Source organism: Cellulophaga algicola DSM 14237, from assembly GCF_000186265.1.
In the GTDB taxonomy this organism is placed as follows: domain Bacteria; phylum Bacteroidota; class Bacteroidia; order Flavobacteriales; family Flavobacteriaceae; genus Cellulophaga; species Cellulophaga algicola.
On sequence record NC_014934.1, the window covers coordinates 1787815 to 1845485 of the forward strand.

Here is a 57671-nt window from a genome sequence, read left to right on the forward strand (position 1 = left end):
CTATTGTTTTTGCAAGCGAAAAATTAACCACTTGGCTTTTCTTAAAAGGGAGATAGAGTAGTGGTTTTATATTCGTTACCGGCATTTTTTGAAGCATATAGCGAAAAACAAGATCTACAATTAAGTAGTAAATTATGAATTTGTTAATAACATCAAAAGGATCACCAATATTCATGTCTTCAATTACAAAATAAACCCCAACACCCATTCCAATAAAGATGGCAGTCATATAAACAGCGGCAAAAGCCATTAGAATTTTAATGGCGATACTACTTTTTAAGGAAGCTGCTCTAAAGAATGATTTCCATTGTAGTGTTATAAAATGTTTGAACATGATGGGTTATTTATGCTATGTAAGTATTAAAATGATTGTTAATGTTACAAGGTTAGTCTGATTTTAAATTCTAGGAATGTTATTTAGAAATATTTATCTCCTTAGAGGAATCACCAATACTACCACATGCTTAAGCACCATTCATTAATATTTTTTTAGGTTAAGCTAGTTTCATCTTTTTGATGTCCATGTGATTTTTAAACAAGTCATATATAATAAATGCAAATGATATTGAGAAGAGATGAATAAATAGCATAAAAATATTTGATGATTTATTTATTCCTATTTGATACACTTCGAAAAATAGAGGGTTCATTAGGAAATAAATAAAGATGTTAGGTAGCACTTGTCTACTGAATAAAAAACTATAAGATGTTTTATAGGAGCTTTTTCTAACAGTTCTATATAAAATAATTGCCATACATCCGATGGTTAAATATACGATTCCTATCATTGTATTTAGAACCGAGGAATATTTAGATAAGTCTAAGAAAGCATTTAACAGATAGATAATTAAAAAGGCGGATATTGTGTATTTTAAGGCTTTGAGGTAGCTTTTTTTACCAATTCTCACACATTTTTTCATCATGATTTTTGGCCCAACCCATGCAATCCCCAACCACCAACTTGAGTAATTTCCAAATTCTTTATTCCATGTTATTACTTCTTTATTAAAAGCTTCTTTAAAAGGGAGATTTTCAGAATTCATTGTGGTTTCTATACCATTCGCTATATGGTCTAAAACTTCATTTCTTAAATCAATTTGAGTTAGGTCTTTTTGATTCAAATAAGTTTCTATGGTTAAGAGTTGGTCTTTTGTTAGTGTATTCATACGATCGTATTTTTATATAGACTAGTGTATTCTTTATTGTATTTTAAAATTAGTTGAAGGAAAATTAAGGCCGTTGTAGCAATTATAGCAAAGAAGCCTGTCATAAGATTAATAGAGCTGTTTGACGTTATACTTTGTGTGAAGGGATTGTAAGAAATCTGTACAATTTGAAATAGTGTAATTAAAATAGTCCTAAACGCTCTAAACTAGAATATCTTACTTTTTTACCTTTAGTATAGCTAATTATGAAATAATAAATGCAGACTAAGAACAAAACGGTAATTGGAGCAAACCTTACGAATAATCCAATGTCGTGATAATTAGAAATAATTTTTACGAAGCAAAATGTTCCGATTAATATAAACAGATTAGAAGGCTTAATAAATAGGTAGCCTAACTGTTGCAGGGTTTTAACATCAGTGGCTTTTTTATATCTTTTATTAGCTTTTTGATGTTCTTTCTTATGTAACACCATATAATTCTTAAATGCATAATAGAATTCTGTGTGTTCCGTTTCCATTTTATGTTCAATATCAGAGGCTATATGATCTATCATTTCCATCCGAACATCTATAAATTCAATTTCGGAATTTTGGAGGTAGGTATCTATGAATTGTATTTGTTCCCGATTTAATTTCATCACAAAACAATTTAATTAATACTCCAATCAGGATTCACCAAATTTTGCATGCTGCGGATAAATTCTTCTAGCTCTGCAAGTCGGTTAACAGTTTCTTTTTCACCTTGCTCTGTAAGCTTATAATATTTACGTAGTCTATTGTCAACTTTTGCGACCTCTACATTTAATAGGCCCTCAGCTTCTAATTTATGCAATGCCGGATAAAGTGCTCCTTCTGTAATGTTTAACTCCCCTTTAGTAAGCGCTTTTACTTTTTGAGTTATTTCGTAGCCATACATCTTACCTTGCTCATCTAAAAGCTTTAATATGATGGTATTTAAACTCCCTTTGTATAATTTTGAATTACCCATTATATACTACTTCTTTTAAGTTTAAATATACATAATTTTCTTATGTATAAGAATCTTAGGTATATTATTTTACCCTTTTTCAGTTTTATATGCTTTCGCCTTTGCTTAATTTTACAGAAAATTAATAGCCATGAGCGATTTTCATTCTTTAAAAGTTTCTACGATACAGCAATTAACGTCTAGTTCAGTTGCCATTACTTTTGCTATTCCAGATGATTTAAAAGATACCTTTACGTTTAGTGCAGGGCAATACATTACCATTAGTAAAGAAATAAATGGAGTTGAGGTTAGAAGAGCCTATTCTATATCTTCAGTTCCCGCTTCGGGTAAAATTACGGTAGGTGTTAAAAAAATAACCGATGGTACATTCTCTGTATATGCCAATGATAATATTAAAGTGGGTGATGTTCTTGAAGTGATGCCACCAGAAGGACGTTTTGTTTTTCAGCCAAGCAATTCTGCTAAGCATGTTGCAGCATTTGTTGCCGGTAGCGGAATTACACCAATTATGAGTATTGCAGAAACTGTTTTAAAGAGTCACCTGAATAGTACTTTTGTTTTGGTTTATGGAAATCAGAATACAGAAGAGGTTATGTTTTCTAAAGAAATAGAGGCCCTACAAAAACAATATAATAATCGGTTTTTTGTACAGCATGTATTTAGTAGAATAAATCAAGAAGGAGCTCTTTTTGGTAGAATAGAGGGGTCTACGGTAAATTATATCGTAAAAAATAAATTTAAAGACACTGCATTTGATGCCTTTTACCTTTGCGGACCGGAAGAAATGATAGATTTGGTTTCCGAAAAATTACAAGCGGCAAACGTTGCTAAAGAAAAAATTCATTTTGAATTATTCACCTCATCAGAGACTGTAGATACTATGGCAGAGAATTTAGATGGTGCAACACAGGTTCAGGTTATTGTAGATGATGAAACATTTACATTTTCTATGGATAAAAAAATGTTAGTATTAGATGCTGTTTTAAAAGAAAATATAGACGCTCCGTATTCTTGCCAAGGCGGAGTATGCAGTAGTTGTATTGCTAGGGTCACCGAAGGAAAAGCTGAAATGGTTAAGAATCAAATTTTAACCGATGGAGAAATTGCAGAAGGATTGATCTTAACATGTCAAGCACATCCATTAACACCTACATTAAAGGTAGATTTTGATGATGTATAACCTCAAAATATAGAGATTAGTATGAAACAGGAATATAAATGCGTGCGTTTTATTCCTGTTTTTTTATGTTTTTGATAAAATTTCAAATTGCCTACAAGCATGTTCATAACCTATGGTATATGCTTTTTCAATAGCTTTGCGGTCTAACATGCCAATATGCTCTAAGTCTGGCGATTCAAATAGTAAATCACAAGATTTTAATTTAGTTTTAGAAGCAGCATAGATCATTAAGCCTGTAACTCTACCCGTTAATTGGTAAGTGTTTTTTAGATCTTTTTTGTCTAGTTTGCTTACAATAGAAACGTTACTACCAATAATGTATGTACATTTCTCATATAAAGGTTCAGCAGGAAAATTGTTCATGATTCCTCCATCAACGTATAATTGACCTTTTACTTCAATAGGACTAAATACTGGTGGTAATGCTGCAGATGCCAATAAAGGTCTAATTAGCTCTCCAGTAGAGAAAAATTCAGCATTTCCATCTTGAATATTGGTAGCAACTATATGTAATTCCTTTTGTAATGATTCAAAACTATCTTCTGGAAAATAGGCTTTAAAAAAGCGGATGTATTTATCAGTATCCATAAATCCTGCTTTCGCGATAGTCAAAAACTGATAATTAAATAAGGGAGTAGTTTTAAAGAAATGCAACATATCTTCAATAGAATTTCCATTAGCATATAAAGCCCCTACTAAAGCACCTACACTACTTCCTGTAACAGATTTTGCTTCAATCCCGAATTCCTGCATGGCTTTAATAAGTCCAATGTGTGCCATTCCTCTAACACCTCCACCTGATAATACTAGTCCGATTGATTTATTACTTGACAATTCTTTGGTCATATATAGGTGTATTTTGAAAGCACTCCGCTCAAATTTACCATAAAATAGCTGTTAAAGGCTTAATTTTTCTGACCCTTTAGTTGGTTTATTAATTTTAACGTGATTTCTGAGACTTAAGGTTGCAGTTCATCGATGAAATAATAGTACTAAGAGAAATTATGGGAAATCTTTCTTCTTTATAAAACACTAAAACCAACTGATAAGTTGGTTTTAGTGTTTCTGCAACTCCTATTGTTTTTACTTAGTTTAGAAGTGTTTTACGTGCTCCTTTTAATAATTCTACTCGTTTTTCTAAGCTTATTTCTAATGGTAATTGGGCCAATCCTATAATTCTTCTGATGATTTCTATGGCCACAAATTTTTCACACAATTCCTCATCTAGCGGGCATGAATTTTTATAATGTCGTAAGGCTTTTTTAATTGTTTCTTCTGGTTGTTCTGCCATTTTTAAATGTGCAATAGTTACTCCTATCTCAAATTCTGCAATACCGAAAAAGCAAAATTCAGGATCTATTATTCTTACTCCGGAACCTGTTTTTAACCAACTACCAGGAAAGTAATCTCCATGCAATAATGTAGTGCCATCTTCTAAATATAGCTTTCCGAGTTCTAGAACTTCTTTTTTTAGTTGTTCATCTTGTTTCAATATATTGGCATGTTGTTGTAAGCCAGGTAAAATTTCATCTAAATTAATTCCATTCTCTTCTACATAGGGGTACTTAAAAATATGCTCGTGATTAAGCTCTCGCATTTTTTTGTTAGTAATTTTTTTCTCTACGGTATTAGAGGTAATGGTATTATGAAGTTTCGAAATAAAAAATATAATGGTGAGTAGGTCTTCTTCAGAAATAACTTCGCCTTGTTGATAGAGGTATGAATAGTCTTTTCCTTTTCCTAAATCATCCATTAACATAACGCTATTTTCCTTATCTAACCCTATAAGATCTGGCATCATTAGTTTTAGCTGAGGTATATCATTTATCAACCTGTAAAACTCTGCTTCACGTAAAACACGTTCTAAAGGTGCAGCTACTTGAGGATATTTCTCTACATAGTCTCTACTCTGTTTAATGATGAAGGATCTCTTGTTAGTTACTATCCGAAGCGTGAAATTCATATTCCCTTCTCCGGGTTTTTCTACCGAAAGAATAGTTTCACCCTCATAAATCCATTTTTTTGATTGAAGATATGAGTTCAGTTCTGATATGGTATTGTTTAGTTTTATCACCTTACTTATTTTTTATAACTAGCTATTAATTTTTGATGGTAACCGGGTACTACATCAAAGCAATATTTTACAGGCGTGCCTTTAGTTTCATCACAAAGTAGGTACTGTTTAAATACCTGATTTTTATTTTCTTTGATGGTATCATCGAGATGCAGTTCTAAACGCGCTAATAGTGGTTCTGAAACAATATCTTCTGGTGCAATGATATAATGACTTGCTAGAGCATCAAAAGGATTAAAGCCAGTAGCTCCTTGTCCCGTCCATTGTTCTATCCATGGTTGAGAAGCTGTAGCTAACCATTTCATAGCAGGGTTGATGGTTTTTAAGGTATCTAAATCTTGTTGTTCTATCCAAACTTTACTAGATATTTCAAAAGGACATAATACAACGGGTACCTCATTATCTAAAAGAACTTGAAAAGCGGCATTATCTAAATCAAAATTCAAATCTTTGGCTATAACCCCTTTGGTTCCAATATTAAAATGGTCCTTAGCGGTTCTGCGACCAGCAACCAACACCACTTCAATTATTTGCGATTTCAGGTCAGGATATTTCAGTAGCAATACACCAATATTCGTTGCAGGGCCAATTGCTAAAATAGTTAAGCGCTCTTTTTTCAAAGCAGATGCTAAAGCTTCAACAGCATCACTGGTCATTACATTGTTGCTATCGATAGGTTTTCCTGCCCCTTTAAAGACCGGAATTTTCTGATCTATAAATTCAGTATTTATATAGTTACCAATAGTAAACGCATTTTCAATACTGTTATTTCCAAAGACGGTACTCATACCTATTATTTCAATATTGTCTGCATTTAATAATTGTAAAACAGCATAACCATCATCAACATCTGAATATCCTGGTCTATTGATGTTTTTCATGCCAACGGCTAGATCAGCATCAATCCATACCTTTTTTGTGCCCTCAACTTTTACTTCAATGGGTACTTCTTCTTTCTTTATTTCTGTTTGAATATTAGTTTTCTTATCCTTAGAATTACATGACGTAAACATTGCAATTGTTAATAAAATACCGAATAGTTTAATTTTTTGTATCATAATCATATTTTAATCTTTTTCCCACCAACCTTTACTATTGATATTATCTCCGCCAATTCTGGCAGATGCTTCCTGGTAATTGGCATTGTTTGAAGCTTGTTCTGACTCTGGATATAAATACCGAACGGGATATTTTCCTTCATTGAAATTATCAGGCCCTGCTTTTAAATTAGGAATTCCCGTTCTCCGGACGTTAAACCAAGCTTCGTGTCCTACAGAAATTAGACTAAGCCACTTCTGAGCTAGTATCTTAGTAATATCATTTTCACTTCCATCTAACGCTATTTCTGGCCTTGTCATATAATCTACAGGTAAAACAGTATTGTAATATTCAAAACTTGCTGCAATTGCGTTTTCATAATAGGTAGCTGCATTTCCAGAAATATAACCTTTTGCAACAGCTTCTGCTAAGGCAAATTGTGTTTCGGAATATTGCATGTATTGGGCATCAACACCATCTGGAGCATCTCGGAAAATACTTCCGAATAAAGAAATTTTATTTAAGTCAATACCACTACTAGATATTGTGTTTGTTGATTGACCGTTTAGTAAACCAGTATATTCTGGGGTGGCATTATTTTTTGTTGCTGCTGTAGGACTATAAAGTACAGCCATACGAGGGTCATTCCAAGATTTCAAAACCGAATCTACTGTTGCAGTCATTGAATGCTCTCTGTAGGTCCCAGAAGAGGCATTAAACAAAGGAAACTGGTTTGGCGCAGAACTTAAGTAGGGCACTACAGCATTATCCGCATTTGATTGCATTAAGTTGCCAGAATCAGCTAAGGTCTGTAACGCATTAAAATCTGGACTTCTTTTACTAATGCGCATGAGATAGCGTACCTGTAGGGAGTTGGCAAATTTTACCCATTTCGTTAAATCGCCATTAAACAACACATCACCCTCAATAGTTGCATTACTGTTCTCTAATAGGGTAACGGAGTTTCTTAATACCGCAATAATACCTGTTTCTGGATCTGTGTAGATACTTTCTTGAGTGTCATATTTAGGTAAAAAAGCACCTTCTAATGCGCCTAATGCTTCTGTATATGGAACATCATTCCATAAATCAGTAAGTTGAGAGAATAGATAGCTCTGCATAATAGCGCCAACCGCATTGTAGGCTTCATTAGAGGCTTTTGAAGCTTTTATAGATTGAATGTCTGATAGCAATCCAAAAATAGCATTCCAGTATTCACTATTAGAGCCCATTTCATAACGATCTATACGTTCAAATTCTATACTTGCCGAGAACTGCGCCAAATAATTAGACTGTCTAAAGCCTTGCTCATAGGCATTTAAATCTGAAGAAACGGAGATTACATTGGTCAACAAAAATTGCGGACTTACCGTTTCTGGATTGTTATTGTTTTCATTAATTTCATCAAAATCTTCTGTACATGCGGTAAAAAAAGTACCAGAAATGACTAGTGCTAAAAATAGCGGTATATGTTTTTTCATTTTCTTAAAATTCAGTTTTTAGACTAATTCCAAAGCTTCTTGTAGAGGGGTATGAAAAGTCTTCCACACCATAGGTGATACTTTGTTCTTGTAATGCATTTAATTCAGGATCAAAATGTGGGTTTTCGGTAAATAGTAATAAATTACTACCTACTAAACCAAGTTTAATTTTGTTGAACCCAATAGCGTTTACCAATTGATCAGGGAAATTAAAATAGATGCTAACCTGTCTTAATTTTACATAAGAAGCATCATATAAAGCACTAGCTTCATTACCACGATCAAAAAACGTGTTGTTGTAATCTTGGGCAGAAACTACGGTGGTATTTGCTGCATATTGCGGAGCGTCTGCAGTGCCAATATTAACGACCCCAGCACCAATAATTCCGTTTTCTCTACCTTCAAGCGTTTCTTTTAAAACGCCAGAAGTACTTCCTAATGCTTTTGTTCTAGAAACAATTGTTCCGCCCTGTCTCCAATCAAATAAGAAGGTGAAATCTAAATTTTTATAGGAGAATTTGTTGTTAAACCCTACTTGAAAATCTGCATTGTAGTTTCCTAATAAGCGAAGGTTAGGATCTTGAATTGGGAATCCGTTAGCATCATGAACTACTTGCCCATCTACTTGTACGAAACCGGTTCCATACATATCCCCAACACGACCATTTTCACGAGCAATATAGAATACCGTATTTGAGCCACCACCACCTGAAAAGATGTTGGCAGTACCCGTAACAAATTGAGTAACACCTTCGGGTAGTTCTGTTACAATACTTTTTGCAGTAGAGAAATTTACAGAGCTTTGCCATTGAAAATCTGCTTTTTCAATAATAGTCCCGCTAACCAAAGCTTCAAAACCTCTCGTACGCACTTTACCACCATTGACATTAAAATTACCAAAACCACTGGCTTCGGAAATAGGTCTAGATATAATTTGATCGACACTTGTATTTTGATAGCCTGCAATGTCTACTTGTAAACGTCCATCTAAAAACCAAGCCTCTAAACCTGCTTCAAAAGCATTTAATCGTTCTGGCTTTAGATTTGCATTTTTAAGAACATTTTCATTGGTTACCCTAAAATCAGCACCATAATTTTGGTTCAGTAAAAAGTTTTGATTGTTTTGATAAGGATCGGTATCATTACCAACACTAGCCGCACTAAACCTTAAGTTTAAAAAGGATATCCCTTCTGGCATTTGAAACATATTACTAACCACATAACTAAACCCGGCAGAATAATATCCAAAAGAATTGCTATTTTCTGGCAATGTGCTACTCCAATCATTTCTATAGGTAAAATCAAAATAAAGCGAATTTTTATAAGCCAAATTTCCTGTTGCATAAACACTGTTTATCCTTTTCGTAAATAAATTACTCTCAGCAACCAAAGCAGATTTAGAATTTGCTAAGGTATAAATATCCGGTATGGCTAATTGTGAGGCTTCGGTAAAACTATATTTAATGTCCTGATCAAAACGGTTTGCACCGCCTGCAAGGGTGTATTTCCAATCATCATTGATGATGTCTTTATATGAGATTAAAATATCTGTATTTAATTCTCTGAAATACACATTGTCCTCTCTAAAAGACCCTTCGGAGTTTGCATTGGTGCTTACAGCGCGCCTAAATTCTCGCTTGTCATTATAAGTATCAATACCTGCCCGCACGGTAACATCAAGCTTATTTGTTATGTTATATATAGCAGAAGCGTTTCCTAAAAATCTATTTTTATTGAAGCTATTGGTATTCTCAAAAACCGTTAAGTAGGGGTTTGTTAACCAATTGTAGTTTATGTCAAAATGTTGCACATTAGTTTGGCCTGCTTGCCAGTACTCTTTTAGCGATGCTACATTTGCTTGTCTACCGGTCCAATTAAAACCATAAAGCGGATTCTCATAGCCATAACCTAGGTTAGGACGGTTACCACTCCGAGTATTTATATAATTGACAAATGCATTTACATTGAGTTTATCGCTTAATATTTGATTTACGCTTAGTGAAATACCATCTCTATCTAAATCTGTATTTGGTATGATACCTTCGTTTCTTAAATTAGTATAGGATAAACGGCTACTGCCATTTTCCCCAGAAGAATTTATGGCGATATTATTTTGTTTGGTCACCCCAGTTTTAAAAAAATTACGCACATTATCGGGATTAGATACCCATGGTGTTGCGGTAATTGGGGTATAGGTACCATCGGCAAAAGTCCTTGAAATTACATCACCTGCACGTACGGTGTTGCCGTTAATATCTTCAGACGGGCTATCAAACTGATTAATTAAGAGACCTTCATTTAATTTGGGTCCATAACTACTTAATCCGCCATCATTAACCCCTGCACCAGCGCCATTTTGGAATGAATAAGCACCATTAGAACCACCACCATAAACGTTCTGATATTCCGGTAACGTCAATAAGGTTTCAACCGTTAATGAGCTACTTGTTGTAACTCCAAACCCTTTCTTGTTTTTTCCTCTTTTAGTGGTAATGACTACAACTCCGTTTGCTGCTCTTGCGCCATATAATGCTGCAGAACCAGCTCCTTTTAATATAGATATAGAAGCAATATCATCAGGACTAATCTCAGACCCACCATTACCAAAATCTACTTCTTGTAATGCACCATTATTTACGAGGTTACTGGTTATTTGTTCGTTACTAATAGGGACGCCATCTACTACAAATAGGGGCTGATTGCTGCCGCTTAAAGAGTTTTCGCCACGGATTACAATTCGAGATGAGGAACCTACACCAGAAGAACCATTAGTTATTTGTACGCCAGCAACTTGTCCTGCAAGGCTGTTTACAACATTCGTTAAAGTAACTTCGGTTAATTTTTCTGGACCCACTGTAGTCACGGCAGATACTAATGATTGTTTCTCTCTTTCTATGCCTAATGCTGTAACTACAATTTCATTTAATTGTTCGGTATCGGTTTCTAGGATTATTTTTTTAGGAAAATTACCATTCGTAATAGTGATTTTTTGACTTTTATACCCAATTGATGTAATGTTGATTATAAAATTGGTGGTAGTTGTAGCTAAACTAAAATTACCATCATCATCACTAGTGGTATAGTTATTTGTTGTTGTCTGATTTATGGTTACAAAAGGTATTGGTAGATTATCAGTATCGACCACAATTGCCTTATACGTATTGGTTTGTGCAAATACGGTTAGGGCAAATAACTGGAATACAGTTATTAGTGCTATTTTCATAGTAGTTTTTTTAAATAATAAATAAGATATTTACATAAAGTAAACTACCTAGTTGTTTTACTAGGTTGATTTTCTTAATGCTGGTTGTATATTTTGGAAAAACTATTGAGAAGGGGGTCCTCTTAAAAGAAAGCTATGAAGTAGTATGTTTGGTCTAAAATCTAATGTATTATTTTCATATTTCGTTTTAACAGATGTTAAGTGAAATAAGATATATACTGCAAATGTTGATTTCTGGTTGGTGTATGCAAATTCTAAGGCGTTTTTTTTAGAATCAATATCTTCCAAAGTTTCTAAGACTGAGAATGATAACTCTTCTTGAACGGCATAATCTTTTAATTCATTAGATAGCTTACTCGTTAACCAAGAGAAATTTCTAAATACTTTTTCATCAAAGGCCTTTTCTGTATAGCCTAAAAGGTATACCCCACCATCTTTTGAAGGGCCAAAAACTAGTTGTTGGTGCGAAAGTGTTTTAATCGCAGTTGTAATGTGATGGGAAGTAAGGTTAGGGGTATCGTTACCAATAGAGATAACATTTTCATACCCTTGGTCAAATAGAGATTGGTAGGCGTTAGCGTAGCGCTCATTAAAGGTTTTACCTTTCTGTTGTGTTTCGTCTATCCAAACAACATCAACCCCACTATTTTTTGCAATTTGAAGTGTTTTCTTATTTAAAAGCCGAAAAAATTCTTTGGAAACATTCTTTTTGCTGACCCCGAATAATGGTTTCCTTTCTGCCTCAATGGTAGCAGAAAGTGAAAAAACAAATAATACTGTTTTGTTGTTATTTGGTGTCATTGGTACATTTGGTCGGTAAAATATTGGTAACCTTATTTTTTTAGTAATTCATTTAATGTAAAAGTAGCTAACTTTTAAAACTTTCTGTCGATGTAACTACGATAAAACCGACTAATGGGTTTGGTAATTATACTAAAATAGCCATTTATCTATAATTTTTGGTAGTATAACGTAATATTTACTCCATCTACCTTCTTTTATAGAGATTATTGAGAGTACTTGATATCTTTGTAACAGACCCTACAGTCTGTTTACCCCAAAACCCAAATCGTATGGAAAAGAGTTTAAAGCGCATGGCTACCATGCATAAAATGCAAGTTACAGGACTAGAATTGTTCTATAAAAAAGGCTATTATAATACAAGTGTTGATGAAATCTTAAAAGAACTTAGTCTTTCTAAAGGAGCTTTTTATTACCATTTTAAATCAAAGGAAGATTTTTTTATTAGTATTCTACAACAATTAGTTGTCCGGAAGGTGTATAGCATGTTGATTGAGCCTATCGAAGGTCACGAAGATCCTTTAAATTTAATATCGACCTGTATTGATGAAGCTTTGCAAACAGCAGAACATAATGAAAATGATTATGGCTTTGTGTTAAGTAATTTCATTACAGAATTTAATGGTAAGAACCCCGAGATAATGAAGTATTTGAATGATACTTTAAAAATTTGGGAAGTTAACCTAGTCTCTGCATTGCAAAGAGGAAAGTTTAACGGTTTTGTAGATCGTCATATTGATTGTGAAGGTGCTGCTAGCTATATTATTTCTTCTTTCATAGGAATTAGAACTATGATGGTCGAGGGTAGCCCCACTGCTTTGAGGTATCGCTATATGCAACAATTGCGATTTTTCTTTAGAGCAATGGTGAACAAGCAAACAGCTTAATGTAAAATTTCTTCAATCTTTTTTAATACCATTTCTGGTTTAATGGTTTCCATAACTTTACCATAACCAATGGGAACTTTGTTGCCATAAATAGAGGTAGGTATTAAAGGGTATTTTTCTCTGTCAGGAAGCAATGCATTGTGCTCTTTCTGTCTAAAAGGGTAGAATCCTGCATACGGGTGTGTTACGCCCCACAGTGTTAATGTGGGTATTGCATACATTGCAGCTAAATGGGCATTACCACTGTCCATGGCTACCATGATGTCTAGCTGTGAAATTACGGCAAGTTCTTCGTCTAATGTAATTAGGCCCGCCATATTGAGCGTATTGCTATAGTTATTTTCCCATTTAGAAAGTATTTCTTTCTCTTTAACGCCGCCGCCAAAAAGAAGAATTTTATACCTGTTAGCATTATTTAGTTCTGATACCACTTTCTCCATATACGCTAGGGGATACATTTTCCCAGAAAAAGCAGCAAAGGGTGCTATTCCAATCCAGGTCTTTGTTCCTGCACTAACAAGTTTTTGTGTTTTTTCATTAATAGCTTCTTTTTTTAGAAGTTTAGATTCTTTTAAATCTAAAGGGAAACCTAATTTATCAAATACATCTGCATAACGTTGCTGAGTAGTCTTAAGCGCTATAAATTTTTTGTTCTTTTTTGCAATTAAAGCCTTTTTTTCGGCTCTTCCTTTATCAATTTGAATAAAAGGAATTTTACTGGTTTTAAAATATTGCTTAAGAATATTACTTCTTAGTACATTATGCAAATCTGCAACGGCATCTATCTGCAATGCTTTTAATTCTTTACTTAGGCGGTATAATCCAATCATGCCTTTATGTCTTCCTTTTATATCTGCTTCAATTATGGAAACATTCTGTAATTGAGAAAACATCGGCTTAAAAAAAGCTTTTGTAAGTAGGCTAATTTTAACTTCAGGATATTGCTCTTGAAAGGCTAATAAAACAGGGACAGTCATAGCAACATCTCCCATAGCAGATAATCTAATGACCAAAATATGGTTGATTGGATTCATATGAAAAGTAAAATTATTTCTTACCGCGAAGAACAGGGTTCATTTCATCGTCATTATACATTTTCATCTGTTTGTAGACTTTCATGTATTTTTCTCCGTTTTCAATGTCCGTTAACAATTGATCAATAGCTGTAAATAAATCTTTTCGCTGCTCTAAAAGAATGTTAAGCTTATCACTACATTTTTTTAAATGTTCAGAAGAAGCGTCTGTTCTATTAGCTTCTTCATTCATATGGTAAATTTTCAATGCTAGAATAGATAAACGATCAATAGCCCAGGCAGGACTTTCTGTATTAATTGTAGCAGTATCTTTAATTGAAACCGATTGGTATTTATTTAAGAAATAGCTGTCAATATATTCCACAAGGTCTGTTCTATCTTGGTTACTCGCATCTATCTTACGCTTAAGTATTAGCGCAGCATCTGGGTTTATATTTGGGTCACGAATAATATCTTCATAATGCCATTGCACCGTATCTATCCAATTTTTTCGATAGAGTAGGTGCGAGATATCATCTTTTGGATATGGGTTTTCAAAAGATTGATATACATCATCCTTTACATGATATTTGGCTATACTTTCTTCGAAGATTTTGAATGCAAATTCGCTAAACATAAATTACGCTTTCTTGCAAAGATACTATTTGACTTAAATAAACCGTATCATCAAGATGATAAAAGGGATAATAATACTCGCAATCAAGGCCATTTCTTTAATATTCGGTTTTTTAATAGTCTCAATATAATTAGACATAAAAACTGAAGCAGGAAAGAATGTCATCAATATTGGAGAAATTTCATGATTAGAATTAAGTAAAGTAATGGTAATTCCTATTAAGAAAAATATATTGATAAGACGTATAGTATTAATTCTTCCTTGACCAGAGTTGCTAAGTTTAATAAATGTAATTACAATTAACACAAGTACAGCAAAAACATAGGTTATTAAGCGAATGCTATGGCGCCATTCTAATAGATATTCTGATGTGGTACTCACCGTAAATTTATAATGATTTAAGATGTAATCTGGGTGTTGAGCTAAAATTAAAATAGCTGAAGAAATTAAAAAAACAGTAGCGACTCCAATTAAGGGTACAATCCAGTTTCTAATATTCTTTGGGTTGTATAGATATATCGTAATGTATACTAGAATTAAGAACAAAATTGCCCAATCATAAAATAGACTAGCTACAGCAATCCACATACTTGCATCAAAAATTTTTATTTTAATAGATTGGAGCGATTTGATACTTAAAAGCCTTCTTAAGGCTAAAAGCAGAAAAAAGGAACAGACAATACTATAGTTATCCAATAAAATTTCAGGAAAAACCAAAATTAACAATGTAAAAAATAAAATAGTATATGAATGATCTGATGTTATTTTATTCCGTTTTACAATGAAGTTGATAATAAAAACCATAAACAGAAGTACCCCTAAAACCCCTATTTGAGTAAAGATAGTAGTAGAATTATAGGGGATAGAATAAAGGATGAAAACGGTAAACCAATAGAATACAAACAGAAATGAAAGTATTAAGATATAATTTATTGGTTTTGTTTTTCCAAAAATGCTTGAAATCATCTTAGGTTTTTATATTTTTGCATGGTAAATATAATTAAGATGGAATCATTTTTTAGAGCGATTGAAGATTTATTTGTAAATGTATTGTTTATACCTCTTGATGCGTTGCGTTTTATGCATAGCTGGTGGGGTGCTAGTACCTTGAATTGGATTTTCATGATTATTGGCGCTGTAGCCTTTGTATATTGGATGTTACAATTGAAAAAATATAACGATTCTGGAGAAGAACGTAAAGATGTTTCTGGACATTCTTTCTTGTAAGAACTAAAAAAGCCCTTGTAAAAGGGCTTTTTTTATGTTATAATTGTTTTTGACTATAGATCAAAACCTAGATCTTTTCTATAATTCATCTTTTCAAACTTCAATTTTTCTATATTTTGGTACGCGATTTTTAAAGCTTCTTTAAAATCGGACCCAAAAGCAGTAACCGCTAATACGCGTCCACCTGAAGTAACCACTTTTCCATCTACTAAAGTTGTACCTGCATGAAACACAGTGGCATCTTTAATCAAATTAAAACCAGTAATTTCTTTACCTTTTTCGTAAGCCTCAGGATAGCCCCCAGAAACAGCCATAACTGTTGTCGCAGTACGTTCATCTACCTGTAAATCTATCTCATTTAATGTTTGATTGGCAACTGCTTGTAAAACGTCTACTAAATCATTTTTTAAACGAGGGATAACTACTTCAGTTTCTGGATCGCCTAAACGAACATTATATTCAATAACTTTAGGATTATCATCAACCTTAATCAGCCCAATAAATATAAATCCTTTATAAGGTAAATTATCCTTTTTAAGACCTTCTACGGTAGGGATAACAACTTGGGTGTGTATTTTATCCATGAAGGCATCACTCGCAAAAGGAACAGGCGAAATAGCGCCCATACCACCCGTATTAAGTCCAGTGTCTCCTTCTCCTATACGTTTATAATCTTTTGCGGTAGGTAATACTTTGTAGTTCTTACCATCCGTTAATACAAAAACGCTTAATTCTATACCGTCTAAGAACTCTTCTATAACAACAGTAGTACTGGCAGTACCAAATTTGGCGTCTACCAGCATGGCTTTAAGTTCATCTTTAGCTTCCTGTAAATCTTTTAATATTACAACACCTTTACCAGCGGCTAATCCGTCTGCTTTTAAAACATAAGGTGGTTTTAAACTTTCTAAAAAAGTATATCCTTTTTCAAGAGTTTCAGCCGTAAAACTTTCATAAGCAGCCGTAGGGATGTTATGACGCATCATAAACTCTTTAGCAAAATCTTTACTTCCTTCCAGTGTTGCCGCTGCTTTTTGCGGGCCTATAACGGGAATATTTTTTAAAGCATTGTCATTTAAAAAGAAATCATGAACCCCATTTACTAATGGATCTTCAGGGCCTACAATGACCATCTCTATCTTTTCGGTAAGAACAGCCGTTTTAATAGCTTCAAAATCATTGACGCCAATGTTGAGGTTTGTAGCAATAGCTGCAGTACCTGCATTACCAGGTGCTACAAAAAGATTAGATAATTTTGGACTTTGTTTTAATTTCCATGCAAGGGTATGTTCACGACCGCCTGCTCCAAGAATAAGAATGTTCATACTACTAGAAGGTTTGGGCAAAAATACCTATTGGAGTTGAATAATACCAGTTATTTTAAATGATAAATACTACGGGCTACGCTTTACTTGTGAAATTCCTATGTTCTTTTTTCTGAAGTTCTTCAGGAGATAATGATTTAAAATAATCGTAAACTATTTTCAGGCCTTCCGTACGGTCTATCTTAGGCTCCCATCCTAGAATTTCTTTTGCTTTAGTGATATCTGGTTGTCTCTGTAAAGGATCATCTTGCGGTAATGGTTCAAAAATAATTTTTTGCTGCGTACCGGTAAGCTTAATGATTTCTTGTGCGAACTCTAAAATAGTCGTTTCATGCGGATTTCCAATATTGATAGGATTGCTATAATCACTCATTAGCAGCCGATAAATACCTTCTACTTGATCATCTATATAGCAGAAGGAACGTGTTTGAGAACCATCTCCGAATACGGTGATATCTTCACCACGAAGTGCTTGCCCCATAAAAGCAGGAACTACACGGCCATCATTTAGTCGCATTCTAGGGCCGTAAGTATTAAAAATACGCACAATTCGGGTGTCTACGCCATGATACCTGTGATAGGCCATGGTAAGGGACTCCATAAAGCGTTTTGCTTCATCATATACGCCACGTGGACCAATGGAGCTAACATTGCCATAATACTCTTCATTTTGAGGGTGTACTAGCGGGTCGCCATATATTTCAGAGGTAGAGGCGACTAATATTCTTGCATTTTTCTTTTTAGCCAACCCCAGAAGATTAAGGGTTCCTACAGAACTTACTTTAAGTGTCTGAATAGGAATCTTTAAATAATCAATAGGGCTTGCAGGAGATGCAAAATGTAATATATAGTCTAGTTCACCGCTAACATGTACAAAGTTGCACACATCATGATGATGGAATTCAAATTGTTTTAAGTGAAACAGGTGTTCTATATTTTTTAAGTCACCAGTAATTAGATTATCCATGCCAATAACATAATAACCGTCTTTTATAAAGCGATCACATAAATGAGATCCTAAAAATCCTGCTGCTCCTGTAATTAGTACTCTTTTCATGGATTTGGATTTTCTTTTTTCTTTTTAGAGTTCTCTATCTTAGTTTTGAGGTGACTTACTTTTTTCTTAATTTTTATTTTCTGCTTTAACGTAGAAAAGTTATAGTTGTATCTAAAAAATACATAGCCTAAAATTAAGACTACGCTAACTAGCATTAACACCATGCCTATATTTTTAGCAGTACTTCCTAAAACAATAAAAAGCATTACAAAAATTAAATTGAAACAACCAATAAGAAAACTAGCTTGTTTATGACTTAAATTCCAATAATCTATTAGAACATGATGCGTATGATTCCTGTCTGGAGAAAAAGGTCCTCTTTTATTCGCTAATCGAATGGCAAACACTCTCGCCGTATCAAAAAGCGGTACTATTAATATGGAGATTGCGATCAATGGTGCATTTTCTAGAAGAAATGGTAACTCTGTATAATCTTGAGGAGTAAGAGAAAGAAATTTTAAAGTTAAAACACTTATAATAAATCCAACGATAAGGGAGCCTGTATCTCCCATGAAAATTTTCCGGTCTCCAGATATGTTATACCCAAAGAAGGCCATTAAGCATGCATTTAGGGTTAAGCCAATTAAAGCGTAATAATGTTCACCTGATAAATAGAAAATGGTAGTATAAATTACTAGTATAACAATGCCAACGATAGAGGCTAAACCATCAATACCGTCAATAAGGTTATATGAGTTGATGATGGTTATCATCATAAAACCACCAATTATTAAATATAAGAAATATGGGATTTCATTTATGTTTAGAAAACCATTTAAAGAGTGTATGATAAAGCCTTCGTTAGCCAATACAAAAGAGACGGCAAGTCCTTGAGCTATTAATTTCGAAAGTGGTCCTAACACCACCAGATCATCTTTTAGACCAACAATAAAGAGAATGGTGAGTCCAGGAATAATAAACATTCCTTCGTCATAGTCATTCCAATTTTTTATGAAGAATAAAGCAAAAATTAGAGTGTAGAAAAACGCAACACCACCCAATGTTGGAGTTCTACCTTTGTGAGAACTTCTATGGTTAGGATCGTCCATTAATCTTTTATACTCAACAACTGCAATAATTTTTGGAATTGTTAAGTAAGTAAGAAGAAAAGCTCCTATAAATAATACAATGGCTGATTCTAAGAAGTACAAATTAATTTATTTATAATTCAAATGTAAAGCTTTATAGTGAAAATATTCTTACTCAATATAAAACTAAAACAATTTTGAATACTCATTCGCAATTTTACTCCATGTATAATTAGATTCTGCAAAAGTTTTCAAGTCAATTCCTATAAGTTTCAATTTTTCTTTTTCTAACTTATTTAAGATCTTCAAAAGATCATCTTCATTTGAAAAGTAATAACTTAAATTATTCATTGTAAACTTATTATAATTAACATTAAATGCTATTATTGGAAGACCCAAATACATTGCTTCTACCAAAGATGGGTTAGTTCCTCCAGCACTATGTCCGTGAATATAAATAGTGCAATTACTTCTAATTTGATTTAATATTTTCTGATCATATATTGGATCTAGAATCCATATATTATCAAATGGAGAATATTTCAATTTCAGTTTTTCTCCATATCTACTAGAATTCCAGTTACCTATAATCACTATATTCTTATTACACTTTGAAAATGTTGCTAATATTAATTCAATGTTATTTTCAGGTTCAATTCGGCAAACTTTAAAAGCATATTCTTTAGGAAGTTCATATTTTATAATAGTTTCGGGCATCAATATTTCAAAAAAAGCATGATTTGAGCCATATGTAATTAATGTGCTTTTTTTATTATAGTTCAATTTAACGTGCTCTCTAATTCCTTGATTATCTACGATAACATTATGGCTGTATTTGACAGCTATACTTTCTTGCCATTTCAGATATTTTTTTGCTAGTCGTCCCCATTTGTTTCTTTTCCATTCTAAACCATCAATATTTGTTATGATTTTTTTATTAGAGAATATTCTAACAAAAGGTATCATAAATGCTCCACTAACTCCTAGAATTAGTAATGTATCAGAATAAAATAATGAGTGAAGTATTGATATGGCGTCGTAAACGATACTAGACTTTCCGTTAGCATTTAAAGGGAGATATATAAGTTTTGCGTTATTATAACTCTTCACTTTATTATCATAATTGTACTTACTGCAATAGACAGTAAAATTGAATCTAGTATGTAATTCATCAACAAGATAATTTGCCAAAGTTTCAAACCCCCCATATTTAGCAGGTATTCCGACAGTACCTATAATTGCTACTCTTTCTTTAGAACTCATGATTTTGTAAAAATTAGATTGAAATTTTCTTAGGTGTATTTGAAAAATAAAAAAGCGAATTAAACAATACAAAATAAACCAAGCCTCGGTGAACTTGTAAGTTAGATTCGGTAAGTGATAGGGATGAAAATGAAAATAAAAATATTAAATATAAAAAATTCCTGTCTTCAATCGCTTTTTTAAAAGATACAAATAATATAACACTGTAAAGAGAGATTCCAACAATTCCAAACCTGAGAAAATATTCTAAAAATTGATTATGCATATTATATCCAAGGTATCCTGCTCCATCCATTTTATATTTTTTGTAGGTGTTGTCTATAAAATTTTGGCTGTCACCTGAGCCAATTCCAAGTATATAATCCTCATGATTCATACTAGATATAACTAGCTTCCATGTAATTAACCTCAATGTTACTCCTGTAAATTCATCATCATAAGAATAAGTGTTTTTAGAAAGAAGTTCCCATTTAGAGAAAATTGAATCTTGAAATCTTTGTCCAGTTATGGAGGATTTAAACATAAATATTAATAGGATAAATGTAATTACAAACCAATTGCGATTATTGTAATGTTTAAAAACAAAAAATATTGACAAAATAAAGAATATTAATAAAATATTTTTTGAAGAAAGCAGTATTAATAAAAAACTATCAAAAATAAATAGTAGTAGAATTAGGTATATTGAACATTTAAATACATTTTTTTGATACCCTACAATTATAGTTGACAATGAAAAAAGGAGATATAAGGAAAAGTAAACTGGGTGAAAATTTATAATGGTTGTTAAATCATCATAAAAGAAAACGTTTATTTCTCCTCCATTATAAAATTTATAGCAAGCAGATAAAAATATAAAAATTGCATATGCTTGGCTAATGAGGGCAAATTTTAATAAAATATAAAATTTTTCTCTCTCATTTAAACTTACCGATAATGAAAATAATATTGGAAGTACGAGCCACACAATATTTTTTTGAAGTGATCTGAAAGCTATCTGAGTCTCATTTGAAAAAAAACAGCTTAATATAAATATTGCGAAGAATCCTAAATATATATAATAAATTTTGTTTAATTTATAATTAATTTTATTTTCAATAATTATTTTAATTAAAGAAAAAAATACAAATAAAATTAGAATAAAACTACTAATGTTTTCTGGTAATAATAAACCAATTAATGAAAGAATTAAAACATATTTCTGAGTTAAATTAATATATTTAATAGCATTTAAACTTTTATTAAATATCATAATATATTTTTTTGTTTGTACTAGATTTATGAGCGAAGTATAAAAATATGCCTAAAAATATTACCGATGCCTCTTTAAGGTTATATATTCCGGTAATTATTAATGTTGTAAAAAAAAAATAAAGGGCAAATCCAGAAATAATTCTTGAGTAAATAACTTTATGCTTATCCTTAAAATTGTCATAAACTTTTTTATATAAGCTATAAAGTACCAAGAGGTATATTAGCAATCCGAGACAACCAGTTTTAAAAAATATATATATATAACCATTATGCAAGTGTGGTATATAGCGAAGACCATTAAGACCCCCAATTGGAGCCATAAATTTTAAATCAATCAAGGAGCCAAAACCCTTTCCTATTAAATAATTCATGGGATTACCACTCATCTGATTTAACGCATTTGATGCTTCATAAGCTCTCCAATGTTCATAAATTTCTTTATGATTATTTGGACTATATTTTTTTGGTGATTCAAATACTTCAGATGGTGCATTTCTAATCTTAAATAATAAGCTTTGTGCAGGTGAACTTGTAGGGTCTAATTTTATAGATGATAAAATTATATATAAAATTATTAGGGTTATTGCTGTTATACTTGAATATTTGATAGCTTTTTTAGAAAACTTTGTATATCCTAAAATAGAAACATAAAATGTAAAAAAACCCAAGATCATTGTCCTAGAAAAATAAAATAAAGAGGATGTTAAAATAACTATAATAAAAATATTGTTTATTTTATTAGAGCTTATTACATTCAACAAATTAAATCTTTTTCTAAATATTAATAATATTAATGCGAAGAGTTCTATAAAGCTAGCATCACCTCCGTTTTGTCTTATTTGACCAATATCTATTACTTTTAAATTTAGTGAGGCTAGTGTTATTAGGTGTTTGATTGAAATAATAAAGGCGACTATTAATATAGTTTTCAATATAAATTTATTGTCATTAATTTTCAGACTAAATAGGTATCCAGCCATAATTAAAATTATTGGCTTAGTAAAGTGTAAAATATCTCTCAATTTATCATAGAAGGAGGAATCGTTTATTAAGCCTACGGAAATGCCTAACAGTACTATAAAAATTAGTAGAAATAAAATATTAAATAAGTTTTTAGAAATGTAATTTCTGTTTCCAATTATTAATAACGAGCATATGCAAAAAATAGAACTTGACACTACTAATTCAATTTGATTGAATTGTATTTGAATAATTAGATAAACAATAAACATTGTCTTGTATATAAACTCCACCGAATTCAAGTTTTTTATAATTTTTTTATAATTTTTGCAGGTATTCCGCCAATTATACAATTTCCGTTAAAGCTTTTAGTTACTACACTTCCTGCTGCAACCACTGTTTTACTCCCTAAGGTAACTCCGTCTAAAACTATTGCTCCACTGCCTAGCCAACAGTTATCTTTAATCTCAACTCCTATTCTAGTTTCTCCTTGTTGATTTATGTTGCCTATTCCATCAAATCTGTGGTTCTCAGAAAACACTTTAACCCCTGGTCCCATAATTACGTGATTTCCTATTCTAACACCCCCTTGACCTCCTATAAAGGTATTTGCATTTATCCCGCAATTATTTCCAATCATGATACCTTTACCTTTATTAGAAATAACACCTGTACACACGATAATAGAATTTCGTTCAATGGTTACATTATTACCCAATGTAATTCCATTCTCAGATAAGGCATCTATGAAAACGTAGTCCCCTAGAATTAAATTTTTTCCTGCACTAAACAATTGAGAGTGTCTAATTTTAATGTTTTTTCCTTTAAAAAATATTCCACTTGTTTTAATAAAGGTCAATTTAGACCAAGACCCTCTCGCGACTTGAAAAAAACGATAATATAGCACTTTAAACAATTCAATATTTGAATATTCTGATTGAATTTTATAGTTGCTATCTCCTTTTATTTTCGATATTAATTTATCTATCTTCATTGCACCCTACAATATTAAATATATTATTTATTTGTTCGGCTGTAGTTTCCCAACTAAATTTTTTCGCACGCTCCTTACCAAGGTTTGCTAATTTTAAATACATATTTTCGTCCTGTAAAAGGGTGTTAATTTTATTTGCAATATCCGTTGCATCATTAGGGTTAATGTATAAAACTGCATTAGCACATATTTCCGGTAATGAAGTAGTGTTGGATACAATAACGGGGGTGCCTGAAGCCATAGATTCTAATGGTGGTAATCCGAACCCTTCTGCAAAAGACGGGAAACAAAATATATGTGCTGAAGCATATAGTTTAATTACATCATCATCTTGAATATAACCAGTAAATAAGACTCTCTCTTCTAAGTTAAGTTTGGTAATAGCGTTTTTTAAATTAGCCATTTCATGGTCTGCTTTTCCTGCTATAACCAAAGATATATCCTTTATATCTTTTAAGGACTTAAGTAATGTGGAAATATTTTTTCTGTAATTTAACCTACCGAAATACAAAATAAATTTCTTCGGGAGATTATATTTCTCCTTAAATATTCTAATACTTTCTTGAGAATGCGTCTGTTCATAATCCTTGTTTATTCCATGATATACAACAGAGATAGCCTCTTTTTTCATGAAGTTATGTCTTATAATTCTTTTTTTTTCACTCTCTGAAATAGTAATAATATGGTTCGAAAATTTTGAAAGATACTTTATTGGCCATAGATATATTCTTTCTTTGAGAGTATAATATTCTGGAAAATCTAAGAATAATACGTCATGTATATAATTAATACTCTTACTTCTAGTTAAAACAGCGGAAAAATTTTGGTATAGAATTACATCCAATTTTAGTTTTCTTGAATATTGAGGAAGTAAAAAAACATTGCTAAGTGCATTATTAATGTTTTTAATGTAAATCAGTGTAACATTATTATCTAAAAATGGGAAAGGTTTATTTTTATCTGATTTATTTAGAAAAAGATAAAACTCATCTTTTTTGTTATAGGTTAACAGTTCTTTGACAATATTTTTCACCACAACTCTACCACTTGGAGGCCCATCAAAAAACCACTTTGCATCAATTCCTATTTTCATTTTGAGCTACGGATTATAAAACTTAATTTATTTTTTTGGAATTTATATTTCCCAAGTTACTCTTTCTTTAATAACTCTTACTGGTATTCCTCCTATAATTGAATTATTTTCTTTCAATTTATTAGTGGAATAGACTGTATTTGCAGCTATTACACTTTTATTTGGAATTTCTGACCCTTTCAAAATTAAACAACGACAGCCAATCCATACCCTATCACCAATAACAATGTCTTTATTGGGATTTATTTTTTCTCCATTCTCTGTGTAAATACTATGAAAATCAGTATCCATAATTAAAACATCCCATGAAATTAAGACATCGTCTCCAATGCTAATTTTTTTATGACTTACAATTGAAGATTCTGCCGTTACGAGTAAATTATTTCCCAGAATCATATGCCCTTTAGAGCCAACTGATAGCTTGCTACCTTGTCCAATTCTTGCCTTGCCTTTAAATGTAATTTTCCCTTTTATTTCTAAAACACTTCTAGAGTATCTTTTGTCAAAAATTCCAATTTTACCATAACCAATTTGTACCAAGCCGGGGCTTATCTTTCCTTCTATTTTAATTTCACCTTTTAAGACTAGCAAATTGCATTTTCTACTAACAAAAATTGGCAAATAAATAGCCTGCGTAAACGGTAAGTACTTAAAATTAATAATTAAAGTTTTAAAATTAATTTTGAATATATTCTTAATAAAAACTGCTACCATAAACTTTTGTGCTTTTATTCATATTAACCTCTAAACTTTCTTAATTCATTTCCTTTTAGCCAACCGAATAAATCAGCAAAAACTTTAAACAAAATTTTTATTCTAGCTATTTGGCCTATTAAAATTCTATTCAATGGAAACATTATCAAGGAAATAGCAAATACAATTAAACTATATTTTTTAAAAAATTTCAAGGTTACCAATAATCTACCCCTTAAATAGTAATAATCAGCTAATTCACTATTTTTTCCTGTAGATGCTCCGCCTTTATGATAAACTAATTCTTGAACTAAAAATGCCGGAGAAAAACCTTTCATTCTCCCTTTAAGAATCCAATCTAATTCTTCGAAATAAAGAAAATATTCCTCACTTATACTGCCAACTATATTTAAATATTCCTTTGAAACTATCATAGATGCTCCGTTAGGGTATTTAATCTGTTTAGAGGCATAAAATTCCTCTGCATCTATTGGAACTCTAAGTTTAGATGAAATTGAATTATATAATCCCCCAATAGCCTGTATTTTAGTTTTATCACTATATTCCATTAAGGAAGTCCCTATAATTCCCGGTTTTTCTTTAAGAAAATAAAAATCTACTAAAGAACCTATCGAGTAAGGGCTTATTACAGTGTCGTTATTAAGTAACCAACAAATATGTTCCTCTATGCTATTACGGTTTAAATGATTTAGAGCAATGTTATTAGCGGCAGCAAATCCATCATTTTTATTTGCTTTTACAAGAATTATTTTTTCTTCACACTTTTTATTTCCTACCAACTCATTCTCAGTAATAGAGATAAATGGTATTGAGCCTGTTTTTAAGGGGTAAACATATTCCGGAAAATTAGTTTCAATATTTTCCATGTAATCCCCTTTGCACCAACTCTCTAATTCCTCAATAGTTTTTTCTTTACTAGAGTTATCAATAAGGAACACTTGGTAGTTTTTATAGTCTTGTTTTAATATGCTTTCCAAACACTCAATAGTATCGGGTACTGTATTATAATTAACTAGTATTATATTAACTTTAAGACTATTCATTTAATAAGCTTTTCCATTTAAAAGATATATTCTTCGCAGAATACTTAACAGCCTTTATTTCAGCTTGTTCTTTTAAATATTCTAAGTTTGATAATTTATTTTCCAGAATCTCTTTTGTGTTTTCTATTAGTGAGCTGTCGTCTGGAATAATAAAACCGTTTATATTGTGGTCAATTATCTCTTTTGGACCAGAGTGATTTGTAGAGATAGTAATAACGCCATTTGCCATTGCTTCAATAATAACCATCCCAAAGAGTTCTTCCCACCTATCAGATTTTCGAGAAAAGAGTAATTGTACATCGTGAGCGTGAAACAATTTCCAAAGGTCTTTTTTAGAAGATATAAAGCCTTTGTATTCTATATTGCTAATTTCTTTAGCATTCTTTTCAACTAGTGGCTTCAATTCTCCTGCACCAACAATTGTTAAACTAAATTTTGTTGGATCTAGTTTTTTTATTAATTCAATTAATTCTTTTATTCCTTTTTCTTTAACCAACCGACCAACATAAATTAGTTTTATCTTATCGGAAAATTCTGTTGGTATAGCATGGGTTTCTAATTTCTTGTAAGAATGGTACACAACACTTGTTGATACTTTTATTTTATAATGCTTTGTTAGGCTTTTTAAACCTGTATTTGTTACTGAAAAAACTCCTGTAATATCCTCTTCCAAAAACTTTCTCCAAGTTTTCCTTATAAAATGACATGAGTTGAGTTTCTTTTTTGGGTAATATTTCCCACTCCAATCTGACCATGATGTGAAATAAAAAACTCTATGGCCTTTTAATAAAAATCTTAAAAAAACCATTCTCCAATCGAGCGGAGCAATGCCCACAATTACCGTTCTTTTACTTGTAAAAGAAAGACTGATTAAAAAAATAATATTTTTTATTTGTTTTATAAATAAATTATAATCTAATCTAAATATACTTTTCAATAGAAATCTAGTTATTGAAAATTCTCTAAATTGAACATCAGCATTTACTGTCGAAGCATAATACTCTAGCCCTATAAAATGTGAGACTGTACCCCTTTCGTGTAATACATAAATGTTATTCCTCATTTTTATTTATTCTTTTTTTAAATAATTTATTAAAACGATTGATGCTAAAACCAAATTTAACACTTGGGTTAACACATTTGATAAGGCTGCAGCAATTGCAGGAGATCCCATAAAATAAATTAAACCTAAGAGAATGAATATGTTAAATATACCTCCAAATAAATAAATTTTCATCGAATATTTTTCTAAGGAAAGTGAAAGGAAAACTACATTAAACAAAAAGTAAGATACTGGCGTAATCAAAATAAGAATTGAAAAAACATAAAAGATATCTAATCCACTTAAGAATTCCTTACCTAAAACTAATGTTATAATTTCCTCAGAAAAAGTAAGGATTAAAACAAATAGTATCGTGCCTATAATTAAAGAGCTAAAAACACCCCATTTCATCTCTTTTAAGGCCTTACTTTTATTTTTAACAACAAGACCCGAAAAATATGGATATGTTGCATTGTATATCGGGGAAAATAAAAATTTAAAAGGTTGAATTATTTTTTCTGCTCCTCCGTAGTACCCCATTATATCATTACTAACCATATTTCCTAAAATAAAAGCATTTGTACTAGTGTATGCGGTTATACTTAAATTAGAAACAAAAACACTAAAACCATTTTTTAATTGGTCTTTTATTCTATTCCATTTAACTAAAAAAATAGAAATATTATACTTTTTATATAACAGTCCGATTCCAATTATTCCGGATAAAATGTACCCTACTGAATTTAATAATGGTACGTAAATATAATCTTGTTGGGTATTAATTAGAAAGAAAATGGATATTGTGAAACCTAGTTTTGATATAAAATTCAAAATAGTTATATACTTCATTTTTTCAATTCCTTGAAAAAACCAAGTAGGTAATAAAATGTTTCCTATAACCATCCCGTATGTATAGAAATAAATCATTTTATCTTCTTGAAATCTAGAGAATGAGCTTACTACAATATATAAAATTACAAATCCTATGATTCCAAATAGCACTCTTAAATTATAAATAGAAGAAACTATATTATTTAATTCCTTTTTGTTTCCTCTATTTTGGGCTATTTGCCTAACTCCAATAAAGTTAAAACCATAGTCTGATAATATCATAAAATAATTTATAAAAATTTGAGCGAAAAAAATAACTCCGAATTTTTCTGGACCTAAAATTCTAGATAAATAAGGTAAAACCATTAATGGCAACAAATGATTAGTCGCTTGCATTATTGTTAAAAAGCCAGCATTTTTAAGTACGACTTTTTTATCTTTTCCAATATTACTAAATTTCGCTTTTTTCATGCTAAATAGTATAGCTTTTTTTAGCTATTCTTATTAGCTATATCTTGCTCTAAAGATACTAAGCATTTTTTTAAACTATTTTTCCATAATGGTATTTCTGTGGACAGAGCATTTCTAATTTTTAATTTGCTTAGAACGCTATATTTTGGACGTTTTGCTTTGGTTGGATATTCGCTAGATTTTAATGGCTTTAATTCAATACTTATTTTACTTTCCTGAAATATCTCTTGGGCGAACTCATACCAACTTATTTCTCCATCATTACTAAAATTATGAATTCCGTATTCAAGTGAATTAGAATCTATAATTTCCAGTATTAATCTTGCCAAATCTTCTGCAAAAGTAGGAGAACCTATTTGGTCGTCAACTACACTTAGGTTATTCCTGTCCTTGCCTAATTTGAGCATTGTTTTTACGAAATTATTTCCAAACTCTGAATAAACCCAAGAAGTTCGTATAATGAAATAATTTTCTAATATATTTTTGATATATTCTTCCCCTTTTAATTTTGATGCACCATATACATTTATTGGGTTTGTTATGTCATTCTCTGTATATGGGCTATTTTTTGTTCCATCAAAAACAAAATCTGTTGAAATATGAATTAAAACGGTTTCAAAACTTTTACAGGCTTTGGCTAAAAATTTTACGCCTTCTGCGTTCACCAAGAAAGCATTTTCCTTGTCATCTTCAGCCTTGTCTACCGCTGTATAAGCAGCACAATTAATACAATAGTCAAAATTTAATTCAGTAAATAACGTCTGAATTTCTTTTTCATTTGTAATATCTAATTCCTTTGAAGTTTTAAAGAAAAAGTTATAGTTAGGATAATCTCTGGAAGCATCTTTTAGGCAACGCGCCAATTGCCCATTGGCACCTGTCACTAAAATGTTTTTGAAGTTTTTCATTACAATTTAGCGTTGTTAAATTTTGGTAGGATTAAATCTTTTGACGACACTTTTAAATACTTATCCTCAACCTTCCAATCTATATTTAATTCCTCATCGTTATATATAATTCCACCTTCGGACGCCGCATTATAGAAATTATCGCATTTATAGAAAAATACTGCAGTATCACTTAATACAGAGAATCCGTGACCAAATCCTCTCGGAATATATAATTGTTTATTATTTTTCTCAGAAAGCTCAATAGCATAATGCTTGCCAAATGTCGAAGAGTCTCTTCTAAGATCTACTGCAATGTCTAATACGGTGCCTTTTAATACACGAACTAATTTTGCTTGAGCATATATCCCTTTTTGGTAGTGAATAGCTCTTATGACGCCTCTTGTTGAGTATGATTGATTGTCTTGCACAAATTTTGTTTCGGTTTCAGTTAACTCATTAAATTTTTCTTCGTTGAAGCTCTCAAAAAAGTAACCGCGATCATCCTCAAATTTCTTTGGTTCTATTACGAAACAGCCTTTTAAATAGGTTTCTTTTACTTGCATTATTTACTTTTTAGTATGCCTAGAAGATTTTTTCCGTACCCACTTTTCATTAGGGGTTCTGCAAGTTTTATCAATTGCTTTTTGTTTATGAACCCCATTTCATAGGCTGCGCCCTCAATGGTTCCAATTTTTAAGCCTTGACGTTCTTCAATAACTTCAACAAATTGAGATGCTTGCATTAAAGACTGGAAGGTACCTGTATCTAGCCAAGCTGTTCCTCTATCCAAAATACTAACATTTAATTTGTTTTTTTCTAAATACACTTTATTGATATCTGTAATTTCTAATTCACCTCGGTGACTAGGAGCTATGTTCTTTGCAATATTTACAACCTCATTGTCATAAAAATAGATTCCTGGAACCGCATAATTTGATTTAGGTTCTAATGGTTTTTCTTCAATACTAATTGCTTTACCTTCTTCATTGAACTCTACCACTCCGTAACGTTCTGGATCATGCACTCTATAGGCATAGATAAGACCACCGTCAGGGTCATTATTTGATTGTAATAATTTGGCTAATCCAGAACCATAAAATATATTATCTCCTAGAATTAATGCAACTTTATCAGTTCCAATGAATTCTTCTCCTATGATGAAAGCCTCAGCTAAGCCGTTAGGGGCATCTTGGACAGCATATTCAAATCTACAACCGTATTTAGTTCCATCGCCTAATAAGTCCTCAAACAATGGAAGATCTTTAGGGGTTGAAATGATTAATATTTCATTTATTCCAGCGTAAATCAGGGTAGACAACGGGTAATAAATCATTGGCTTATCATAAATAGGCATCAATTGCTTACTTACGGATAAAGTTAATGGGTGTAAACGTGTACCAGAACCTCCTGCTAAAATTATTCCTTTCATTTTAATGAGTTTTTTGTGACTTTTATTCTTGATACATATTCATGTAATAGTTTTTGTAAGAACCACTAGTAACATTTTCAAGCCAATCTCTGTTATTCAAAAACCAATCTATGGTTTTAGATAAACCTTCTTCAAAAGTGACTGATGGTTTCCAACCTAATTCTTTATTTATTTTGGTAGCGTCAATAGCGTAGCGTAAATCATGACCTGGTCTATCTTTAACATAAGTGATTAATTTTTCACTATCTCCAGCAGGACGCTTCAATTTAGTATCCATTAATTTGCATAGCAGTTTGACTAAATCCAAATTTTTCCACTCATTAAACCCTCCAATATTATAGGTTTCATGATTTTTTCCTTCATGAAAGGCTAAATCTATTGCTATAGCATGGTCCTCAACATAGAGCCAGTCTCTAGTATAATTGCCATCTCCATAAACCGGTAAACTTTTTTTATTAATTATATTATTAATAAAAAGTGGAATTAATTTCTCAGGAAAATGATTTGGTCCATAATTATTGGAACAATTAGAAATTATAAAAGGCAAATTATAAGTTTCACCATAAGCACGTACAAAGTGGTCAGAACTTGCTTTGGATGCGGAATAGGGTGAATTTGGATCATAAGATGTTGTTTCCGTAAATAAGCCCGTTGCTCCTAAAGAACCATAAACTTCATCTGTACTAACATGGTAAAAAAGTTTTCCTTCTAGATTTTCTTTCCATAGTTCTTTAGATGCGTTTAATAAATTTACTGTTCCTATCACATTTGTTTTCACAAAGGAAAGAGGATCTGTAATAGATCTATCCACATGTGATTCTGCAGCAAGGTGGATTACTCGGTCAAACTTATATTTATTGAAGATTGCATCTATAAAAGGAGCATCTGTAATATCTCCTTTTAAAAATGTATAATTTTCTGAATGTTCAATATCTTTTAAGTTCTCTAAATTACCAGCATATGTCAATGCATCTAAATTATAGATGTTATAATTTGGATAATTTTGGACCATTCTTCGGATAACGTGTGAGCCAATAAAACCAGCTCCTCCTGTAATAAGAATATTCATGGATTAATGTTTAGTATAATTTTTTAGATATTTATTCAGTGATAATAAGCCTAATATAAATAGCGCTAACCCTAATAGAATTGTAGGAACTAAAAACTTATAGCTATTCCAGATTCCTTTAATTTCAACTCCTTTTCTCGGGAATGCAGAGATCACATTTAATATACTAGATTTATTGGCTTTCTCTTCATTTAATAAGACAAGGCTTTCTTTAAGTTCCTCCATTTTATTAATTAACGAAAGTTCTTTATTGTCTTTACTTCCACCTTCTCCAAGACTTATGTTGGTGCCTTGCATAGGTTTATCTGCTTCTTTGAGCATAACTCTTTTGTATAAAAGCTGTAAAGAGTCTATTTCAGTGATTTGCTTGCCGTATATACTGTCCTGTAGTTTGATGTTGATATCACTGATGTCCTTCTGTAAATTGAAATAATCATTCCTTGAAATTGAATTGATAATTGCGTCTTGAATTTTTTTTCCAACACCATTGTTCGTGGCTATCAGAGCAATGGTATGAAACCGCGCATCTAATGAATTAAAATTTTTAAGATATGCTTCCATATCTATCGCTTTTTGTGTGGTAGTATCTAAACTTTTTACAAATTTATCAAACAATTGAACTTTCTGATTCTCATCAGAATAGGACTCCACAGTGAATTTTTTTATAGAACTGGCTTCTTTTAGGGTAATATCTAATGCTTCCGCTAAGGCAATAGAATCTTCTGATTTGGCTAATTCATTATAAAAATTAATATTATTATAGAGTTGTTGGACACTATTAAAGTTGGGTTCTACAACCATGGTAGAAAGGTAAGCAGGTTCTTTATTAACATCAAGATAGACTCCGATTGCTATTCCGATAACAGCAACAATAGCAAATTTGATAAAGTGTTTTTGTATGAATTGTAAGAAAATTATGATTGCGCCAAAAATCCCTTTAAAAATATCACCAATAAATCGGAAAAGTTTCTTAATACCATTTCCAATTAAATGGAATAATTGCCCTAAGTCTACTTCATCAGAATTTGAAGAAGGTTGTTGTGGTGTTTGGTTGTTCATGCTTACTTATGACTTAAATATTTGTTCTAAAATTTTATCAGTAATTAAATAGGTTGGTTTTACTCCCGTGGTACCTAATCCGCCAGAAGCTAGAGTGCTCCCTGTTTCTAATGGGTTGTCAGAGGCATAATATGCATAACGAACTTTTACATCTTCACGTATACTTTTACGTACTTTTGAAGCAGATTGTATTGCTTTTTGATAATGTACACCTTCCATTTCTAACCCAATAACGTTCCAGGTAGAGGCGTGGAAAAATTTCAAGATATCTTTATTCTGCAACGAAGTTCCTAAAACGGTAATCATAGCCCCCTCTAAAACCTTCAATCCATTGCCCTTGAAATCGTCGGCAGTTAATTCATTTTTAAAAGGATAATTATCTGCTGTTCCTTCAAATACATGCGCTGTTGGTATCATTAAATCACCTTTTCCGCCTTCTAATATTCCGGCCTTTCCCATAATGGAAATAGAGTGAACATCTATAAAAACAGGCTGATTTTTCTTAACCTTATAAGGTTTTAATAGTTCATCTATAGTTTCGTAAGCTTGTTCTCCAAAAGCGTAATCCATTACAAATATAATAGGTTTTTTCTCACTTGGGAGGTCTTTTTCGAAAGAGTAGCTGCAGACATCATCCGTAAATTTGGCGGTATCAAATATCTGAACGTCTATATTAGTACCCGAAACATCATCAATAGCGATCATTCCATTCTTAATGGCAACGGCAGTTACTTTGTTTCTTAGTTCTGCGTTTTCAGATGAACTTAGTTTCTCATAAATTTCTAAAGAATCATCATTAGGGAATTCTTTTTTCAATGCTTTTCTAGCAAATAAAGAATTCATCACACTGTGCATGTTGGCACTTATAATATGGATGGGCCTATCTAATAAACCAGCTGTATTTAAGGTTTCTTTTATAGCATCTGACCAACGTTCTCCGTGAATGTGGTGTCCTAGTCGCTCTCTCAATAGAGGCGTAAAGGTTATAGCACGTTTGTCTCCTGTTAATTCTTCTTCAATGGCTAATTTTCCTAGCCAGTAAATAATCTTTAGAAAACGATCTGGATTCTTCTTAGTTGCAAATTTCTCATAAACTTCGATGATTTCTGCAAAAGAGCGTCCAAGAATATTTGCCGTATGAATTATAGCAATTTCTCGTTCTGCTTGGGTAAGTTTTGATTTGCTTATCGCATTTTCTAATTTTCCCCAATCACGAATTGTATTCCCGGTATCTTCAATAATTACGCGGGTTGCAATTTTATGAGATTCTATGAATAAGAAGGTTAAATGCGTTAGTATATCATAGATATCAGACCTACCTCTAGTAATCTCGATGTTCATTTGTTCGTCATCGATACGATAACAATTACGTCTTCTTTTTGGAGGAACAATGGCTTCAAAATGCGATTTACCATATCCTTCATCAGAGGTAAGGTTAATAAATCTACACTGTTCTATTCCTTCTGGTAAACGTTCTAAAACATATATTAAACCACTCAATTCTCCTTTTTCCTCAGCAATTGTTCCATAAATTTCTGGTCTTAACTGAAGTAATGCATTACGAAGCGTTTCTCCAGAAACACCCATAGGTTTATAAAAACCACGATTGAATAAATGACGCATGGTAATATACAAACGCTCAATAGCATTCGTAGATTCTTGCGCTCTAGTGGTATTTGTTGTCTTGCTCATGTATTGAAAAATTCTTGTAAAACTACGATTTATTATTCAGATTTATAATTCTTATCCAAATGAAAACTTTATAGTAACCTAGCGTTTAAGCGTATTTAACTCGTTTGCCACGTTACGATCGTTAGATAAGCGCTGTACTTTATTCTGTCCGCCCAATTTACCGATGGATTTCATATACTCATGAAACCCACCTTCTTTGATGCTTGTTATCTTTAAGGTTTGAAGTATTTTACCGTCAATAAGGTCAAAATAATAGCTATTTTGTTGCTGTAGTTCTAGGTCTAGAATTGAAATAAACTTTGCAAGGTCTGAAGGTTCTTTCTCAAACTCTATAAACCATTCATGGTAGGGTAGTTCATTTAATTCAGGTGTTATTTGGGGTGCAACGGTAAATTCATTCACACGAGCATCTGTTTCTTCAATTGCTTTTTGCATCGCAGATTCTACTTCTTTACCAATAACATGCTCCCCAAAGGCAGAAATAAAATGCTTTATTCTTCCAGATACAATTATTTTATAAGGTTTTAAGGAGGTAAACTGAACAGTATCTCCTAGATTGTATGCCCATAAACCGGCATCTGTTGAAATAATCATCACATAGTTAATGCCAATTTCAACATCTTTGATAGTAATACGCTTCGGATTTGCTTCAAAAAATTCATCAGATTTTATAAACTCATAGAATATACCTGATTTTAGAAGCAATAACATCCCTTTTTCTTTCTGAGAATTTTGGTAGGCAAAAAAACCTTCACTAGCAGGGAACAGCTCAATACTATCTACTTTTCTGCCGATTAAATTTTCAAACTTAGCTCTATAGGGTTCATAATTTACTCCGCCATAAATAAAGAGGTTAAAGTTTTTAAAAAGCTCGCCTATTTTTTTGTTTCCAACAGTATTTAATTTTTCAAAATACATCTGTACCCATGAAGGGATGCCTGCTATTACGGTCATATCTTCATGTATAGTTTCATTAACTATTGTATTTACTTTGGTGTCCCAATCTTCTATGCAATTGGTTTCCCAACTTGGGAGTCTATTTTTTTGTAAATAATTAGGTACATAATGGGCAGATATGCCTGATAACCTACCAAGTTTAACTCCGTTTTTCTCTGTTAAAACGGGGCTTCCTTGTAAAAAAATCATTTTACCAGTTACAAAATCGGCTTTGCCTGTTTCGTCGATATAATTTAAGATAGCATTTCTAGATGCTTCTACTTGATGTTTTATCGATGTTTCTGTAATCGGAATGTATTTTGCGCCTGACGTAGTTCCTGAAGTTTTAGCGAAATAAATGGGTTTATTGGGCCATAAAATATCAGACTCCCCTGCTACAACTTTTTCTACATATGGTTTAAGTTCTTCGTAATCTCTTACGGGTACTTTTTTTATAAAATCAGCATGGTTTTTTATTTCTGAAAAATCATGATCTTTTCCAAATGTTGTGTTTTTAGCAGTTTCAATAAGTCCTGCTAATAGTTTTTCTTGAGTGATTATTGGGTTATTAACCCACTTTTGAGTTTTTTTTGCAATTCTTCTTGCGAAAATTTTGGCAGCTAAAGACTTTATAGACATGTAAAATTATTTAAAATCAATATAATCTCTTGGATTGGCGGGACTAGAATTGTTCCATAATTCAAAGTGTAAATGCGGTCCAGTACTAAGTTCTCCCGTATTTCCTACAGATGCAATAACTTCTCCAGCTCGTACTAAATCTCCTTGTGCTTTACTTAATGAACCATTATGCTTGTAAACAGAAAGTAAGCCTTCTTTATGTTCAACTATAATTACATAGCCTGTTTCAGAAGTCCATTCAGAAAATATAACGGTTCCATCTGCTACAGATTTTACAGGAGTTCCTTTTGCGGCAACGATATCAATGGCATAGTGTTTTGTTTTAGGGTCATAATCCTGAGAAACACTCCCATTTATAGGAGGAAATAAAATTTGATTTACATTTTTATCAGTGCGCTCAAATAAATTGTATTTGTCTTCTAATTCTACTTGTGCTCTCAAAATAGAATCTTCTTTTATTGGGGTCAAATCTACACTGGCAGGGTCTAGTTTGAATTGTTCAAATAAAGAATCTCTATTCATTTGGTTATTTGCGATATCACCATTTAAAACTTTTCTAATATTATCTAAATATTTATTAGTGTAGTTTAAAACAGTCACTAAAGAGTCAGACTTATAAGTCAGTTCTGTGGCTTGTCTTTTTAGTTTTGTAGAGGAATACCCAGGTATATACTCCCTCAATGGAGTAAATGCAATTAACAATGTGGTAAGGGCAATTAAACAAACAATACATATAGACCCTGTAATAAATACGTTAAGCCTACTGAGCTTAAAAGATATTTTTTCTTCAAAAGTGTTTTCGTTTAAAATAACCAAACGATACTTATGAAGAAGTTTTCTTTTAATTTCTTTTCCTTTTTTCTTCTTTTTTGCCATACTACACAAATATAACCTAGAATCTTATTGCGATAAAATACTTTTAATAATTACATCGAATTTATAAATACTAAACTGTAATTTGTATACGTTTGGCAAATTATTATGGACTTTTTTAAAAATTATAATACTGTACATAAATATTAACACCATGTGTAATACTTTTTTAGTAAATTTGTGGTTCTAAAATTTAATCTATGATAGTTTCAAATATTTTTTTAGGAATGATCGGGCCATGGCAAATTGCGGTTGTAGTAGTACTTGTATTATTACTTTTTGGAGGGAAAAAAATTCCTGAATTAATGCGTGGTTTGGGTAGTGGTATTAAAGAGTTTAAAGATGCCTCGAAGGAAGAGGATTCAACAGATAAAATAGAAGAGAAAAAATAAGTTTATACTACTTCATTTTTTAAAAAAAGCCTTTGATTATTTCAAAGGCTTTTTTTTGTGCAAATTTTTCATCGACTTAAAAAAATAGCATTTGCTATAAATTATGGATATTAATTAAGTGTAGTTTGTCGATTATTCCTACAAGAATCAATGCTTTACAGGGGTTTTGAATTTATAATTTTGTAGGAAACAACACTTTTTTCACGATAGGTATACAATATGAATTACTTCACAACAAATGGAAATTCAATTTATATCGAGATTTTTATTACTGGCGTTATAACCTAATAATAAACCGTTTAGCTGTATGCTTTTAATCTATTGCATATAGGTAGCCTCAAGGTCATAACACTAAATATCCATGAATAGAAGCTTAATCTCTGAAAAACTAATTCTACTCGTATTTTTATCTGTTATTCACCTGTCTTTTAGCACTATAGATACTAATTTGGTATTAGGGAATACCATAGCTGTGAGTAGCGAAGTTGCTGCTTTTGTACCGCCAACTTTTACAGGTTGTGACGCTACTTCTTTAAACGTACAAGTTACCTATACTACAGGTGAGTGTGGAGGGACTGTAACATGGAATCCTCCAACGGCATCTTCAGATGCGGTAACTGTAACCAGTAATTACCAACCAGGAGACAATATTCTTCCTGGTACTACGGCTATTATTTATCGTGCTGAAAATGCAGCTGGTGAAGTTGGCATATGTACTTTTAATGTGACTGTAGAAGACAATGAAAAGCCTGTTTTTGATACTTTTCCTTCTAATATTACTTTAACTGCGGATCCTAATACCTGTACAGCTACGCATTCTTGGGCAGAACCAACAGTTTCTGATAATTGTCCTGCGGGTGAAGGTGAAGCGCCTGTACTTCAGGATTTTGAATCTTTCTTAAATCAATGTTATGTTTTTACTAAAACGTCTATAGGGAATGGCGGTCAAGTAAATGGAAGTAGGAATTTGGTAGCAAACTCGTTATCTATAGCTTCATTTTATACAAGTACTTTAGTTACGCCTACAATGTATTTTAATGGGGAAGGTGAAATCTCATTTTCTCATGTTATAAACACGGTAGGGAACAATGCTCAAATTCACATAGATATTCTAGATGAAGATGATGCTGTGGTTCAAACAGATTTTTTTAGTAAAGTGTATACAGATACAGCTGTTCATCAAGAAAACATTCCTTTTATACTTACAGGGAATTATAGAATTAAAATTCGCTATTCCTCAAGTGTATTTAATAATACAACGCAAGTTGCTTATTTAGATGATTTTTTATTACCAGGTACGATAGTTACAAATTTAACGGATACAGATTGTGTCTTAGCAGAGTTTTCTGCCACTAGATCTGATGGTAACGGAAAGGTTAATGGAGATGAGTTTGATATTGGTACAACTACTATCGTATATAGAGTGTTTGATGCCAATGATCAATTTACGACGAAGTCTTTTACTATTACTGTTGAAAATGATTTAAATCCACCAACCGGAGCTTCTGAATATAGTTATTGCGAGGGAGATACTCCGCCAGAAATGACAGTATCTGTAGATGAAGCTGTTGGAGAAACGGCCAATTGGTATGATACAGAAGGAAACCTCGTAGCCTCTAACACAACAACATATACAGCACCAACTAGCACAGAGTTATTTAGAAATTTTTCTGTTTATTCTGTGAATGCCAACGGTTGTTCAAGTGATACATTTATATCTATAGATTTATATCAATTTCCATTACCATCTGCACCAACTGCAGATTCTCCATTAGAATATTGTGTAGGTGATACGGCAGTTCCTTTACAAGCTACGGGCGATTCAGGAAACACATTGCAATGGTATGATGCGAATACAGGGGGTACATTATATACTTCTGATCCAGTACCAACGACAACTACAGCAGGCAGTACATTCTATTATGTGCAACAAACGAGTGCCTTTACGGGGTGTATTAGCCCTAGAACAGCAGTAGAGGTTATTGTTCATGCGCTACCGGCAAGTCCCACATTAGTAGCAAATACTGTTAATTATTGTGTTGGAGATACTGCACAGCAATTAGATGACTATGTTCAAACAGGTGCTAATTTAATTTGGTATGATGCAGCATCTGGAGGTAATGTTATTTCAGGAAATACAATTCCGTTAACCACTACGGCAGGTATAACAGATTATTGGGTTACACAAACGCAAACGGCTGCTAATTGTGAAAGTTTAAGAAGAAGGTTAAGAATTATTGTTAATGATCCTCCAGTAATAACGAATCAACCTGATAATGTTGAAGTTTGTGAGAATGAAGATGCAGTTTTTACGGTTACCGCAATAAATACAAGCACCTATCAATGGCAATCATTTGATGGCTCAAATTGGTCAGATTTAAGTGAGGTAAGCCCTTATAGTGGGACTTCAACAAATACATTAACGATAAATTCAGTTCCAGTATCATTAACGAATACAAGATACAGATTAGTGGTTTCTAGTGCTGCTGCAAGTTGTGCAGATGCAATTTCAGAAACTAAAACACTAACGGTAAATCCTTTGCCAATGGCTCTAACTGTTACAGACGTTGCCTATTGCCAAAATGATACGGCAAATGCCTTATCTGCAAGTGGCACCAATTTGTTATGGTATACTGTAGCCACAGGTGGTACGGGAAGTGCAACGGCACCAACACCAAATACAGCAACAGTAGGTACTACGTCTTATTATGTAACACAAACAAATGCAAACGGTTGTGAAAGTCCTCGTTCAGAAATAGTGGTAACGATTAATGCATTACCAGCGGCTCCAACAGTGAGTGCTATTGCCTATTGCCAAAATGATACGGCAAGTGCTTTATCGGCGAGTGGTACTAATTTGTTATGGTACACAGCTGCAACGGGTGGTACGGGAAGTGCAACAGCACCAACGCCAAGCACGGCAACAGTAGGCACTACATCATATTATGTAAGTCAGACCAATGCAAACGGTTGTGAAAGTCCTCGTTCAGAAATAGAAGTAACGATTAATGCATTACCAACGGCGCCTACAGTGAGTGACGTTGCCTATTGCCAAAATGATACGGCGAGTGCCTTATCGGCGAGTGGTACTAATCTGTTATGGTATACAGCTGCAGCGGGTGGTACAGGAAATGCAACAGCACCAACACCAAGTACAGTAACAGTAGGTACTACGTCTTATTATGTAAGTCAGACCAATGGAAACGGTTGTGAAGGTCCACGTTCAGAAATAGTAGTGACAGTATATCCACAACCAACAGCGCCAACAGTGAGTGACCTTGCCTATTGCCAAAATGATACGGCAAGTGCCTTATCGGCAAGTGGTACCAATTTGTTATGGTATACTGTAGCCACAGGTGGTACAGGAAGTGCAACGGCGCCAACACCAAATACAGCAACAGTGGGCACTACATCATATTATGTAACACAAACAAATGCAAACGGTTGTGAAAGTCCTCGTTCAGAAATAGTGGTAACGATTAATGCATTACCAGCGGCGCCTACAGTGAGTGCTATTGCCTATTGCCAAAATGATACGGCAAGTGCCTTATCGGCGAGTGGTACTAATTTGTTATGGTACACAGCTGCAACGGGTGGTGCAGGAAGTACAACAGCACCAACGCCAAGCACGGCAACAGTAGGTACTACATCATATTATGTTAGCCAGACCAATGCAAACGGTTGTGAAAGTCCTCGTTCAGAAATAGAAGTAACGATTAATGCATTACCATCGGCGCCTACAGTGAGTGACGTTGCCTATTGCCAAAATGATATGGCGAGTGCCTTATCTGCAAGTGGCACCAATTTATTATGGTATGCTGTAGCATCAGGAGGTACAGGAAGTGCAACGTCACCAACACCAAGTACAGTAACAGTAGGAACTACATCTTATTATGTAAGTCAGACCAATACCAATGGTTGTGAAAGTCCTCGTTCAGAAATAGTAGTGACAGTATATCCACAACCAACAGCACCAACAGTGAGTGACGTTGCCTATTGCCAAAATGATACGGCAAGTGCCTTATCTGCAAGTGGTACCAATTTATTATGGTATACTGTAGCCACAGGTGGTTCGGGAAGTACAACGGCGCCAACACCAAATACAGCAACAGTAGGAACTACGTCATATTATGTAACACAAACAAATGCAAACGGCTGTGAAAGTCTACGTTCAGAAATAGTAGTAACGATTAATGCATTACCAACGGCTCCAACAGTGAGTGACGTTGCCTATTGCCAAAATGATACGGCAAATGCTTTATCGGCGAGTGGTACTAATTTGTTATGGTACACAGCTGCAACGGGTGGTACAGGAAGTGCAACAGCACCAATACCAAGCACGGCAACAGTAGGCATTACATCATATTATGTTAGTCAGACCAATGCAAACGGTTGTGAAAGTCTACGTTCAGAAATAGAAGTAATGATTAATGCATTACCAACAGCTCCAGGAGTAACTAGTCCTGTGGTGTATTGCCAGAATGATACTGCGAGTGCCTTATCGGCAAGTGGTACCAATTTATTATGGTACACTGTTGCATCAGGAGGTACAGGAAGTGCAACAGCACCAACGCCAAGTTCTACAACCGCAGGCGATACATCATATTATGTTAGTCAGACCAATGCCAATGGTTGTGAAGGTCCACGTTCAGAAATAGTAGTGACAGTATATCCATTGCCAACAATAAGTACTTCAAGTTCGCCCACATGTTCTACAGATTTAACGACTTATTCCGTTTCTGTAAATGTAAATACGGGAACAGTAACAAGTACCGCAGGAACAGTAACAGATAATGGAAGTAATAATTGGACGATATCTGGAGTAAATTCAGGTACTGATATTGTTATTACGGTAACAAACGGAAGCACAACATGTGCAAATACATTAAGTGTTACGGCACCGGACTGCAGTTGTCCTGTCGTAGCTGCTCCAGGAGTAGCTAGTGGTGACCTAGCGTATTGTGTGGGTGATACAATTCCGACAATTTCGGTAGGTGTAAATTCTGGTGAGACTGTAGATTGGTATTCCATTGCGAATGGTGGCACTGCTATTAGCACAGGATCATTAAGTTATCAACCTGCAAGTTTAGGAAGTGGCGTTACTACTTTTTATGCGCAGGCAAGAAATATAACAACGGGATGTACCAGTAGTACCCGAAGAGCAGTTTCAATCACTCAATATGCAGTACCAACGGCGCCAACGGCGAGTGCTATTGCCTATTGTCAGAATGATACGGCGAGTGCCTTATCGGCGAGTGGTACTAATTTGTTATGGTACACAGCTGCAATGGGTGGTACAGGAAGTGCAACAGCACCAACGCCAAGCACGGCAACAGTAGGCACTACATCATATTATGTTAGCCAGACCAATGCAAACGGTTGTGAAAGTCCTCGTTCAGAAATAGAAGTAACGATTAATGCATTACCAACGGCGCCTACAGTGAGTGACGTTGCCTATTGCCAAAATGATATGGCGAGTGCCTTATCGGCAAGTGGCACCAATTTATTATGGTATGCTGTAGCATCAGGAGGTACAGGAAATGCAACGGAACCAACACCAAGTACAGTAACAGTAGGTACTATATCTTATTATGTTAGTCAGACCAATGGAAACGGTTGTGAAGGTCCACGTTCAGAAATAGTAGTGAGAGTATATCCACAACCAACAGCGCCAACAGTGAGTGACGTTGCCTATTGCCAAGATGATACGGCAAGTGCCTTATCGGCAAGTGGTACCAATTTGTTATGGTATACTGTAGCCACAGGTGGTACGGGAAGTACAACGGCACCAACACCAAATACAACAACAGTAGGTACTACGTCATATTATGTAACACAAACAAATGCAAACGGCTGTGAAAGTCTACGTTCAGAAATAGTAGTAACGATTAATGCATTACCAACGGCTCCAACAGTGAGTGACGTTGCCTATTGCCAAAATGATACGGCAAATGCTTTATCGGCGAGTGGTACTAATTTGTTATGGTACACAGCTGCAACGGGTGGTACAGGAAGTGCAACAGCACCAATACCAAGCACGGCAACAGTAGGCACTACATCATATTATGTTAGCCAGACCAATACAAATGGCTGTGAAAGTCTACGTTCAGAAATAGAAGTAACGATTAATGCATTACCAACAGCTCCAGGAGTAACTAGTCCTGTGGTGTATTGTCAGAATGATACGGCGAGTGCCTTATCGGCAAGTGGCACCAATTTATTATGGTATACTGTAGCCACAGGTGGTACAGGAAGTGCAACAGCACCAACGCCAAGTTCTACAACCGCAGGCGATACATCTTATTATGTAAGTCAGACCAATGCCAATGGTTGTGAGGGTCCACGTTCAGAAATAGTAGTGACAATATATCCATTGCCAACAATAAGTACTTCAAGTTCGCCCACATGTTCTACAGATTTAACGACTTATTCCGTTTCTGTAAATGTAAATACGGGAACAGTAACAAGTACCGCAGGAACAGTAACAGATAATGGAAGTAATAATTGGACGATATCTGGAGTAAATTCAGGTACTGATATTGTTATTACGGTAACAAACGGAAGCACAACATGTGCAAATACATTAAGTGTTACGGCACCGGACTGCAGTTGTCCTGTAGTAGCTGCTCCAGGAGTAGCTAGTGGTGACCTAGCGTATTGTGTAGATGATACAATTCCGACAATTTCGGTAGGTGTAAATTCTGGTGAGACTGTAGATTGGTATTCCATTGCCAGTGGTGGCACTGCTATTAGCACAGGATCATTAAGTTATCAACCTGCAAGTTTAGGAAGTGGCGTTACTACTTTTTATGCGCAGGCAAGAAATATTACAACGGGATGTACCAGTAGTACCCGAAGAGCAGTTTCAATCACTCAATATGCAGTACCAACGGCGCCAACGGCGAGTGCTATTGCTTATTGTCAAAATGATACGGCAAGTGCTTTATCGGCGAGTGGGACTAATTTGTTATGGTATACTGTAGCCACAGGTGGTACAGGAAGTACAACAGCACCAACACCAAGCACAGCAGCAGTAGGCACTGCATCATATTATGTTAGCCAGACCAATGCAAACGGTTGTGAAAGTCCTCGTTCAGAAATAGTAGTAACGATTAATGCATTACCTGTAGTAGTGGCGAATGCATCACAAACTTCTATTAATGCAGGAGAGAGTGTTGTTCTAACGGGGTCAGGGGCATCAAGTTATATTTGGGATAATGGCGCAACTGATGGTGGTTCTGTAACTCCATTGGTAACTACAACATATATGGTTACAGGGACCAATACTAATGGTTGTGAGCGTACGGATTCTGTAACGATTACGGTAGCAGAAACCTCAGATTTAAGCTTAACTATAGTGGTAAATAACGCTTCGCCCAATGTAGGAGATCCTGTTATTTTTACTTTAACGGTAAACAATGATGGTCCTACAGATGCTGCAGCTGGAGTAGTGGTAAAAGATTTATTGCCATCTGGATATACATATGCTAGTAATTCTTCAAATGGTATTAATGGCACTTATGATGCAGCAACTGGCGATTGGGTTCTTCCTAATTTAATAAATGGTGCTTCTGTTTCATTAGATATCATGGCCACTGTTAACGCGCCTACATCAGATCCAACTGAGTATATAAATAGTGCAGAGGTGACTAACGCATTAAGCTATGATCCAGATTCAATGCCAAACAACGATGATGGGGATCAGAGCGAAGATGATGAAGATAGTATAAGTGTAGCTCCTCTAATTGTAGATTTGGAGCTTGTAAATTCAATTTCTCCTTCAACGGCGAACCCTGGTGAACTCGTTACTATTTTTATAGAAATTACCAATACGGGAGCAGCAAATGCCACTAATATTAGTATTGCTAATTATATACCTATCGGTTTTTCTGTAAGTACCATTGCCAATGGAGGAACACAAGTGGGTAATACCATTACGTGGGATGGCTTAGCGATTCTCTCAGGGGATCGTGTAACAATATCTTTTGAGGCAATCGTGAATATTCCAACCAATGTTCCAAATGAATATTTAAATAGTGCTCAAGTTACTCAAGTTACAGAATATGATATGGATTCTACACCAAATAATGATGATGGAGACCAGAGTGAAGATGATGAGGATAATACGATTTTAGATTTAATTCCTGCTGATTTAAGTTTGACTAAGGCAATTAGTGCTAGCTCCGTTTCTAACCCAAATGCAGGTGACTCATTCACTTTTGAAATTTCCGTAGAAAATGTAGGTCCTGGAATTGCAACTAATGTGTCTGTTATGGATGTTTTACCAGTAGGATATACATTGAATACAGTGAATAATGGGGGAGTAGTTTCTGGAAATACGATTGAATGGCAATTAGTTAATGTACCAATTGGTATTCAAGTTTTATCGTACGAAGTAAGTGTAAATGTACCTTCGAATACCTTAGATGAATATAAAAATATAGCTCAAATTACGGCTTCTGATCAATTTGACCCAGATTCAACGCCTAATAATGACAATGGCGATCAAAGTGAAGATGATGAGGCTTATTTTAGTATTAATGCACCTACAGTAGATCTTGAAGTTTTAAAGACGGTAGATAAAGAGCAGACCTATGTAGGCGATTTAGTAACTTTTACCATTACCGTATTAAATAATAGTGCTTACGCTGCTACTAATATTGGACTAGAAGATGTGCTACCTGCTGGGTATACAATGATTAATCATACACAAAGTTTAGGTACTTATGATGAGTCTATAGGTATGTGGGATATTCCATTATTAGAAATAGGCGAAACTGCAGTATTAGAAATGACCGTGGGTGTTACAGAATTTACTAATTACACTAATGTTGTAGCGCTAGTTTATGTAGACCAAATCGATACAAATATGAGTAATGATCGGGATGAGGTTACTCCTGAAGTTACTCAAGAAGAATGCTTAACAGTCTTCAATGAGTTCTCTCCAAATAATGATGGTGCAAATGATTTCTTCTTTATTGAATGTATTGATAAGTACCCTAATAACACACTACAAGTATTTAATCGGTGGGGAGCTAAAGTTTATGAAGCTAAAAATTATAAAAATAATTGGAATGGAACTTCTAAAAATGGGGTGCGTATTGGGCGTGAAGAAAAATTACCATCTGGCACCTATTATTACCTCTTAAACTTAGGAGAAGATACTGAAAAATCAAGAACAGGCTGGTTATACATTATAAGATAATTTTAGTTGTAAAATTTTAAAAATGAACATGATTAAAAATAATATACTTTTTTTGGCATTACTATTTCTATCAGTGGTAGTACAGGGCCAACAAGACCCTCAATTTACATTGTATAATTATAATACGATGACGGTAAACCCTGGTTATGCTGGTTCGCGTGGACATTTGGCTATATTAAGTTTGTATAGGGATCAGTGGGTAGGTGTAGAGGGTGCTCCAAGAACAATTTCTTTAGGTATTGATACGCCTATTGGTTTGTTTGATGGACTTGGTATTTCTATAATCCAAGATGATATTGGGCCCTCTCAAGAAACTTTTTTCGATGGGAACTATGCGCATCAATTAATCTTGAATAGAAGAGGTGATCGCTTAGGTCTTGGTGTAAAAGCTGGAGTTAGAATGTATAGCCTAGATTGGTCTAAGGGTAAGTATAGAGATCCAGATGCCTTATTTAATCAAAATGTAAAAAGCAAAATATTACCTACAATTGGCGCAGGCTTATTTTATTATACCGATAGGTCTTATTTTGGAATTTCTGTTCCAAATATCTTAACAAACATGAGGTATGATGAAATTCAAGAAGAAGAAGCTTCAGAAAATGTTCACTATTATATTATTGCAGGGTATGTTTTTGATGTAAACAGAACTTTAAAGTTTAAACCTTCCATTTTTGCTAAACATGTAAGTGGGGCGCCCATAACAGTAGATACCTCTGCTAATTTTTTATTATACGAAAAATTTAATTTTGGCGTTAACTATAGATGGGATGAATCAATCAGTGCCTTAATTGGCCTACAGATTTCCCCGCAATTAAGTTTAGGTTATGCCTATGATTTTACAACAAATAATTTATCTCAATACAATTCTGGAACTCACGAAATCTTTCTAAGATATCAGTTTATTACGTATCAAAACATCCTAAAATCCCCAAGATTTTTCTAATTAACCTACTATGAAAAAATTTATTATATCATTTGCACTACTATTTTATTGTGGACTGCATGCGCAGAAAAGTGATAATACTTCAACTACTCTAGCACAGAATAACCATGTGCCTATAGAAGAAGTTACTGTTGAAATGCTTAATTCTATAAGGGATGAAAAAATTAAGAAGGAAACTCCAAACAACAGTAAATTAGTACAGAAAGCAGATAATTTTTTCAATAAAATGTGGTATGCAGAGGCTGCTGAAATTTATGAAATAATATTATCAGATGAAAGTAATTACTCTTTTGATCTTTTAAAAAAAGCAGGTGATGCCTATTATTACAATACCAACATGGAAAAGGCCTACAAATGGTATGACATTTTGTATAATGATTATAAAAGTAGCATGACTGCTGACAATTATTTTAGATATGCACATGCTTTAAAAGGGAATGGAAGATATAGTAAAGCAAAACGTTTAATGCGTTTATATAATAAAATTGAAGGAAAAGAAGAAAACATTGCTGGCTCAGATAATTCTGCAGTTTTTGATAAAATTGTAAATGCAAAAGATCGGTTTGAAATTAAAAATGTTACAATAAACTCTAAATATTCTGACTTTTCTCCTATGTTTTATGATCAAGATAAAGTGGTATTTGCTTCATCTTTGGATTCATCTGTTTTTGTAACTAGGAAATACAAATGGAATGATCAGCCTTTTTTAGACCTTTATGTTTCTAAGATTAACGAAGAATCTGCGGATCTAAAAAATGCGATTAAATTTTCAAAAAAGATCAACTCTAAATATCACGAGGCTTCTGTTACTTTCTCGCCAGATAATGAGACCATGTATTTTACAAGAAATAACTATGGGAAAAAATTAAAGCGTGATAAGAATGGTGTAAATCATTTAAAAATATATAAATCTGTTAAAATTGGTGCTGATTGGACGGAACCAAAAGAATTGCCTTTTAATAGTGATAGTTATTCTACGGGCCATCCAGCCTTAAGTCCTGATGGCAAGTTATTGTATTTTGTGTCTGATATGCCTGGTAGTATGGGTGCTTCAGATATTTTTGTTGTAGATGTTTTAGAAGATGGTGCATATTCTACCCCTAGAAATTTAGGTCCAGAAATTAATACGGAAAAAAGAGAAATGTTCCCATTTATCACCGATAAGAAATTATATTTCTCTTCAGACGGACATGTAGGTCTTGGTGGTTTAGATGTTTTTGAAGCTACTTTTGATGTAGATGGCTTTCAAGAGGTTAAAAATGTTGGGAAACCCGTAAATAGTAATAAGGATGATTTTTCTTATATCGTAAGTGAAAAAAGTCAGAAGGGTTATTTTGCATCAAACCGTGCTGGTGGTAAAGGTGATGATGATATTTATTCTTTTGAGCGTTTAACAGTTGAAGAGGTTAATAATACTGCAATTGCGGGTGTTGTTACAGAGTTGGTAACAGGAGATGTAATGCCCAAAGCTCTGGTAGTATTGTTGGATGAGAATAACATCAAGCTAAAAGAAATAGAATCTGCTGATGATGGTAGTTTTGTATTTGAGGATTTAGAAGGCGATAAGAAATATACGATCAAGACCAACAGAAAAGAATATTTTGAAGAGCTTAAAGAGGTTATGACGACACTTAATGATACAGAGATCGTAGAGGTGTCCTTGAAAAAATTAAAGGAGCTTATTGTTGTAGAAGATGGGATAAGAAAACTTAAAACAGATATGATTTATTTCAATTTTGATAAGTCCTTTATTCGGGAGGATGCATCAAAAGAATTGAATAAATTAGTAGAAGTAATGTCAGAATACCCAGAAATGGTTATAAAAATTGAATCTCATACGGATAGTAGAGGGGCAAGTGATTATAATAGGTATTTATCTGATAAGCGAGCTAAATCTTCTAGAGATTATATAATATCGCAAGGTATTGATGCAGATCGCATAGAGAGTGCAATTGGGTACGGTGAGGATAGATTATTAAATGATTGTGATGGTAGTGTTAAATGTACACGTGAGAAGCATGAGTTAAACAGACGTTCAGAATTTATAATAGTAAAAATGTAATAGAATTTAAAATTAAGGCATAAAAAAACCCAAGCAACAATGGAGGCTACTGAAAAAGTCCTTTAGCCTAGGTTGGGCTAAAAAAACATATCATGCGAGGAGTAAAAGCTATTGTGTTTTTACTCCTTTTTTCGTATTTTTATTAGCTGATTATCAGTTATTTAAATATGTTATTACAGCAACAAAAAATTCAATTGAGTGCGTATTCCGATCTATATGACTTAATAGTTCCTAAGGACAATCTCCTAAGAAAAATCAATGAATTAATTGATTTTTCTTTTATTTACGATGAACTGGCAAGTAAATATTGTTCGAACAATGGACGTAATGCAGAGAGTCCGGTTCGTATGTTCAAGTATTTATTATTGAAAACAATCTATACTGTTTCGGACGTTGATGTTGTTGATCGTTCCAGATTTGATATGTCTTTTAAATACTTCCTTGAAATGACTCCCAAAGAAGATGTGATCAACCCTAGTTCATTGACAAAATTCAGGAAGTTACGTTTAAAGGATACCGATCTATTGAATCTTTTGATAGGCAAAACAGTTGCTATTGCTATTGAAAAAGGAATTGTTCGTTCAAAATCGATTATCGTTGATGCTACGCACACCTTATCAAAATCAAATCCATTTTCCGCTGTCCAAGTTTTAAAAGAACGCTCAAGAATACTTCGCAGGGCAATTTATGCCGTGGATCAAGATTGGAAAGAACGTATGCCCAAGAAAAATGAGGATGACGATCTACAAAATGAAATCACGTATTGTAAAGAACTTGAAAAAGTAATCGGGTCCGACCCAACATTGGGTCTAATACCTGCGGTCAAGGAGAAACTGAACCTATTAAAGGAAACGGTCGCGGATACTCAAGACAATTATATTGTTTCAACAGATAAAGATGCTAGGACGGGACACAAATCGGCCGATAGTTCCTTCTTTGGTTACAAGACCCATATTGCAATGACCGAGGAACGTATAATTACGGCAGCGGTCGTTACTTCGGGAGAAAAAGGAGATGGCCCAGAATTACCCGAACTCTTAAAAATCAGTCAAGAAAATGGAATTAAGGTAGATACCATTATTGGTGATGGAGCTTACTCAGGAAAAGAAAACCTTAAATTAACTTCACTACAGGGTATAAAAGTAGTAGCCAAGTTAAATCCTTCGATTACACAGGGGTTTAGAAAAGACCAGGACAAGTTTGATTATAATAAGGACGCTGATATGTTTGTGTGCCCAGCGGGTCATATGGCGATACGAAAAGCAAAACAAGGAAGAAAAAATGTTGGTGAAAACCAAGTACTCACCTTTTATTTTGATGTTGAAAAATGTAAGACCTGTCCTTTAAAAGACGGATGTTATAAACCCGGGGCAAAAACCAAAAGCTATTCGGTCTCCATAAAGTCAAATCTTCACCAAGAACAAATAATCTTTCAAGAAACCGATTATTACAAAGACAAAGCAAAACATAGATATAAAATAGAAGCTAAGAACGGTGAACTAAAAAATGTACATGGATATGGACGGGCTACTGCATATGGTATTGAGAAGATGCAAATGCAAGGTGCAATCGCAATATTTACCGTAAACTTGAAAAGAATACTCAAATTAGGAATGTAAACAAGAAAATCGAAAAAAAAAGACATAATACAAGACTGTACATGATAAAGTTGTAAAAACAGTCCAAAGCCCCAGTAATGAAAATGTAAATAAAAAAAGCGATCAAACAGAAACAAATTTTGTTTGATCGCTTTTTTTTATCCATTACTAAAAAAAAGAAACTTTTTCAGTAGCCTCGCAACAATGCTTGGGTTTTTTTGTATGGGTAAAAAAAGCTTTTTAGATGTTTGCTTTTAATAATTCTCTGTTCATACGAGCAAAGTTTTCTAAAGAAATTCCTTTAGGACACTCAACCTCGCAGGCTCCAGTATTTGTACAGTTTCCAAAACCTTCTAAGTTTATTTAGATAGTAGAGGGGCAAGTGATTATAACAGGTATTTATCTGATAAGCGAGCTAAATCTTCTAGAGATTATATAATATCGCAAGGTATTGATGCAGATCGTATAGAGCGTGCAATTGGGTATGGTGAGGATAGATTATTAAATGATTGCGATGGTAACGTTAAATGTCCCGGGAGAAGCATGAATTAAACAGACGTTCAGAATTTATAATAGTAAAAATGTAATAGAATTTAAAATTAAGGCATAAAAAAACCCAAGCAACAATGCTTGGGTTTTTTTGTATGGGTAAAAAAAGCTTTTTAGATGTTTGCTTTTAATAATTCTCTGTTCATACGAGCAATGTTTTCTAAAGAAATTCCTTTAGGACACTCAACCTCGCAGGCTCCAGTATTTGTACAGTTTCCAAAACCTTCTAAGTCCATTTGTGCAACCATGTTTTTAACACGATCCGTAGCTTCTACTTGACCTTGTGGTAATAGTGCATATTGAGATACTTTTGCGCCAACAAAAAGCATTGCAGAAGCATTTTTACAACTTGCTACACAGGCACCACAACCAATACAGGTAGCAGCATCCATCGCTTCATCTGCTGCGTGCTTAGAAATTAGTGTTGCGTTTGCATCTTGCGTATTTCCTGAAGTATTTACAGAAATGTATCCACCAGCATGCTGGATACGGTCAAAAGAACTTCTGTCAACTATTAAATCTTTTAATACAGGAAAAGCTTTTGCTCTAAATGGCTCAATTGTTATTGTATCACCATCTTTAAACATACGCATATGTAATTGGCAAGTGGTAACACCTCTATCTGGTCCGTGAGCTTCGCCATTAATAAACATAGAACACATTCCACAGATACCTTCACGACAATCATGATCAAAAGCAACAGGCTCTTCACCTTTATTGATTAGTTGTTCGTTTAAAACATCCATCATTTCTAAGAAAGACATGTGTTCAGATATCTCTGTCACTTTGTAATCGACCATTTTGCCCTTTGCTTGAGCATTTTTTTGTCTCCAAATTTTTAATGTCAGATTCATATTTTAAGTATTGAGTAATGAGTATTATAACATGATGTAAATCACATGTAATAGCTCAATACTATTATTTATAACTTCTTTGTTTTAATTCTATCTCTTTAAACTCTAACTGTTCTTTATGTAAAACAGCATCAGATGGTTCGCCTTTAAATTCCCAAGCAGAAACAAATGCAAAATCTTTGTCATTACGTTTCGCTTCTCCTTGTTGCTCGCCATCAAGTTCAACAGACTCTTCTCTAAAGTGTCCGCCACAAGATTCTTCTCGTTCAAGTGCATCTTTTGCAAATAACTCTCCTAATTCTAAGAAATCAGCCACACGACCTGCTTTTTCAAGTTCAGCATTTAATTCGTTAGATGTTCCTGGAACACTTACATTTTTGTAGAAATCTTCGCGCAACGCTTTAATTTCAACCATTGCCTCTTTTAAACCTTCTGCATTACGAGACATTCCACATTTATCCCACATAATTTTACCTAATTTCTTATGGTAATAATCAACTGAATGCTCTCCTTTATTATTGATAAAGAAATCAATTTTATCCGTTACTGATTTTTCAGCCTCATCAAATTCAGGAGTATTAGTTGGAATTTTTCCTGTTCTAATTTCATGAGAAAGATAATCACCAATCGTATAAGGCAGTACAAAATAACCATCGGCTAAACCTTGCATTAAAGCAGAAGCTCCAAGTCTGTTTGCACCATGATCAGAAAAGTTAGCTTCACCAATACAGTATAAACCTTCAACAGTAGTCATTAAATTGTAATCTACCCAAACACCACCCATAGTATAGTGAACCGCAGGGTAAATCATCATTGGTGTTTTGTACGGATCTTGATCTACGATTTTTTCGTACATCTGGAAAAGATTTCCGTATTTTTCTTTAACAATAGCAGCGCCTAAATCATATAATTTGTCTGCAGAAGCATTTTCAATATTATGAATTTTTGCTTGTTCAATACCATAACGTTGTATCGCAGTTGCAAAATCTAAATAAACAGCTTCGCCAGTTGCATTTACTCCGTAACCAGCATCACAACGTTCTTTAGCGGCTCTTGACGCCACATCACGTGGTACCAAGTTACCAAACGCAGGATAACGACGTTCTAAGTAATAATCTCTTTGGTCTTCAGATAAATCTGTAGGTTTTTTGCTACCGTCACGGATTGCTTTTACATCTTCTAAACTCTTAGGAACCCAAATACGGCCATCATTACGCAATGACTCGGACATTAAGGTTAATTTAGATTGATAATCTCCAGAACGTGGAATACACGTTGGGTGAATTTGAGTATAGCAAGGATTCGCAAAAAAGGCTCCTTTTTTATGTATTTTCCAAGCTGCAGTAGCATTAGATCCCATTGCATTTGTAGATAAGAAATATACATTTCCGTATCCGCCAGAAGCAATAACAACCGCATGTGCAGAGTGGCGTTCTATTTTTCCTGTAACTAAATCGCGAGCAATAATACCTCTCGCTTTACCATTAACCTTTACAACATCTAACATTTCATGACGGTTGAACGGGGTAATTTTACCACGAGCAATTTGTCTGTTCATTGCAGAATAGGCACCTAATAATAATTGTTGCCCTGTTTGTCCTTTTGCATAAAAAGTACGAGAAACCAAAACACCACCGAAAGAACGGTTGTCTAATTGTCCGCCATAATCACGTGCAAACGGCACCCCTTGTGCAACACATTGGTCAATAATATTTGCAGATACTTCTGCTAATCTGTAAACGTTAGCTTCACGAGATCGGTAATCACCACCTTTTACCGTATCGTAAAACAAGCGGTAGGTAGAATCACCATCACCTTGATAATTTTTTGCTGCATTAATACCTCCTTGAGCGGCAATTGAGTGCGCTCTACGTGGAGAATCTTGATAACAAAATGTTTTAACGTTATAGCCAAGCTCTGCTAAAGTAGCAGCGGCAGAACCACCAGCTAAACCTGTACCAACAACAATAACATCAATATTACGTTTGTTTGCAGGGTTAACTAAATCGATATGATTTTTATAATCGATCCATTTATCCTTTAATGAACCTTTTGGTACTTTTGAGTCTAATACAGACATAAGTAATAGTATTAATGATTAAAATGATGAAAAAGGGCGATTACTATGAATCCTAAAGGAATTACAATAGCGTACACTTTACCAAAAATTTGTAATTTCTCTTTTCTCATAGACGAAACACCTGCAGATTGAAATGCAGAACTGAAACCGTGCATAAGGTGGAGCGATAAAAATACAAATGCAATAACATAAGCGCCAACCCTTAAAGGATTTACAAATTTATGTGTTAGTTCTTCATAGTAACGGAAGCCTTCACCATCTGCTAATAATCCCGACATATCGCCTTGAATATATTTAGTACTAATTTCTGGTAGCCAGAAATCAATAAAGTGAAGCACTAAAAAGGCTAAAATAGCCAATCCGCTATAAATCATGTTTCTACTCATCCAGCTAGAATTAGCTGCTCCATTGTTTTTAGCATATTTTGCTACTCTAGCATTCCTGTTTTTAATCTCTAAAATGAAACCCATAATAAAATGGTACATCACTCCAAAAATTAAAATTGGTTGCAATAAGTATTGTACCGCCCAAAATGTGCCCATAAAATGCGATGCTTCATTGAAAGCATCTGGACTAAAAACCGATAAAATATTAATTGCAAAATGCTGAAGTAGAAAAAACATTAAAAAGAAAGCAGAAAGTGCCATGGCATACTTTCTACCAATCGAAGATTTGAAAAATCCGCTCATTAGTTGTTAGTTTTTTTTACAAATTTACAGTACTAACAAGTTATTAACAAACTTTAGTAATAAATCCTACTCTTATTTAGAATCAAAATAAGTAATTGGTTGACCAGTATCGCTATTTGAAACTAAAAGCTACTAAAACGTTTGAAATTTACAGTTGCCAACACCTGATATCTTGAAAATACCTTCTGAAAAAACAAACCAACTGGTCTCTTCTTAACTCCATAAGTCACTTAAAATAAAACAAAAAGAGTATTTAAGCTATGTATTTTGATTTTAAGCTATATGTTTCAAAAATTTATAGTATTGATACATTTTAGAAACAAACTACTTGGTCTTTACTTCCACAATTCATCTATTGCGATACCAAAGTAAGTCTAGGTCATATTTTCTTCTAATGGATTGTTTTGGGAGTGCAGTTCGACGAGTTCCTATGCTATCACACTTGTACCCGCACAGTTACCATTTTATGTAAACCAATCACTCCAAATCTTTTAACTGAATGGACAGTGCCTTGGTAGAAAGCTGTACTTCAATAAAAGATAAAATCAAAGAAAGCATCAAAGCTAAAAGGCTAATGCCAAAAACTAAATTTGCCCAAAAATCGAGTTGTACATAAATTAAAGACATGGTAATTACTGCGAGTAAAAAGCTCAAAATAGCAGATGCCTGCATGTTTTTGATGATAGTTAAACGCTTGCTCAATTTTTTCACTTGCAAACTTACCGATGATGATCCAGTTTCTTGATATTTTTGATGCAACTGCCTAATTAAAGCTGCGATGGCTAAATAACGAGCATTATACGCCAACATAGTCAACGAAATTGCGGGGAAAAGTAAAGCTGGTATACCTAAAGTTAAATCCATAATCTATTAATTAGTCGGTTGCGATACCAAAGTAAGTCCACGTTACATTTTCATCAAAAGGATTGCTTTGTGCATGAATTTCACCAGGTTCAATAGTGATACAGTCTCCTTTTTCTACGATAAATTTTTTAGTATTTACAGTAAATTCTGCTTTGCCACTTTGAATGTAAAATACTTCAAACATGGTGTCATGTTTATGTAATTCTACTAACTGCCCTGGCGTAAACATAGCACTACCATACATCATAAGCTGGGGTATTTCTCCTTTGCCTATGAAAACTTTCTTTTTGATTTCGGGATCATGAGAGACCCCAAGTTCTGGTAGTGCGGTTGTTTTTGTTAATTTCATCGTTAGTGTGTACTATTCAATTTCAAAAGCGACGGTTTCTTTAATACCTTTTCCTACTAATTTGATGGTGTAGTTCCCTTTTGGCAAGTACGTTTTACCATTAGTAGCTTCTTTTAATTCTGTTTTTACTTTCTTTAGATATGCCGATTTTCCTGATTTAGAAAACGCTAAATCGTAGGATAATATATTAAGCCCTTTATCTGTCTGTAGTGTTGTTGTGCTTACTTCAATGCCATTGTTTGCGAATATTGTGGCCTCTAGTGTTCCTGAATTTTTTGTGAAAAAATTCAGGTCTAACCCAGGTGTTTGCGGTTTACCCCATGAGCTCCAAGAAGATCCCCATTTAGAAGAATGCGTTATGTTCTCTGGTAGAAAAACATAAATATCTTTTGCTAACATTTCAGGAGTCATTTTTTGTAAACTGCTAATATCTGCCTTGTAAATACTGCGGCCGTGAGTACCCACAATTAAATGTTTTGCTTCGGCCTGTATGACTAAATCATGTATGGCAACATTTGGGATATCATTTTGGAAAACCTCCCAAGATTCTCCTCTATTAAAAGATGCGTATAATCCATTATCGGTTCCTACAAATAATAAATTTTCGTTTTCAGGATCTTCTATAATAACATTTACCGGAGAAGAAGGAATGTTATTGGCGATGTCTTGCCATGTTTTCCCAAAATCATCACTTACATAAATATAAG

At 33.6% G+C, this 57671-nt stretch carries 47 protein-coding genes and 2 pseudogenes (2 of these 49 only partly in view); 9 read left to right on the forward strand and 40 right to left on the reverse strand.

From position 1 onward, the window contains the following. The 4 genes from CELAL_RS07715 to CELAL_RS07730 all read right to left on the reverse strand — a co-directional run. Positions 1–334, reverse strand: the 5' end (the start) of a protein-coding gene (locus CELAL_RS07715) for a DUF5687 family protein (protein ID WP_013550345.1). It extends 1139 nt beyond the left edge of the window; 334 of the gene's 1473 nt are visible here — the first part of the coding sequence; the start codon lies at positions 332–334; its stop codon lies beyond the left edge, outside the window. 160 nt (positions 335–494) lie between these two features. Then, positions 495–1166 carry a hypothetical protein gene (locus CELAL_RS21420; protein ID WP_013550346.1) on the reverse strand — a complete coding sequence of 224 codons (672 nt, stop codon included), beginning with the start codon at positions 1164–1166 and terminating at the stop codon, positions 495–497. 181 nt (positions 1167–1347) lie between these two features. Continuing rightward, positions 1348–1806 carry a hypothetical protein gene (locus tag CELAL_RS07725; protein ID WP_013550347.1) on the reverse strand — a complete coding sequence of 153 codons (459 nt, stop codon included), beginning with the start codon at positions 1804–1806 and terminating at the stop codon, positions 1348–1350. Positions 1807–1817: 11 nt separating this feature from the next. Further along, positions 1818–2156, reverse strand: a complete 339-nt coding sequence (locus CELAL_RS07730; RefSeq protein WP_013550348.1) for a PadR family transcriptional regulator — start codon at positions 2154–2156, stop codon at positions 1818–1820. Between the two features lie 130 nt (positions 2157–2286). Between CELAL_RS07730 and CELAL_RS07735 the strand changes: the two genes are divergently transcribed. Further along, positions 2287–3336, forward strand: a complete 1050-nt coding sequence (locus CELAL_RS07735; RefSeq protein ID WP_013550349.1) for a ferredoxin--NADP reductase — start codon at positions 2287–2289, stop codon at positions 3334–3336. Positions 3337–3399: 63 nt separating this feature from the next. On the opposite strand, the gene CELAL_RS07740 is transcribed toward CELAL_RS07735, so the two are convergent. The 6 genes from CELAL_RS07740 to CELAL_RS07765 all read right to left on the reverse strand — a co-directional run bounded on the left by CELAL_RS07740 (position 3400) and on the right by CELAL_RS07765 (position 11953). After that, the gene (locus CELAL_RS07740) at positions 3400–4182 is read right to left on the reverse strand and encodes a patatin-like phospholipase family protein (RefSeq protein WP_013550350.1); all 783 of its coding nucleotides are present in this window, start codon (positions 4180–4182) and stop codon (positions 3400–3402) included. A gap of 241 nt (positions 4183–4423) precedes the next feature. After that, a complete protein-coding gene (locus tag CELAL_RS07745) occupies positions 4424–5410 on the reverse strand; it encodes a phosphotransferase (RefSeq protein ID WP_013550351.1) in 987 nt (328 codons plus the stop codon). A 5-nt stretch (positions 5411–5415) separates the two neighbouring features. Beyond that, positions 5416–6468, reverse strand: a complete 1053-nt coding sequence (locus CELAL_RS07750) for a nucleoside hydrolase (RefSeq protein WP_013550352.1) — start codon at positions 6466–6468, stop codon at positions 5416–5418. A gap of 9 nt (positions 6469–6477) precedes the next feature. Next, positions 6478–7929, reverse strand: coding sequence for a SusD/RagB family nutrient-binding outer membrane lipoprotein (locus CELAL_RS07755; RefSeq protein ID WP_013550353.1), 1452 nt, complete (start codon positions 7927–7929; stop codon positions 6478–6480). A gap of 4 nt (positions 7930–7933) precedes the next feature. Continuing rightward, entirely contained in the window at positions 7934–11152 is a 3219-nt protein-coding gene (locus CELAL_RS07760) for a SusC/RagA family TonB-linked outer membrane protein (RefSeq protein ID WP_013550354.1), read from the reverse strand. 102 nt (positions 11153–11254) lie between these two features. Beyond that, positions 11255–11953, reverse strand: a complete 699-nt coding sequence (locus CELAL_RS07765; RefSeq protein WP_013550355.1) for a TIGR04282 family arsenosugar biosynthesis glycosyltransferase — start codon at positions 11951–11953, stop codon at positions 11255–11257. A 272-nt stretch (positions 11954–12225) separates the two neighbouring features. Between CELAL_RS07765 and CELAL_RS07770 the strand changes: the two genes are divergently transcribed. Next, entirely contained in the window at positions 12226–12840 is a 615-nt protein-coding gene (locus tag CELAL_RS07770) for a TetR/AcrR family transcriptional regulator (RefSeq protein WP_013550356.1), read from the forward strand. Here CELAL_RS07770 and CELAL_RS07775 read toward each other — a convergent pair. Genes CELAL_RS07775 through CELAL_RS07785 form a run of 3 tightly spaced genes read right to left on the reverse strand, consistent with a single transcriptional unit; the run spans position 12837 to position 15456 of the window. Then, positions 12837–13874, reverse strand: coding sequence for a glycosyltransferase family 9 protein (locus CELAL_RS07775; protein WP_013550357.1), 1038 nt, complete (start codon positions 13872–13874; stop codon positions 12837–12839). The two genes, CELAL_RS07770 and CELAL_RS07775, sit on opposite strands and share 4 nt — an antisense overlap. Positions 13875–13887: 13 nt before the next feature. Further along, a complete protein-coding gene (locus CELAL_RS07780) occupies positions 13888–14490 on the reverse strand; it encodes a DUF4254 domain-containing protein (RefSeq protein ID WP_013550358.1) in 603 nt (200 codons plus the stop codon). Positions 14491–14523: 33 nt separating this feature from the next. Continuing rightward, positions 14524–15456, reverse strand: coding sequence for a DUF6427 family protein (locus CELAL_RS07785; RefSeq protein WP_013550359.1), 933 nt, complete (start codon positions 15454–15456; stop codon positions 14524–14526). Positions 15457–15495: 39 nt separating this feature from the next. Between CELAL_RS07785 and CELAL_RS07790 the strand changes: the two genes are divergently transcribed. Continuing rightward, positions 15496–15717: a DUF6341 family protein gene (locus CELAL_RS07790; RefSeq protein ID WP_013550360.1), complete on the forward strand. Its 222-nt coding sequence runs from the start codon at positions 15496–15498 to the stop codon at positions 15715–15717. Between the two features lie 53 nt (positions 15718–15770). Here the strand turns inward: CELAL_RS07790 and purD are convergent, their stop codons facing one another. The 20 genes from purD to CELAL_RS07890 all read right to left on the reverse strand — a co-directional run bounded on the left by purD (position 15771) and on the right by CELAL_RS07890 (position 37382). Beyond that, positions 15771–17042, reverse strand: coding sequence for a phosphoribosylamine--glycine ligase (gene purD, locus CELAL_RS07795; protein WP_013550361.1), 1272 nt, complete (start codon positions 17040–17042; stop codon positions 15771–15773). Between the two features lie 76 nt (positions 17043–17118). Continuing rightward, positions 17119–18099, reverse strand: a complete 981-nt coding sequence (locus tag CELAL_RS07800; RefSeq protein ID WP_013550362.1) for a UDP-glucuronic acid decarboxylase family protein — start codon at positions 18097–18099, stop codon at positions 17119–17121. Beyond that, positions 18096–19250 carry an MraY family glycosyltransferase gene (locus CELAL_RS07805; protein WP_013550363.1) on the reverse strand — a complete coding sequence of 385 codons (1155 nt, stop codon included), beginning with the start codon at positions 19248–19250 and terminating at the stop codon, positions 18096–18098. Before CELAL_RS07805 ends, CELAL_RS07800 begins: the two co-directional genes overlap by 4 nt. 63 nt (positions 19251–19313) lie before the next feature. Next, positions 19314–20390, reverse strand: coding sequence for a DUF1972 domain-containing protein (locus CELAL_RS07810; RefSeq protein ID WP_013550364.1), 1077 nt, complete (start codon positions 20388–20390; stop codon positions 19314–19316). A gap of 13 nt (positions 20391–20403) precedes the next feature. Beyond that, positions 20404–21642 (reverse strand): O-antigen ligase family protein, encoded by a 1239-nt coding sequence (locus CELAL_RS07815; protein WP_013550365.1) that lies wholly within the window; start codon positions 21640–21642, stop codon positions 20404–20406. Continuing rightward, positions 21632–22624, reverse strand: coding sequence for an O-antigen ligase family protein (locus CELAL_RS07820; RefSeq protein WP_041557623.1), 993 nt, complete (start codon positions 22622–22624; stop codon positions 21632–21634). Before CELAL_RS07820 ends, CELAL_RS07815 begins: the two co-directional genes overlap by 11 nt. A gap of 287 nt (positions 22625–22911) precedes the next feature. After that, positions 22912–23598, reverse strand: coding sequence for an acyltransferase (locus CELAL_RS07825; protein WP_013550367.1), 687 nt, complete (start codon positions 23596–23598; stop codon positions 22912–22914). Further along, positions 23585–24691, reverse strand: coding sequence for a glycosyltransferase family 4 protein (locus CELAL_RS07830; protein ID WP_013550368.1), 1107 nt, complete (start codon positions 24689–24691; stop codon positions 23585–23587). The genes CELAL_RS07825 and CELAL_RS07830 overlap by 14 nt, the downstream gene beginning before the upstream one ends. 42 nt (positions 24692–24733) lie before the next feature. Further along, positions 24734–25405 carry an acyltransferase gene (locus tag CELAL_RS07835; RefSeq protein ID WP_013550369.1) on the reverse strand — a complete coding sequence of 224 codons (672 nt, stop codon included), beginning with the start codon at positions 25403–25405 and terminating at the stop codon, positions 24734–24736. Positions 25406–25428: 23 nt separating this feature from the next. Continuing rightward, positions 25429–26448 carry a glycosyltransferase family 2 protein gene (locus CELAL_RS07840; protein ID WP_013550370.1) on the reverse strand — a complete coding sequence of 340 codons (1020 nt, stop codon included), beginning with the start codon at positions 26446–26448 and terminating at the stop codon, positions 25429–25431. Continuing rightward, positions 26441–27385 (reverse strand): glycosyltransferase, encoded by a 945-nt coding sequence (locus tag CELAL_RS07845; RefSeq protein ID WP_169311402.1) that lies wholly within the window; start codon positions 27383–27385, stop codon positions 26441–26443. The genes CELAL_RS07840 and CELAL_RS07845 overlap by 8 nt, the downstream gene beginning before the upstream one ends. A 132-nt stretch (positions 27386–27517) precedes the next feature. Continuing rightward, positions 27518–28792 (reverse strand): flippase, encoded by a 1275-nt coding sequence (locus tag CELAL_RS07850; protein ID WP_013550372.1) that lies wholly within the window; start codon positions 28790–28792, stop codon positions 27518–27520. Between the two features lie 20 nt (positions 28793–28812). Further along, positions 28813–29700: a dTDP-4-dehydrorhamnose reductase gene (gene rfbD / locus CELAL_RS07855; protein ID WP_013550373.1), complete on the reverse strand. Its 888-nt coding sequence runs from the start codon at positions 29698–29700 to the stop codon at positions 28813–28815. Beyond that, positions 29700–30245: a dTDP-4-dehydrorhamnose 3,5-epimerase gene (gene rfbC, locus CELAL_RS07860; protein WP_013550374.1), complete on the reverse strand. Its 546-nt coding sequence runs from the start codon at positions 30243–30245 to the stop codon at positions 29700–29702. The genes rfbD and rfbC overlap by 1 nt, the downstream gene beginning before the upstream one ends. Further along, positions 30245–31111 (reverse strand): glucose-1-phosphate thymidylyltransferase RfbA, encoded by an 867-nt coding sequence (gene rfbA, locus CELAL_RS07865; RefSeq protein WP_013550375.1) that lies wholly within the window; start codon positions 31109–31111, stop codon positions 30245–30247. The genes rfbC and rfbA overlap by 1 nt, the downstream gene beginning before the upstream one ends. Before the next feature lie 22 nt (positions 31112–31133). Continuing rightward, positions 31134–32180: a dTDP-glucose 4,6-dehydratase gene (gene rfbB, locus CELAL_RS07870; protein WP_013550376.1), complete on the reverse strand. Its 1047-nt coding sequence runs from the start codon at positions 32178–32180 to the stop codon at positions 31134–31136. A 3-nt stretch (positions 32181–32183) separates the two neighbouring features. Further along, positions 32184–33239, reverse strand: coding sequence for a hypothetical protein (locus tag CELAL_RS07875; protein WP_013550377.1), 1056 nt, complete (start codon positions 33237–33239; stop codon positions 32184–32186). Positions 33240–33245: 6 nt separating this feature from the next. Beyond that, positions 33246–34931, reverse strand: a complete 1686-nt coding sequence (locus tag CELAL_RS07880) for a DUF6909 family protein (protein ID WP_013550378.1) — start codon at positions 34929–34931, stop codon at positions 33246–33248. Between the two features lie 78 nt (positions 34932–35009). Beyond that, a complete protein-coding gene (locus CELAL_RS07885) occupies positions 35010–36506 on the reverse strand; it encodes a GH3 family domain-containing protein (RefSeq protein ID WP_013550379.1) in 1497 nt (498 codons plus the stop codon). A gap of 6 nt (positions 36507–36512) precedes the next feature. After that, complete coding sequence (locus CELAL_RS07890; protein WP_013550380.1) at positions 36513–37382, reverse strand: M23 family metallopeptidase; 870 nt, start codon at positions 37380–37382, stop codon at positions 36513–36515. Positions 37383–37579: 197 nt separating this feature from the next. Between CELAL_RS07890 and tatA the strand changes: the two genes are divergently transcribed. The 5 genes from tatA (at position 37580) to CELAL_RS07915 (ending at position 51600) form a co-directional block, all read left to right on the forward strand. Beyond that, positions 37580–37771, forward strand: coding sequence for a twin-arginine translocase TatA/TatE family subunit (tatA, locus tag CELAL_RS07895; protein ID WP_013550382.1), 192 nt, complete (start codon positions 37580–37582; stop codon positions 37769–37771). 361 nt (positions 37772–38132) lie between these two features. Then, positions 38133–46976, forward strand: a complete 8844-nt coding sequence (locus CELAL_RS21425) for an Ig-like domain-containing protein (RefSeq protein ID WP_013550383.1) — start codon at positions 38133–38135, stop codon at positions 46974–46976. 22 nt (positions 46977–46998) lie between these two features. Next, entirely contained in the window at positions 46999–47919 is a 921-nt protein-coding gene (locus tag CELAL_RS07905; protein ID WP_041557625.1) for a PorP/SprF family type IX secretion system membrane protein, read from the forward strand. A gap of 10 nt (positions 47920–47929) precedes the next feature. Then, entirely contained in the window at positions 47930–49981 is a 2052-nt protein-coding gene (locus tag CELAL_RS07910) for an OmpA family protein (protein WP_013550385.1), read from the forward strand. A 167-nt stretch (positions 49982–50148) separates the two neighbouring features. Then, positions 50149–51600, forward strand: a complete 1452-nt coding sequence (locus CELAL_RS07915; RefSeq protein ID WP_013550386.1) for an IS1182 family transposase — start codon at positions 50149–50151, stop codon at positions 51598–51600. Between the two features lie 219 nt (positions 51601–51819). Here CELAL_RS07915 and CELAL_RS22590 read toward each other — a convergent pair. Beyond that, a pseudogene (locus CELAL_RS22590) lies at positions 51820–51942 on the reverse strand (succinate dehydrogenase/fumarate reductase iron-sulfur subunit); the annotation flags it as partial. Between CELAL_RS22590 and CELAL_RS22850 the strand changes: the two are divergent. Then, a pseudogene (locus tag CELAL_RS22850) lies at positions 51940–52166 on the forward strand (OmpA family protein); the annotation flags it as partial. The pseudogenes CELAL_RS22590 and CELAL_RS22850 sit on opposite strands and share 3 nt — an antisense overlap. Positions 52167–52241: 75 nt before the next feature. On the opposite strand, the gene CELAL_RS07920 reads toward CELAL_RS22850, so the two are convergent. The 6 genes from CELAL_RS07920 to CELAL_RS07945 form a co-directional block, all read right to left on the reverse strand. Beyond that, complete coding sequence (locus tag CELAL_RS07920) at positions 52242–52982, reverse strand: succinate dehydrogenase/fumarate reductase iron-sulfur subunit (protein WP_013550387.1); 741 nt, start codon at positions 52980–52982, stop codon at positions 52242–52244. A 64-nt stretch (positions 52983–53046) separates the two neighbouring features. Beyond that, positions 53047–55062, reverse strand: coding sequence for a fumarate reductase/succinate dehydrogenase flavoprotein subunit (locus tag CELAL_RS07925; RefSeq protein ID WP_013550388.1), 2016 nt, complete (start codon positions 55060–55062; stop codon positions 53047–53049). Positions 55063–55073: 11 nt separating this feature from the next. Continuing rightward, positions 55074–55751, reverse strand: a complete 678-nt coding sequence (locus CELAL_RS07930; RefSeq protein WP_013550389.1) for a succinate dehydrogenase cytochrome b subunit — start codon at positions 55749–55751, stop codon at positions 55074–55076. Between the two features lie 477 nt (positions 55752–56228). After that, a complete protein-coding gene (locus CELAL_RS07935; RefSeq protein ID WP_013550390.1) occupies positions 56229–56615 on the reverse strand; it encodes a DUF2721 domain-containing protein in 387 nt (128 codons plus the stop codon). A 10-nt stretch (positions 56616–56625) separates the two neighbouring features. Beyond that, positions 56626–56964 carry a cupin domain-containing protein gene (locus CELAL_RS07940; protein WP_013550391.1) on the reverse strand — a complete coding sequence of 113 codons (339 nt, stop codon included), beginning with the start codon at positions 56962–56964 and terminating at the stop codon, positions 56626–56628. A 12-nt stretch (positions 56965–56976) separates the two neighbouring features. Continuing rightward, positions 56977–57671: the 3' end of a VPS10 domain-containing protein gene (locus CELAL_RS07945; RefSeq protein WP_041557627.1), read on the reverse strand. 2152 nt of this gene lie beyond the right edge of the window; only the last 695 of its 2847 coding nucleotides appear in the window; its start codon lies off the right edge, out of view — the gene reads right to left on this strand; the stop codon is at positions 56977–56979.

What these genes read in the sequence shown, in the direction of transcription:
- CELAL_RS21420 (WP_013550346.1), bottom strand. Translation starts at nt 1,166, where the DNA reads ATGAATACACTAACAAAAGACCAACTCTTAACCATAGAAACTTATTTG.
- CELAL_RS07725 (WP_013550347.1), bottom strand. Translation starts at nt 1,806, where the DNA reads ATGAAATTAAATCGGGAACAAATACAATTCATAGATACCTACCTCCAA.
- CELAL_RS07730 (WP_013550348.1), bottom strand. Translation starts at nt 2,156, where the DNA reads ATGGGTAATTCAAAATTATACAAAGGGAGTTTAAATACCATCATATTA.
- CELAL_RS07735 (WP_013550349.1), top strand. Translation starts at nt 2,287, where the DNA reads ATGAGCGATTTTCATTCTTTAAAAGTTTCTACGATACAGCAATTAACG.
- CELAL_RS07740 (WP_013550350.1), bottom strand. Translation starts at nt 4,182, where the DNA reads ATGACCAAAGAATTGTCAAGTAATAAATCAATCGGACTAGTATTATCA.
- CELAL_RS07750 (WP_013550352.1), bottom strand. Translation starts at nt 6,468, where the DNA reads ATGATACAAAAAATTAAACTATTCGGTATTTTATTAACAATTGCAATG.
- CELAL_RS07755 (WP_013550353.1), bottom strand. Translation starts at nt 7,929, where the DNA reads ATGAAAAAACATATACCGCTATTTTTAGCACTAGTCATTTCTGGTACT.
- CELAL_RS07760 (WP_013550354.1), bottom strand. Translation starts at nt 11,152, where the DNA reads ATGAAAATAGCACTAATAACTGTATTCCAGTTATTTGCCCTAACCGTA.
- CELAL_RS07765 (WP_013550355.1), bottom strand. Translation starts at nt 11,953, where the DNA reads ATGACACCAAATAACAACAAAACAGTATTATTTGTTTTTTCACTTTCT.
- CELAL_RS07770 (WP_013550356.1), top strand. Translation starts at nt 12,226, where the DNA reads ATGGAAAAGAGTTTAAAGCGCATGGCTACCATGCATAAAATGCAAGTT.
- CELAL_RS07775 (WP_013550357.1), bottom strand. Translation starts at nt 13,874, where the DNA reads ATGAATCCAATCAACCATATTTTGGTCATTAGATTATCTGCTATGGGA.
- CELAL_RS07780 (WP_013550358.1), bottom strand. Translation starts at nt 14,490, where the DNA reads ATGTTTAGCGAATTTGCATTCAAAATCTTCGAAGAAAGTATAGCCAAA.
- CELAL_RS07785 (WP_013550359.1), bottom strand. Translation starts at nt 15,456, where the DNA reads ATGATTTCAAGCATTTTTGGAAAAACAAAACCAATAAATTATATCTTA.
- CELAL_RS07790 (WP_013550360.1), top strand. Translation starts at nt 15,496, where the DNA reads ATGGAATCATTTTTTAGAGCGATTGAAGATTTATTTGTAAATGTATTG.
- purD (WP_013550361.1), bottom strand. Translation starts at nt 17,042, where the DNA reads ATGAACATTCTTATTCTTGGAGCAGGCGGTCGTGAACATACCCTTGCA.
- CELAL_RS07800 (WP_013550362.1), bottom strand. Translation starts at nt 18,099, where the DNA reads ATGAAAAGAGTACTAATTACAGGAGCAGCAGGATTTTTAGGATCTCAT.
- CELAL_RS07810 (WP_013550364.1), bottom strand. Translation starts at nt 20,390, where the DNA reads ATGAGTTCTAAAGAAAGAGTAGCAATTATAGGTACTGTCGGAATACCT.
- CELAL_RS07815 (WP_013550365.1), bottom strand. Translation starts at nt 21,642, where the DNA reads ATGATATTTAATAAAAGTTTAAATGCTATTAAATATATTAATTTAACT.
- CELAL_RS07820 (WP_041557623.1), bottom strand. Translation starts at nt 22,624, where the DNA reads ATGGCTGGATACCTATTTAGTCTGAAAATTAATGACAATAAATTTATA.
- CELAL_RS07825 (WP_013550367.1), bottom strand. Translation starts at nt 23,598, where the DNA reads ATGAAGATAGATAAATTAATATCGAAAATAAAAGGAGATAGCAACTAT.
- CELAL_RS07830 (WP_013550368.1), bottom strand. Translation starts at nt 24,691, where the DNA reads ATGAAAATAGGAATTGATGCAAAGTGGTTTTTTGATGGGCCTCCAAGT.
- CELAL_RS07835 (WP_013550369.1), bottom strand. Translation starts at nt 25,405, where the DNA reads ATGGTAGCAGTTTTTATTAAGAATATATTCAAAATTAATTTTAAAACT.
- CELAL_RS07840 (WP_013550370.1), bottom strand. Translation starts at nt 26,448, where the DNA reads ATGAATAGTCTTAAAGTTAATATAATACTAGTTAATTATAATACAGTA.
- CELAL_RS07850 (WP_013550372.1), bottom strand. Translation starts at nt 28,792, where the DNA reads ATGAAAAAAGCGAAATTTAGTAATATTGGAAAAGATAAAAAAGTCGTA.
- rfbD (WP_013550373.1), bottom strand. Translation starts at nt 29,700, where the DNA reads ATGAAAAACTTCAAAAACATTTTAGTGACAGGTGCCAATGGGCAATTG.
- rfbC (WP_013550374.1), bottom strand. Translation starts at nt 30,245, where the DNA reads ATGCAAGTAAAAGAAACCTATTTAAAAGGCTGTTTCGTAATAGAACCA.
- rfbA (WP_013550375.1), bottom strand. Translation starts at nt 31,111, where the DNA reads ATGAAAGGAATAATTTTAGCAGGAGGTTCTGGTACACGTTTACACCCA.
- rfbB (WP_013550376.1), bottom strand. Translation starts at nt 32,180, where the DNA reads ATGAATATTCTTATTACAGGAGGAGCTGGTTTTATTGGCTCACACGTT.
- CELAL_RS07875 (WP_013550377.1), bottom strand. Translation starts at nt 33,239, where the DNA reads ATGAACAACCAAACACCACAACAACCTTCTTCAAATTCTGATGAAGTA.
- CELAL_RS07880 (WP_013550378.1), bottom strand. Translation starts at nt 34,931, where the DNA reads ATGAGCAAGACAACAAATACCACTAGAGCGCAAGAATCTACGAATGCT.
- CELAL_RS07885 (WP_013550379.1), bottom strand. Translation starts at nt 36,506, where the DNA reads ATGTCTATAAAGTCTTTAGCTGCCAAAATTTTCGCAAGAAGAATTGCA.
- CELAL_RS07890 (WP_013550380.1), bottom strand. Translation starts at nt 37,382, where the DNA reads ATGGCAAAAAAGAAGAAAAAAGGAAAAGAAATTAAAAGAAAACTTCTT.
- tatA (WP_013550382.1), top strand. Translation starts at nt 37,580, where the DNA reads ATGATAGTTTCAAATATTTTTTTAGGAATGATCGGGCCATGGCAAATT.
- CELAL_RS21425 (WP_013550383.1), top strand. Translation starts at nt 38,133, where the DNA reads ATGAATAGAAGCTTAATCTCTGAAAAACTAATTCTACTCGTATTTTTA.
- CELAL_RS07905 (WP_041557625.1), top strand. Translation starts at nt 46,999, where the DNA reads ATGAACATGATTAAAAATAATATACTTTTTTTGGCATTACTATTTCTA.
- CELAL_RS07910 (WP_013550385.1), top strand. Translation starts at nt 47,930, where the DNA reads ATGAAAAAATTTATTATATCATTTGCACTACTATTTTATTGTGGACTG.
- CELAL_RS07915 (WP_013550386.1), top strand. Translation starts at nt 50,149, where the DNA reads ATGTTATTACAGCAACAAAAAATTCAATTGAGTGCGTATTCCGATCTA.
- CELAL_RS07920 (WP_013550387.1), bottom strand. Translation starts at nt 52,982, where the DNA reads ATGAATCTGACATTAAAAATTTGGAGACAAAAAAATGCTCAAGCAAAG.
- CELAL_RS07925 (WP_013550388.1), bottom strand. Translation starts at nt 55,062, where the DNA reads ATGTCTGTATTAGACTCAAAAGTACCAAAAGGTTCATTAAAGGATAAA.
- CELAL_RS07930 (WP_013550389.1), bottom strand. Translation starts at nt 55,751, where the DNA reads ATGAGCGGATTTTTCAAATCTTCGATTGGTAGAAAGTATGCCATGGCA.
- CELAL_RS07935 (WP_013550390.1), bottom strand. Translation starts at nt 56,615, where the DNA reads ATGGATTTAACTTTAGGTATACCAGCTTTACTTTTCCCCGCAATTTCG.
- CELAL_RS07940 (WP_013550391.1), bottom strand. Translation starts at nt 56,964, where the DNA reads ATGAAATTAACAAAAACAACCGCACTACCAGAACTTGGGGTCTCTCAT.